This is a genomic window from Salipiger sp. PrR007, from assembly GCF_010499845.1.
In the GTDB taxonomy this organism is placed as follows: domain Bacteria; phylum Pseudomonadota; class Alphaproteobacteria; order Rhodobacterales; family Rhodobacteraceae; genus Salipiger; species Salipiger pacificus_A.
On sequence record NZ_JAAGOZ010000072.1, the window covers coordinates 167,281 to 223,267 of the forward strand.

Annotated in this window: 51 protein-coding genes (2 of these 51 running past the window's edge); 24 read left to right on the top strand and 27 right to left on the bottom strand. The window is 67.5% G+C overall.

The genetic code is table 11. The features are described from left to right. A protein-coding gene (locus G0Q01_RS23075; protein WP_164197857.1) for a cation:proton antiporter crosses the window boundary here: on the top strand, positions 1-1,682 show its 3' portion. It extends 844 nt beyond the left edge of the window; the window shows 1,682 of its 2,526 coding nt (coding positions 845-2,526); the start codon falls outside the window, past its left edge; it ends in the stop codon at positions 1,680-1,682. A gap of 96 nt (positions 1,683-1,778) precedes the next feature. On the opposite strand, the gene G0Q01_RS23080 is transcribed toward G0Q01_RS23075, so the two are convergent. Continuing rightward, a complete protein-coding gene (locus G0Q01_RS23080) occupies positions 1,779-2,855 on the bottom strand; it encodes a ParB/RepB/Spo0J family partition protein (protein ID WP_164213900.1) in 1,077 nt (358 codons plus the stop codon). Further along, positions 2,855-4,258 carry an AAA family ATPase gene (locus tag G0Q01_RS23085; protein WP_108970291.1) on the bottom strand — a complete coding sequence of 468 codons (1,404 nt, stop codon included), beginning with the start codon at positions 4,256-4,258 and terminating at the stop codon, positions 2,855-2,857. Before G0Q01_RS23085 ends, G0Q01_RS23080 begins: the two co-directional genes overlap by 1 nt. A gap of 613 nt (positions 4,259-4,871) precedes the next feature. Here G0Q01_RS23085 and G0Q01_RS23090 point away from each other — a divergent pair. Beyond that, positions 4,872-6,089 (top strand): replication initiation protein, encoded by a 1,218-nt coding sequence (locus tag G0Q01_RS23090; protein WP_108970292.1) that lies wholly within the window; start codon positions 4,872-4,874, stop codon positions 6,087-6,089. A 3-nt stretch (positions 6,090-6,092) separates the two neighbouring features. On the opposite strand, the gene G0Q01_RS23095 is transcribed toward G0Q01_RS23090, so the two are convergent. The 3 genes from G0Q01_RS23095 to fliI form a co-directional block, all read right to left on the bottom strand. Then, positions 6,093-7,331: an MFS transporter gene (locus tag G0Q01_RS23095; protein ID WP_164197855.1), complete on the bottom strand. Its 1,239-nt coding sequence runs from the start codon at positions 7,329-7,331 to the stop codon at positions 6,093-6,095. Between the two features lie 136 nt (positions 7,332-7,467). Further along, a complete protein-coding gene (locus G0Q01_RS23100) occupies positions 7,468-8,076 on the bottom strand; it encodes a sugar transferase (RefSeq protein WP_164198057.1) in 609 nt (202 codons plus the stop codon). A gap of 505 nt (positions 8,077-8,581) precedes the next feature. Next, on the bottom strand, positions 8,582-9,928 hold the full coding sequence (fliI, locus tag G0Q01_RS23105; protein WP_164213901.1) for a flagellar protein export ATPase FliI: 1,347 nt from the start codon (positions 9,926-9,928) through the stop codon (positions 8,582-8,584). 67 nt (positions 9,929-9,995) lie between these two features. On the opposite strand from fliI, the gene flgB reads away from it, so the two are divergent. From flgB to G0Q01_RS23160, 11 genes are all read left to right on the top strand, one after another. Next, positions 9,996-10,397 carry a flagellar basal body rod protein FlgB gene (gene flgB / locus G0Q01_RS23110; RefSeq protein ID WP_108970295.1) on the top strand — a complete coding sequence of 134 codons (402 nt, stop codon included), beginning with the start codon at positions 9,996-9,998 and terminating at the stop codon, positions 10,395-10,397. An 11-nt stretch (positions 10,398-10,408) separates the two neighbouring features. Further along, positions 10,409-10,819: a flagellar basal body rod protein FlgC gene (gene flgC / locus G0Q01_RS23115; protein WP_108970296.1), complete on the top strand. Its 411-nt coding sequence runs from the start codon at positions 10,409-10,411 to the stop codon at positions 10,817-10,819. Positions 10,820-10,830: 11 nt separating this feature from the next. Further along, positions 10,831-11,160 (top strand): flagellar hook-basal body complex protein FliE, encoded by a 330-nt coding sequence (locus G0Q01_RS23120; RefSeq protein ID WP_108970297.1) that lies wholly within the window; start codon positions 10,831-10,833, stop codon positions 11,158-11,160. Positions 11,161-11,179: 19 nt separating this feature from the next. Beyond that, complete coding sequence (locus tag G0Q01_RS23125) at positions 11,180-11,449, top strand: flagellar biosynthetic protein FliQ (protein WP_108970298.1); 270 nt, start codon at positions 11,180-11,182, stop codon at positions 11,447-11,449. Next, positions 11,449-12,255: a lytic transglycosylase domain-containing protein gene (locus tag G0Q01_RS23130; protein WP_164197853.1), complete on the top strand. Its 807-nt coding sequence runs from the start codon at positions 11,449-11,451 to the stop codon at positions 12,253-12,255. Before G0Q01_RS23125 ends, G0Q01_RS23130 begins: the two co-directional genes overlap by 1 nt. Further along, positions 12,255-14,354 carry a flagellar biosynthesis protein FlhA gene (gene flhA / locus G0Q01_RS23135; RefSeq protein WP_164197852.1) on the top strand — a complete coding sequence of 700 codons (2,100 nt, stop codon included), beginning with the start codon at positions 12,255-12,257 and terminating at the stop codon, positions 14,352-14,354. Before G0Q01_RS23130 ends, flhA begins: the two co-directional genes overlap by 1 nt. Then, the gene (locus G0Q01_RS23140) at positions 14,355-15,110 is read left to right on the top strand and encodes a flagellar biosynthetic protein FliR (RefSeq protein ID WP_108970301.1); all 756 of its coding nucleotides are present in this window, start codon (positions 14,355-14,357) and stop codon (positions 15,108-15,110) included. It begins immediately after the preceding gene. Positions 15,111-15,128: 18 nt separating this feature from the next. Beyond that, a complete protein-coding gene (gene flhB, locus G0Q01_RS23145; protein WP_164197850.1) occupies positions 15,129-16,253 on the top strand; it encodes a flagellar biosynthesis protein FlhB in 1,125 nt (374 codons plus the stop codon). A 202-nt stretch (positions 16,254-16,455) separates the two neighbouring features. Beyond that, on the top strand, positions 16,456-18,660 hold the full coding sequence (locus G0Q01_RS23150) for an NADP-dependent isocitrate dehydrogenase (protein WP_164197849.1): 2,205 nt from the start codon (positions 16,456-16,458) through the stop codon (positions 18,658-18,660). A 726-nt stretch (positions 18,661-19,386) separates the two neighbouring features. Beyond that, positions 19,387-19,611 (top strand): AbrB/MazE/SpoVT family DNA-binding domain-containing protein, encoded by a 225-nt coding sequence (locus tag G0Q01_RS23155; RefSeq protein WP_108970304.1) that lies wholly within the window; start codon positions 19,387-19,389, stop codon positions 19,609-19,611. Between the two features lie 15 nt (positions 19,612-19,626). Next, on the top strand, positions 19,627-20,025 hold the full coding sequence (locus G0Q01_RS23160; protein ID WP_164197848.1) for a PIN domain-containing protein: 399 nt from the start codon (positions 19,627-19,629) through the stop codon (positions 20,023-20,025). On the opposite strand, the gene G0Q01_RS23165 is transcribed toward G0Q01_RS23160, so the two are convergent. From G0Q01_RS23165 to G0Q01_RS23205, 9 genes are all read right to left on the bottom strand, one after another. Then, on the bottom strand, positions 20,015-21,046 hold the full coding sequence (locus G0Q01_RS23165) for a LacI family DNA-binding transcriptional regulator (RefSeq protein WP_164197847.1): 1,032 nt from the start codon (positions 21,044-21,046) through the stop codon (positions 20,015-20,017). The genes G0Q01_RS23160 and G0Q01_RS23165 overlap by 11 nt on opposite strands. Beyond that, positions 21,043-21,624, bottom strand: a complete 582-nt coding sequence (locus G0Q01_RS23170; protein ID WP_164197846.1) for a dual specificity protein phosphatase — start codon at positions 21,622-21,624, stop codon at positions 21,043-21,045. The genes G0Q01_RS23165 and G0Q01_RS23170 overlap by 4 nt, the downstream gene beginning before the upstream one ends. A 3-nt stretch (positions 21,625-21,627) precedes the next feature. Beyond that, positions 21,628-22,653, bottom strand: coding sequence for an MBL fold metallo-hydrolase (locus tag G0Q01_RS23175; protein WP_164197845.1), 1,026 nt, complete (start codon positions 22,651-22,653; stop codon positions 21,628-21,630). Beyond that, the gene (locus G0Q01_RS23180) at positions 22,641-24,377 is read right to left on the bottom strand and encodes an ABC transporter permease (RefSeq protein ID WP_370457338.1); all 1,737 of its coding nucleotides are present in this window, start codon (positions 24,375-24,377) and stop codon (positions 22,641-22,643) included. The genes G0Q01_RS23175 and G0Q01_RS23180 overlap by 13 nt, the downstream gene beginning before the upstream one ends. Before the next feature lie 4 nt (positions 24,378-24,381). Beyond that, positions 24,382-25,350: an ABC transporter substrate-binding protein gene (locus G0Q01_RS23185; protein ID WP_164213902.1), complete on the bottom strand. Its 969-nt coding sequence runs from the start codon at positions 25,348-25,350 to the stop codon at positions 24,382-24,384. Positions 25,351-25,375: 25 nt separating this feature from the next. Beyond that, the gene (locus G0Q01_RS23190) at positions 25,376-26,461 is read right to left on the bottom strand and encodes an ABC transporter ATP-binding protein (protein ID WP_164197842.1); all 1,086 of its coding nucleotides are present in this window, start codon (positions 26,459-26,461) and stop codon (positions 25,376-25,378) included. A gap of 167 nt (positions 26,462-26,628) precedes the next feature. Beyond that, positions 26,629-26,982, bottom strand: a complete 354-nt coding sequence (gene uraH / locus G0Q01_RS23195; RefSeq protein WP_164197841.1) for a hydroxyisourate hydrolase — start codon at positions 26,980-26,982, stop codon at positions 26,629-26,631. Positions 26,983-27,102: 120 nt separating this feature from the next. Beyond that, positions 27,103-28,086, bottom strand: coding sequence for a type I glyceraldehyde-3-phosphate dehydrogenase (locus G0Q01_RS23200; RefSeq protein ID WP_164213903.1), 984 nt, complete (start codon positions 28,084-28,086; stop codon positions 27,103-27,105). Between the two features lie 75 nt (positions 28,087-28,161). Beyond that, the gene (locus G0Q01_RS23205; RefSeq protein ID WP_164197839.1) at positions 28,162-29,007 is read right to left on the bottom strand and encodes a helix-turn-helix domain-containing protein; all 846 of its coding nucleotides are present in this window, start codon (positions 29,005-29,007) and stop codon (positions 28,162-28,164) included. An 89-nt stretch (positions 29,008-29,096) separates the two neighbouring features. Here G0Q01_RS23205 and pobA point away from each other — a divergent pair, with 89 nt between their 5' ends. From pobA to G0Q01_RS23230, 5 genes are all read left to right on the top strand, one after another. Beyond that, on the top strand, positions 29,097-30,266 hold the full coding sequence (gene pobA / locus G0Q01_RS23210; protein WP_164197838.1) for a 4-hydroxybenzoate 3-monooxygenase: 1,170 nt from the start codon (positions 29,097-29,099) through the stop codon (positions 30,264-30,266). 160 nt (positions 30,267-30,426) lie between these two features. Continuing rightward, positions 30,427-31,134: an ABC transporter permease gene (locus tag G0Q01_RS23215; protein ID WP_164197837.1), complete on the top strand. Its 708-nt coding sequence runs from the start codon at positions 30,427-30,429 to the stop codon at positions 31,132-31,134. Positions 31,135-31,158: 24 nt separating this feature from the next. Continuing rightward, positions 31,159-31,926: an ATP-binding cassette domain-containing protein gene (locus G0Q01_RS23220; RefSeq protein ID WP_203595142.1), complete on the top strand. Its 768-nt coding sequence runs from the start codon at positions 31,159-31,161 to the stop codon at positions 31,924-31,926. A gap of 57 nt (positions 31,927-31,983) precedes the next feature. After that, positions 31,984-32,805: a substrate-binding domain-containing protein gene (locus tag G0Q01_RS23225; RefSeq protein ID WP_164197836.1), complete on the top strand. Its 822-nt coding sequence runs from the start codon at positions 31,984-31,986 to the stop codon at positions 32,803-32,805. A gap of 34 nt (positions 32,806-32,839) precedes the next feature. Next, positions 32,840-33,751: a helix-turn-helix transcriptional regulator gene (locus G0Q01_RS23230; RefSeq protein WP_235940347.1), complete on the top strand. Its 912-nt coding sequence runs from the start codon at positions 32,840-32,842 to the stop codon at positions 33,749-33,751. Here the strand turns inward: G0Q01_RS23230 and G0Q01_RS23235 are convergent. From G0Q01_RS23235 to G0Q01_RS23280, 11 genes are all read right to left on the bottom strand, one after another. Then, entirely contained in the window at positions 33,748-35,013 is a 1,266-nt protein-coding gene (locus G0Q01_RS23235) for a lytic transglycosylase domain-containing protein (protein WP_164197835.1), read from the bottom strand. The two genes, G0Q01_RS23230 and G0Q01_RS23235, sit on opposite strands and share 4 nt — an antisense overlap. A 40-nt stretch (positions 35,014-35,053) precedes the next feature. Beyond that, positions 35,054-36,430 carry a sigma-54 dependent transcriptional regulator gene (locus G0Q01_RS23240; protein ID WP_164197834.1) on the bottom strand — a complete coding sequence of 459 codons (1,377 nt, stop codon included), beginning with the start codon at positions 36,428-36,430 and terminating at the stop codon, positions 35,054-35,056. A 7-nt stretch (positions 36,431-36,437) separates the two neighbouring features. After that, positions 36,438-36,569 (bottom strand): hypothetical protein, encoded by a 132-nt coding sequence (locus G0Q01_RS27155; RefSeq protein WP_255455681.1) that lies wholly within the window; start codon positions 36,567-36,569, stop codon positions 36,438-36,440. A 6-nt stretch (positions 36,570-36,575) separates the two neighbouring features. After that, positions 36,576-37,874 carry a c-type cytochrome gene (locus G0Q01_RS23245; protein WP_164197833.1) on the bottom strand — a complete coding sequence of 433 codons (1,299 nt, stop codon included), beginning with the start codon at positions 37,872-37,874 and terminating at the stop codon, positions 36,576-36,578. A gap of 5 nt (positions 37,875-37,879) precedes the next feature. Beyond that, complete coding sequence (locus G0Q01_RS23250; RefSeq protein ID WP_108970425.1) at positions 37,880-39,100, bottom strand: formate dehydrogenase subunit gamma; 1,221 nt, start codon at positions 39,098-39,100, stop codon at positions 37,880-37,882. Positions 39,101-39,213: 113 nt separating this feature from the next. After that, positions 39,214-39,807 (bottom strand): formate dehydrogenase FDH3 subunit beta, encoded by a 594-nt coding sequence (fdh3B, locus tag G0Q01_RS23255; protein ID WP_095882707.1) that lies wholly within the window; start codon positions 39,805-39,807, stop codon positions 39,214-39,216. A 12-nt stretch (positions 39,808-39,819) separates the two neighbouring features. Continuing rightward, on the bottom strand, positions 39,820-42,798 hold the full coding sequence (locus G0Q01_RS23260) for a formate dehydrogenase subunit alpha (RefSeq protein ID WP_164197832.1): 2,979 nt from the start codon (positions 42,796-42,798) through the stop codon (positions 39,820-39,822). Between the two features lie 124 nt (positions 42,799-42,922). Further along, a complete protein-coding gene (locus G0Q01_RS23265; protein ID WP_092424675.1) occupies positions 42,923-43,117 on the bottom strand; it encodes a twin-arginine translocation signal domain-containing protein in 195 nt (64 codons plus the stop codon). A 50-nt stretch (positions 43,118-43,167) separates the two neighbouring features. Then, positions 43,168-43,782: a molecular chaperone gene (locus G0Q01_RS23270; RefSeq protein WP_108970322.1), complete on the bottom strand. Its 615-nt coding sequence runs from the start codon at positions 43,780-43,782 to the stop codon at positions 43,168-43,170. A gap of 17 nt (positions 43,783-43,799) precedes the next feature. Next, a complete protein-coding gene (locus G0Q01_RS23275) occupies positions 43,800-44,435 on the bottom strand; it encodes a DUF3306 domain-containing protein (protein WP_164197831.1) in 636 nt (211 codons plus the stop codon). Then, positions 44,432-44,965 carry a DUF3305 domain-containing protein gene (locus tag G0Q01_RS23280; RefSeq protein WP_164198049.1) on the bottom strand — a complete coding sequence of 178 codons (534 nt, stop codon included), beginning with the start codon at positions 44,963-44,965 and terminating at the stop codon, positions 44,432-44,434. The genes G0Q01_RS23275 and G0Q01_RS23280 overlap by 4 nt, the downstream gene beginning before the upstream one ends. Positions 44,966-45,339: 374 nt before the next feature. Here G0Q01_RS23280 and G0Q01_RS23285 point away from each other — a divergent pair, with 374 nt between their 5' ends. The 6 genes from G0Q01_RS23285 (at position 45,340) to G0Q01_RS23310 (ending at position 51,832) form a co-directional block, all read left to right on the top strand. Beyond that, complete coding sequence (locus G0Q01_RS23285; RefSeq protein ID WP_164197830.1) at positions 45,340-47,286, top strand: 4Fe-4S binding protein; 1,947 nt, start codon at positions 45,340-45,342, stop codon at positions 47,284-47,286. Between the two features lie 23 nt (positions 47,287-47,309). Beyond that, positions 47,310-47,501, top strand: coding sequence for a DUF6494 family protein (locus G0Q01_RS23290; protein ID WP_108970325.1), 192 nt, complete (start codon positions 47,310-47,312; stop codon positions 47,499-47,501). A 4-nt stretch (positions 47,502-47,505) separates the two neighbouring features. After that, on the top strand, positions 47,506-48,570 hold the full coding sequence (locus G0Q01_RS23295) for an Mrp/NBP35 family ATP-binding protein (protein ID WP_108970326.1): 1,065 nt from the start codon (positions 47,506-47,508) through the stop codon (positions 48,568-48,570). Next, positions 48,567-49,277 (top strand): biotin/lipoate--protein ligase family protein, encoded by a 711-nt coding sequence (locus G0Q01_RS23300; protein ID WP_164197829.1) that lies wholly within the window; start codon positions 48,567-48,569, stop codon positions 49,275-49,277. Before G0Q01_RS23295 ends, G0Q01_RS23300 begins: the two co-directional genes overlap by 4 nt. Before the next feature lie 10 nt (positions 49,278-49,287). Further along, positions 49,288-49,785 (top strand): DUF6505 family protein, encoded by a 498-nt coding sequence (locus G0Q01_RS23305; RefSeq protein WP_164197828.1) that lies wholly within the window; start codon positions 49,288-49,290, stop codon positions 49,783-49,785. Positions 49,786-49,888: 103 nt separating this feature from the next. Continuing rightward, positions 49,889-51,832: a HAMP domain-containing sensor histidine kinase gene (locus G0Q01_RS23310; RefSeq protein ID WP_164213905.1), complete on the top strand. Its 1,944-nt coding sequence runs from the start codon at positions 49,889-49,891 to the stop codon at positions 51,830-51,832. Between the two features lie 20 nt (positions 51,833-51,852). On the opposite strand, the gene fdhF is transcribed toward G0Q01_RS23310, so the two are convergent. Both fdhF and G0Q01_RS23320 read right to left on the bottom strand, forming a co-directional pair. Next, on the bottom strand, positions 51,853-54,621 hold the full coding sequence (gene fdhF, locus G0Q01_RS23315; protein ID WP_164197827.1) for a formate dehydrogenase subunit alpha: 2,769 nt from the start codon (positions 54,619-54,621) through the stop codon (positions 51,853-51,855). 147 nt (positions 54,622-54,768) lie between these two features. Continuing rightward, positions 54,769-55,987: the 3' portion of an NAD(P)H-dependent oxidoreductase subunit E gene (locus G0Q01_RS23320; protein ID WP_164197826.1), read on the bottom strand. The gene runs 476 nt beyond the window's last position; the window shows 1,219 of its 1,695 coding nt (coding positions 477-1,695); its start codon lies off the right edge, out of view; its stop codon occupies positions 54,769-54,771.

Genomic DNA, 55,987 nt, shown 5'->3' on the forward strand with positions numbered 1-55,987 from the left:
GGGCCAACCTCAAGGACGTCTGGGATATCCTCGCCCATTGGGCCGGCGCGCTGATCTTCATCCTCGCCGCGCTGCTGATCCCGCGGCTGCTCGAGGACACGAACTTCCGCGATTTCCTGCTGATCCTCGTGGTCGTCGTCGCCGCCATCGCCGCCCGCGCCGCGATCCTCTCTGGCCTGCTGCCGATCCTGCGGCTGCTGCGCTTGTCGCCGAAGATCGAACGCCCCTACCGGGTCGCGATCCTCTGGGGCGGGCTGCGCGGTGCGCTGACCCTCGCGCTGGCCCTCGCGGTGACCGAGAGCTTCCGCGTGCCCTTCGAAGTCAAGCGCGTGGTCGGCATCCTCGCCACCGGCTTTACCCTCTGGACGCTGCTCGTGCAGGGCACCACCCTCACCTGGGTGATCAAAAAGCTCGGCCTCGACAAGCTCGCCCCGCTCGACCAGGCGCTCTCCAACCAGGTGGTTGCCGTGGCGCTGCAATCCGTGCGCGAGCAGGTCTCGACCACCACCGACACCTACGGGCTCGACCGGGAGATCGTGCGCTCCGAGGCCAAGCGCTTCGGCGCCCGTCTCGACAAGGCGGTGAAATCCGCCGAGGAAGGCGACGAGATCCTGGACCGGGACCGCATCACCCTGGGGCTCATCGCCCTTGCCGGGGCCGAGCGCGACGCGACCACCGCGCGGATCCGCGAGCGCACCATGTCGCTGCGGCTCGCGCAAAAGGCCCTCTCCGATTGCGACCAGCTGATCGAAGGCGCGCGCAGCGACGGCCGGACCGGCTACCAGCGCGCCGCCCGCGCCAGCGCGCGCTACGGGGCGCCCTTCCGCACCGCGCTCTTTGCCCACAACCGTCTCGGCATCTCTGGGCCGCTGGCGCGCATGACCGCTGACCGCTTCGATCTGCTGCTGGCGCAGCGGCAGATCCTGCGCGACCTCGAGGGCTTCATCGACGGCCGCATCCGACGCATCCATGGCCGCCGCATCGCCGACCTGCTGCGCGAGCTGCTCTCGCGCCGGCTCGACGCCGTCGAAACCGCCCTCGAAGGCCTGCGCCTGCAATACCCGGGCTACGCCGACGAGCTCGAACGCCGCTTCATCCGCCGCACCGCCCTGCGGCTCGAAGAGGGCGAATACGACACGATGTATGACGACGGGCTGATCGGCGCCGAGCTCTTTACCGCGCTCAAGCAGGACCTTGCCCGCCGCCGCGCCAAGGCCGAGCAGCGCCCGCCGCTCGACCTGTCGGTGCAGCGCACCGAGCTGGTCCGCCAGTTCCCGCTCTTCGCCGATCTCGAGGAAAAGGACATCCGCCCCCTCGCCCGCGCGCTGCGCACCCGCTATGCAGCGCCGGGCGACATCATCATTCGCCGCGACAGCACCGCGCGCGCGGTCTGGTTCATTGCATCGGGCGCGCTCGAGCAGCAGGTCGGCGGACAGAGCTTCCGCCTCGGCCGCGGCGAGATGTGCGGCCAACTCGCGCTGCTCATTCCCAGGCGGCGCCGCCGTTCCGAGGTCCGCGCCATCGCCCCCTCGACGCTGCTGCGCCTCGACGAGAGCCGCTTCAAGCGCCTGCTCAAACGCTCAGAGAAGCTGCGCGAGGCGGTCCGGCAAAGCGCCAAGCGCCGGGGGCTGGATGTCTCGGAGATCCTAGGCGAAGAGCCGGAGGCCCCGAAAGAGGCCTGACCGGCCCCGGGGCCGCATCCCCACGCAAATGGCGCGCCCTGGCTCGAAGGCGCGCCAATTTCACGTCAAAATATTGATAATATTATATTATTTCGTCTACGGCGCGTCCAGGAGCCTCTCCAGCTCCAGCATCGCCGCTTCCATCAGTTCGCGCCCCACGCGCTTGCCGCGCACCCGGATCACCCAGCCCTGCGCATCCTCGCCGAGCTGCACCGTCAGTCCCGAGGACAGCGCCTTGGCAGGCGACGCGGCCTTTTTCGGCCGCCCGCCCTTCTTCGGGTCCGAGGTGAGTTCGACCCCGTCCAGCGCCGCTGCGATCAGCTCCGCCTCCTCGGCGGCCGTCTCCGGCACCCACTCGGCCAGCGCCTCACGCAGCCGCACCTCGGCGCCGTCGCGCAGCGCCGCGGCGATGCGCAGCCCGTCCTTCTCCTTGAGCAGGTCGGGGAAGGTCAGCATGTCGCCCAGCTCCTCGAAGATCAGCGCAAAGGAGCGTATCTTCGAGCGCTTCGCCTTGGAGGCCTGAGGAAACAGCGCGTTGACCGCCTCCTCGGCATTGACGAAGGCGCCCTGCTGCGCCGCGATCACCGCGATCCTCCCGCGCTCGTAATGGCTGAGCGAGGCGCGGATCTCGTTCTCCTCGATCATCGCGGCAAAGGTGCCGCCCATGGCCTCGGGGTCGCGGATCACAGCCTTAATCTTCTGGTAACGACTGTCCTTGGTCAGCGCATAAAGATCGCGGAAGGCCTTCAGCCGCCGGTAGCCCGAGAGCAGCCCGTAGCCGAACCCCTGCCCGTCTGCCGGCGTCGGAAACACCTCGATCGGCAGCCGCAGCCCGCCCTTGGCGATCGAGGCCTTCAGCTCCTCCATCTCCTCGGCGTCGAGCACCACCCGGTCACGCACCAGCGCATCGGCGTTGATGTCGTCCACGGCCAGCTCGAGCATCACCAGCCCCCGCCCCTCGGCATCCCGCAGCCGCTCGGCGTCAACCTTGTCCTTCGCCGCCTCGGCCCGCTGCCCCGCCGGCCGCGGGTCATGCAGCGTCGCCGCCTCGGCGGCCACCTGCGCGATCGGCGCCGACATCAGCCCGCGCGACGAGCTTTCGCGGTGGAACTCCTCCTCGTAGCGGGTCAGGTCCTCTGCCGAGGGCGCCTCGAGCTTGCGTCTCTTTGCCATCAGACGGCCTCCCTCTCAGCCTGCTCCATCTGCGCGTCGCGCCACCACGTCCCGAGGATCACCTCCTTCACCTCTGCCCATGTCCGGTCGAAGGTCTCGCGCCCGCGCACATAGGTGTCCCGGTTGAAGTCCCGGTAATCGGTCTCGTAAATCCCCGAGACCTGCTCCCCCGCCTGCCCGACCATCGCGGTCAGCTCCTGCCGGTAGGTGGTCATGAAGTCGCCGAAATAAGCCTGGATGACATTCGCCAGGTCGGTCTGCTGCGCCGCGTCAAACCGCGTCACCAGTGCCCGGACCGCATCCCATTCGAACCGCATCTCGGGCAATCCGTCCGCGCGCCGAACCCGGTTCTCCCCCTCCTCGATCGAGGCAAAGGTCGAATAGATCATGTCAAAGAACCGCCCGGTCGAGTCGAACTCGAGGAAAGACGCCCCCAGCGGCACCAGCAGGATGTCCGCGGCCGAAAGCGCGTTGATCGTCAGGTAGCCAAGCGCCGGCGGGGTGTCGAGCAGGATGATGTCATAGTCATCCAGCATCCCCCCCTCCTCCAGCGCATTTGTCAGCGCGTCCCAGAGCGGCCAGCTCAGCATCTGCATCCGCCAGACAGGCACCTGGAATTCGGCCCAGTAGAGATTGAGCTGCGCGCCAATGAGGTCGATGTTCGGCCAGTGGGTCTTCTGCACGAGGTTTCGCGGCGAAACCTCCAGCGCAGCGCTCAGTGTCTCGTCGAATTGGAAAGGTGTCTGCCCGGCGGCCTCGCGGACCTTGTTCTCCTGCTGGAGGTGAAGCGCGTAGTCGCGGGCCAGCATCGGGAAGACGGTCTGCCATTCGTCCTCGACCTTGCCGCCCATGATCGAGGTCATCGAGCCCTGGCTGTCGAGGTCGATGACCAGCACCTTGTAGCCGTCGAGCGCGGCGGACATCGCAAGATGCGCGCAGGTCGAGGTCTTGCCGACGCCGCCCTTGAAGTTGGCCACGGCGACCACCTTGGCCGGAAGCCCCTCGGGGCGCCAGGCCCGGTACTCGCGATCCTTGGCGCCTTCCTCGGCGAAATGGTCGCGCAGCCGCAGAACCTCCTCGAGCGTGAACCACTTGGACCCGCCTTCGCCCTCGCCCTGCGGCAGGTCGGGGTTCTGGCGCAGCACGCGGCGCAGGTGGGCCGGGTTGACCGGGATCAGGTAGCGGCAGATTTCCCAGGTCGAGAAGCGCCGCAGCCGCTTCGCGCCGTCGGGCGCATAGCCGCGGCGGGCAAGATCGTCGCGACCGCGCATGGCAAAGGACGCGGCCTTTGCGAAACGCGCGGTGTCTATGGGATCGGCGAGCTTTGCCGCGGCCTCGGCCGGGTCGATGTTGAAGTAGGGGGGAAGGTCTGCCTTCGGCGGAGTGCCGGGTTTATGTGCCATGTCGCCTCACCATGTTCGCTGTTTGCCGCGATATCCTGAGAACTATGGCACATGCTGGGGGCAAAGTGGAAGCATTCGAGCGCTCATCTCACTCTAATTATGGAAGATATCACACAGACGGTCGGTATGTTTGAGTTTCTTTGAGTCCTTTTAAGAGCTTTAGGTTAATAAAAGTTCAATAAATACCTAGGGATACCCCTGATGCGGTGCCCGCTTGCGGGAGCAATGGTGCCCGGAAACGGGGGTAAAGGCACCCGTTTCCGGGATCAAGGGGTCCGATTCTCGGGGCGGCCTTGGAAAGACTGCGCGTTAGAGCCTGTTTTCGACGGATTAGGGTCTTTGGGCCAGGAATCGGACTCCTCCCGCGCAGGCCGGGCGAGTCGACATCCCGGAAATGGATACCTATCTCTGGGACCCAAGATCCTTGGGTGCCCGTTTACGGGGGGCGTCTTGGCGCGGGTTGAGGTGCCAGCGGGGATCTTGCTTGCGGATACCTTTTGGCGGATCATGGGGACAACCCGGCCGCGGCGACTCGCTTGGACGAGTCGTACGACAAGGCAGGGAACCACGAGGACCGGCAAGTGGGGCGAGGCCCCGGGAAAGCGAGAGCAGAATGGACGATATTCCGCGCGACCGGCTGAGCGGCCCGCTGCGCCGCGGAGCGGTGAAGAAGCACGTTGCGGCGATCCACGTTTCGGGCAAGCTCACGTTGCTGCAGCGCAAGCTGTCGAACGTGCTGCTGCTCAACGCCTACGACACGCTCACCTCGCAGTCTCGGCACCAGATCGACGCGCGCACGCTCAGTCTGATGATCGGCTACAACTCGAACGACATGGAGACACTAAAACAGTCTCTGCGCGGCCTCGCGGAGACTGTTGCGGAATGGGACATGCTCGACGAGAAGGGCCAGCAGGAATGGGGCGTCAGCTCGCTGCTCAGCTACGCCAAGCTGAAGGGCGGTGTCTGCGAATATGCCTACTCTCCGGCGCTCGCCGAGAAGCTGCACGACCCGAAGGTCTTTGCCCTGATCAACCTCAATATACAGCGGCGCTTCACCTCGGGCCACGCGCTGGCGCTCTACGAGAATTGCTACCGTTTCGTGCGCACCGGCTCGACCGGCTGGTGGTCGCTCGACCTCTTCCGGCGCCTGATGGGCGTGGCGGACAGCCCCTACTATGAGGTCTACAAGCAGCTCAACGCCAAGATCATCAAGCCCGCGGTGGCCGAGGTGAACAAGACCTCGAACATCCTTCTTACGCCGGAGACCCGCAAGATGGGGCGCACGGTGACGGAGATCCGCTTCCTGATTTCCGAGAATCCGCAATTGGCGATCCTCGATCTCGACGATGGGGAGGGGCTGCGCAACTCCGAGCTTTACGGTCGGTTGCGCGAGCTGGGCGTCTCGGACCGGCTGGCGCGTCAGTGGCTGGCCGAGCATGGCGAAGAGTATGTCGCCGAGAAGCTGGAGTATGTCGAGGGACAGGAGGGGGTGAAGAACACCGTCGGCTACCTCACCAAGGCGCTGCGCGAGGATTACGCGAAGGGCGCGCCGGCGAAGGCGCCGGAGGTTTCGCGGCGAAACCCTGCCAAACCGTCAACGCTGCGTGCGCGGCGTTTGGAACGCATTCGGGACCTCGCCGCAAGCCGCAAGCCGACGCAGAGAGACGCCGACAAGCTTCTGTTCATCGGCCGGCTCTCGGGTGCGGCGCGGGATGATTTTGAGCGCCATGGTTGGATGTCGGCGCTGAACGCCGAGGCCATCGCGGCCTTCTGGGAGGAGTTGTCGCCCGGCGCCTTCGACGGGCTCGCCGAGGACGCCGAGAGCGCGTAGCGTTTAGCGCGCGCCGTGGGCGAGACGCGCCGACGCCGGGTCGCGGCGCAGGGCGAGCATGGAAAGGGCGCCGATCACCGGGCCGGGCAGCAGCATCAGGAAGGCCCAGTGCCAGCCGCCGATCGCGCTGGCAAAGATCGGCAGAAGCCAGATCGCCACGACGGTCAGGGCAAAGCCTATGCCGAGTTGCAGGGCGAGGGCGGTGCCGACGAAATGCGGCTCGGAAAGCTCGGTGACCGCGGCGGAGAATTGCGCGCTGTCGCCGACGACGCTGACCCCCCAGATAAGGGCAAGGGCGGCGAGCAGTAGGGTCGGACCCTCGAAGGCGAAGCCGATGAGGGCGGCGCAGGCGCCGGAGACGATCATCATCCCGGCGCAGGTCAGGCACCGGCCGATGCGATCCGAAAGCCAGCCGCCGAGCAGGCTGCCGATGACGCCGCTGGCAACCACCACGAAGCTCAGCATCGAGGCGGTGCCGAAGGGGAAGGGCGCGAGGCCGCTTTCCTGCGCCGCGGCGGCGAAGGCGAGAAACCAGGCCCACATGGCGTAGAGCTCCCACATGTGGCCGAAGTAGCCGAGGTTGGCGAGCATCAGCGGGCGGTTTCTGAAGACCGCGAGCGACTGGCGAGGGTCGAAGGCGGCGCGGCCGAAGCCATAGGGGCCTTCACGCAAGGTACCCGCGAACAGGATGGCCGAGGCGAGGGCCGCGCCGGAGGTGCCCCAGACCACGGCCTGCCAGTTGATGCCAGTGGTGAGCGCGCGGATCAGGTGCGGCATGGACGAGCCGAGGGTCAGCGCGCCGATCAGGAAGCCGAGGGCGAGGCCGCGGCCTCGCGAGAACCAGGTGGACATCAGCTTGAGCGCCGGAGGGTAGACGCCGGCCAGCGCGATGCCGGTGACGAAGCGGGCGAGGATCGCCGTGGTCGGGTCGGAGACCAGCAGCGCGGCATTGGCCAGTGCGGCGATGATCGCTGCGCCGGTCATCAGCCGCTTCATCGGCAGGATGTCGGGCAGGTTGACGAGGCTCGAGCCGAGGGCGCCGACCACGAAGCCGAGCTGCACGGCGTTGGTCAGCCAGGCGGCCTGGGTCGGGCTGAGCTGCCAGTCGCTGACAAGCTCGGGTATGATCGCGGTGGCCGAGAACCAGGTGCAGAGCACTCCGACGACGCCGAGGCAGATCAGCGCCAGCATCGACCAGCGGCCCGGGGCAGGAGGGGGGAGGGGGGCGCTCTGGTGGCTCATGCGGAAGGCTTTCGTCTTGAGGGGGTTGCGCCGCAACTCTGCCGGAGTGCCGGGCGCTGCGCAATCGCCCGGCGCGGATGCAAAGAGACCCCGGACCTTGGGCCCGGGGTCTCTTTTTCGAAACAGGGGAGAAAGCTCAGCGGCCGGTGCGGTCCAGCACGGTCTTCGCGGTGAGCAGCAGCAGTCGGCTGTCGGTGGTGAAGGACTGCTCGCAGAGGTAGCGCACGTCCATCTCGACACGCTCGTCGTAGGTGACGTCGTTGCGGCCGGAGACCTGCCACAGCCCGGTGATCCCCGGCTTCATCAGCAGGTAGGCGGTGCGGTGCATGCCGTATTTGGTCATTTCGGCGCGGACGACCGGACGGGGGCCGACGAAGCTCATCTCGCCGGTCAGCACGTTCCAGATCTGCGGCAGCTCGTCGAGGCTGGTCTCGCGCAGGAAGCGGCCGAGGCGGGTGATGCGCGGGTCATTCGTCAGCTTGTGATCGCGTTCCCATTCGGCGCGGGCAGCGGGGTTGCTGGCGAGATATTGCTGCAGCTTCTGCTCGGCGTTGGGCACCATGGTGCGGATCTTCCAGTAGCGGAAGACCCGGCCGTTCTTACCGATCCGGCGGTGGCCGAAGAAACCCGGCCCGCCTTCGAGGCGCACCAACAGCCACAGGACGGCAATCACCGGCGCCAGAAGCGGCAGAAGCGCGAGGGCGAGAAGCGTGTCGAAAATCGGCTTGGCGAATTGGCGGTAGATGCCTTGCGCCTTTTTGCGGTAGAGCCGGCGCTGCTCGCCGAGAAACCCTGCGTCCGCGGAATAAAATGCTGCATCAAACACTGTCAAACCCCAAGAACTCTTAACTCTTACGCGATACAGTCCGGCCTCTTTGGCCACCTGAACGACGACAAAATGCGCTCTGGGCCACCCTTGGTGGCCGCGACCGCGTCTCACGACACGAATTGGTCATAATCGGCTTGTTGATCCAGCTTTAATCACGAGTCAACCCAGAGAGTAAAGGTATATCCAAATGAACATCAATTCCGAGAAATTGCGTCAGCGGATGTCCGCTTTTTAAACGACTTCGTTAAGGAAAGATTAACGGATCTCTACTGCAAAGGATCTGTGAAATGGCTCCGGAAATCCCGAGGCAGGCGCGCCGAAATGGTTTTGCCACCGAGCCGGAGCGGAACGGGGCAGGGGGCAACCAGCAACGGGCTGCCGGGTCGGAGTGTCGCGGCTTAGGGCGCGCCGACGCCTGCCTTCAGGGCGCTTCCACGACGATGTCCGCGTCCGAGAGGGCGCCGTGCAGCCGGGCGAAGGTTTCCGACGCGTCCATGGCCTCGCGTTTGCCTTGGCTGAGCAGGCGGTCGAGCGGCTCGGCGAGATCGATGGCGGAATCCACCTCGGGGTCGCTGCCGCGCCGATAGGCGCCGATGCGGATCAGCTCCTCCATGTCGGCATAGCGCGCGGCGGCGCGGCGGGCGGCCTTGTAGATGGCATACTCGTCCGGGTGGTGGCAGTCGGGCAGCATCCGCGAGATCGAGCGCAAGAGGTTCACCGCCGGGAAGCGTCCCTGTTCGGCGATCTTGCGGTCGAGCACGATGTGCCCGTCCATGATGCCGCGCACCGCGTCGGCGATCGGGTCTTCCATGTCGCCGCCGTCGACCAGCACCGTGTAGAGCGCGGTGATGTCGCCGCCGCTGCCAGAGCCGGGACCGGCGCGTTCCATCATGCGCGGCAGCTCGGCAAAGGTGGTAGGCGGGTAGCCCTTGGCGGTGGGCGGCTCGCCCCCGGCGAGGCCGATTTCGCGCTGCGCCATGGCAAAGCGGGTGACGCTGTCGAGCAGCAGCAGCACCTGCTTGCCCTGATCGCGGAAATGCTCGGCCACGGCGGTGGCGGTCCAGGCGGCCTGGCGGCGCATCAGCGGGGGCTCGTCGCCGGTGGAGACGACGACCACCGAGCGCGCCAAGCCTTGCTCGCCGAGATCTTCCTGCAGGAAGTCCTGCACCTCGCGGCCGCGCTCGCCGACGAGGCCGACGACGATCACATCGGCCTGGGCGCCGCGCGCCAGCATCGCCATCATGGTCGACTTGCCGACGCCGGAGCCGGCAAAGACCCCCATGCGCTGGCCCCGGCAGAGCGGGGTGAAGACGTCCATCACCTTGACCTTGGTGTTGAGCCGCTGGCCCACCCGGCGGCGCTCGAAAGCGGGCGGGGGCGCGGCGCGAATTCTGCGGGGGGTATCGCCCTCGGGCAGGCGCCCCTTGCCGTCGAGCGGCTGGCCGAGGGCGTTCACCACCCTTCCGATCCAGGCGTCATCGGGGCGGATCTCGTTGGCGCTGTGGCTGACCTGTACCGGATCGCCGGTGCGCACCCCGTCCCAGCTGCCGAAAGGCAAGAGCCGGGTGCCCCGCTCGTCGATGCCCACAACTTCCGCCAGCACCGGTCCCTCGCGGCCCTGGACGAGACAATGCGCGCCGATCCCAACCGCGCGCTCGAGGCCCGACACCGTCAGGACCAGGCCGAGCGCGGATTTCACCTCGCCGGTAATGCTTGACCTTTCAAGGGTCCGGGTAAGGCTTGAAAGCTCCGAAAACGCGGTGTGCATGGTCACTATCCATTGATGTGTCCGTTTTATTCATGCTATCCTTGTTTGAGCCGAAAGGAAACTCTTCATGAAACTTGATGGTATGTCCTTTTTCCAGTTGGCCTCCGAGCGCATGACGTGGCTCGGAGCGCGGCAGAGTGTGATTTCCGAGAACATCGCCAACGCGGATACGCCGAATTACAAGGCCCGCGAGGTGAACGATTTTGCGCAGGCGCTCGAGGGGCAACGCGCGATGAGCGGCCTTGAGGTGACCAACGCGCAGCACATCCAGAGCGGCCACAGCACGCCCGACGGCGTGCGAATCGAGCGCGACGAGACCGCTTGGGAAGCCAGCCTCGACGGCAACACCGTGTCGGTCGAGCAGCAGACCATCAAGGCCGCGGAGGTGGCGGGCAGCTACCGGCTGGCGGCCGAGCTGTATCGCAAGGGCCACAACCTGCTGACCGTCGCGGTCACCGGCATTCGTTGAGAGGGGACACCATGGATCCGCTGAAATCCGTATTGAACGTCGCCGCCAGCGGCATGCGTGCCCAGGGCGAGCGCCTGAAGGTCGTCTCCGAGAACGTCGCCAACGCCAGTTCCACCGGCAACACCGAGGGCGGCGATCCCTATCGCCGCAAGGTGATCTCCTTTGAGGAGCTGGTGGACCGGGAAACCGGGGCCTCCATGGTGGGGGTGTCGGACGTGACCCGCGACTCCGCCGATTTCGAACTGCGCTTCGACCCCGCGCATCCGGCCGCCGACCAGGACGGCTTCGTGAAGGTGTCGAACGTGAAGACGATCCTCGAGCTGGCCAACATGCGCGAGGCCTCGCGCAGCTACCAGGCCAACCTGAACATGTTCGAGACCGGGCGCACCATGCGCACGCAGCTTCTCGACCTGCTGAAATAGGACTTTGACGTATGGCGGGACCCTCCTCGCTCCTTTCGCTGAACTCGGCCAGCGGCGCCTACCGCGCGTCGCGCGATATGGTCGCCGAGAAGATGCCGGCGATCGCGCCGGACCAGGCCGAGCGGCCCAGCTTTGCCGAGATGATCTCGAAGGCCGGCGCCGACACCGTGCAGACCATCCGCGAGGCCGAGGCGGTCGCGCAGAACGGCATGCGCGGCGACATCGACACCCAGCAGGTCGTGCTGGCCACGCTGGAGCTCGAAACCACGGTGAACACCGCCGTTGCGGTGCGCGACAAGCTGGTCGAGGCCTACCAGGAAATCATGCGCATGCCGGTCTGATCCGGCGAATGGGGGCGCGGTGACCGAAGCCGATACGCATACGATCCTGTCGGATGCCTTTCTGACCGTGCTCTACGCGTCCGGTCCGATCATGGGCATCGCGCTGGTGGTCGGGCTCATCGTCGCCTTCTTCCAGGCGCTGACGCAGATCCAGGAAATGACGCTGACCTTCGTGCCGAAGATCGTGGCGATCTTCCTCGGGCTGCTGGCGTTCCTTCCGTTCATGTACGCCATGGTCAAGAAGCTGTCGGACACCGCGTTTGACCTGATCATCAGCGGGGGCTTCTGATGCGGGCGCTGGCGGGGATGCTGGTCGCGCTGCTGCTGCTGGTGACGGGGCAGGGCGCGCGGGCCGACTGGAGCGATTTCTATCGGCCGACCGCGCGGACGGGGCAGCCTGCTCCGGCGCTGCCCGCGCAGGCAGCGCCCTCGGGCCTCTGTATCCGCGAGATCTTGCGCGCGCAGCTGCGGCACCAGATCCCCGGCAACCTCTTGCTGGGCATCGGCCTGCAGGAATCGGGCATGATGCACGAGGGCGAGCTGACCATCTGGCCATGGACCGCCAATGCCGAGGGTGACGGGCGCTATTTCACCAGCCCCGAGACCGCCGCCAGCTGGGTGCGGGCGCGGCAGGCCGATGGGGTGGCCTCGGTCGACGTCGGCTGCATGCAGGTGAACCTGCGCTGGCATCCCGACGCCTTTGTCTCGCTCGAGCATGGGTTCGATCCGGCGCGCAACGTCGATTACGCCGCGCGGCTGCTGGTGTCTCTCTATGAGCAGACCGGCGATTGGGTCGAGGCGGCGGGGCGCTACCATTCGGCCACGCCGGAGCACCGGCAGGCCTATCTCGGGCGGCTGAAGCAGAACGTCGGCATTGCCAATGACCGCCTCGACATCTTCCGCGCGCTGGCGGCAGGGGAGGGGGGCGGCGCCCCGCCGCCGGTCGCCATGGCCGCCGCCGAGCCGCTGCCCGAGGGGCACTTCTGGACCTCCTGGCTGACCACGCGCAGCGGCGCCGCCGACGAGGGCGCACGCAGTCTTTACGGGCGCGAGGTGATGCAACCCGTGCTGCCTGCCTTCCGAAAGATGTTCTGATGGCCCTGACCGATCCCTTCACCGCCTCGCGCAAGCGCCCCAGCCTGAAGGCCCGGGGGCTGGCGAACCGCGACGTCGCCTTCGCCATCGGCGTGACGCTCATGCTCGGCGTGCTCTTCGTGCCGCTGCCGCCGGTGATCCTCGACCTCGGGCTGGCCGTGTCGCTCTCGGTTTCGGTGCTGATCCTGATGGTGGCGCTCTGGATCCCGAAGCCGCTGGAGTTCAACTCCTTCCCGTCGCTCTTGCTGATGGTCACCATGTTGCGGCTGTCGCTCAACGTTGCCTCGACGCGGCTGATCCTGTCCGAGGGGCACACCGGTCCCAGCGCCGCGGGTGGGGTGATCGAGGGCTTCTCGCGCTTCATCGTCGGCGGCAATTTCATCATCGGCATCGTGATCTTTGCCATCCTCGTGGTGATCAACTTCGTGGTGATCACCAAGGGCTCGACCCGAATCGCCGAGGTTTCGGCCCGCTTCTCGCTGGATTCCATGCCCGGCAAGCAGATGGCCATCGACGCCGATCTCGGCGCCGGGCTGATCGACGAGGAGCAGGCGCGCTCGCGCCGCAAGGAACTGGAGGACGAGAGCGGCTTCTTCGGGGCGATGGACGGCGCAAGCAAATTCGTGCGCGGCGACGCTGTGGCCGGGATCATCATCACACTGATCAATGTCATCGGCGGCATCCTCATCGGCGTCGCGCAGCATGGGCTGTCGCTGTCCGAGGCGGCAAACTTCTACACCGTGCTGACCATCGGCGACGGACTGGTGTCGCAGATCCCGGCGCTGGTGGTGTCGCTGGCGGCGGGTCTCATCGTCACCAAGGGCGGCACCGAGGGCGCGGCCAACGAGGCGGTTCTGGGCCAGCTGTCGAAATTCCCCAAGGCGCTGTTCATGGCGGCGGCGCTGCTCTTTGCCATCGGGCTGCTGCCGGGGTTTCCGGCGCTGGTCTTTGCGGGGCTCGCGGGGCTGATGATCTTTCTCGGCATCACCGTGCAGCGCGGCGCCGAGGAAGCCACCCGCAGTGCCGCGCGCGAAGAGGCGCAGCGGCAGAAGGCCGAAGCCGCTCCCGCCGAGGACAGCATCAAGGAGACGCTGAAGCTCGACACGCTCCGGCTCGACCTGGGTCAGGCGCTGGTGCCGCTGATCTCGAGCCCCGACGCGGCGCTGGCGGGCAAGATCAAAAGCCTGCGCGGGCTCTTTGCGCGCGAGTTCGGCTTCGTGCTCCCGACGGTCCGGATCAAGGACGAGCCGATGCTGCCCTCGCAGAGCTATGCGCTCATGGTGCAGGGGGTCGAGGTGGCGCGCGGCGACGTGCGTCCGACCGGCATGATGGTGGTTAACCCCGGCGACTGCGGGCTGAAGGGCGAGCGCGGCAAGGATCCGACCTTTGGGCTCGATGCGCTCTGGGTGGATCCCGAGACCGCCAAGATCGCCGAGGGCATGGGGCTGACCGTGGTCGACCCGGAGAGCGTGATCATCACCCATCTGACCGAGGTGGTGAAGGAACACTTGCCCGAGCTGATGACCTATGGCGCGACGCAGGAACTGATCGAGGGGCTCGACCGCGAGTACCAGAAGCTCGCCAAGGACATTCCCGGCAATGCGCCAATGGTGCTGATCCAGCAGGTGCTGCAGGGGCTGCTGGCCGAGCGGGTCTCGGTGCGAAACCTGCCGCTGATCGTCGAGGCCATCGCCGAGGCCAAGCGCAGCACGTCGAACGTCACGCAGATCACCGAGCAGGTGCGCCGGCGCCTGGCCAACCAGATCTGCAAGTCGATGATGGACGGCTCGGGCTTCATTCCGGTGATCACCATGGGGCCGGCCTGGGAGAAGGAGTTCCTCGAGGCGCTGCGGGTCAGCGGCGACGAGCGCAACTTCGTCATGTCGCCGCAGCGGGTGCAGGATTTCGTGCTGCAGACCCGGCGCGAAATCCAGCAGTTTGCCGAACGCGACGAATGGCCGGCGCTGCTGGTCAGCCCCGAGGTGCGCAGCTTCGTGCGCTCGATGCTGGAACGGGTGAGCCCGATGACCACCGTGCTGTCGCACAACGAGATCCACCGCAAGGCGGCGCTGCGCACCGTCGCCACCATCGGCAAGTAGATGAACGTCTCGGCGCTGATCACCACCGAGTTCCTTGGGGTGGCGCTGGTCTTTGCCCGGATCGGCGGCATCCTGATGTTCATGCCCGGTCTCGGCGAGGCGCTGTTTCCGGTGCGCCACCGACTGGCCATGGCGCTGGTCCTGTCGCTGGCGCTTTACCCGCTGGCCCCGCTGGGCCCGGTGGATTTCGATGACATCGCCGCCTTCATCGGCATTCTTGCCATCGAGCTGACGCTGGGGGTCTGGATCGGTGTCAGCGCGCGGATCCTCCTGTCGGGTCTGCAGTTCGCCGGCTACCAGATCGGCACGATCTCGGGGCTTGCCAATGCCTTCTCGCCCAGTCTCGGCTCCTTCGAGGGGGCCGATCTAATTTCCACCGCGCTGATGATGGCGGCGGTGGCGGTGATCTTTGCCACCGACCTGCACCACCTGATCATCGGCGCCATGGTGATGAGCTACGACGTCTTTCCGCCGGGGCGGATCCTGACCGGGGATCTGGCGCAGCAGATCGTCCGGGCGGTGAGCGCGAGCTTCTACATGGGGCTGTCGATCGCCGCGCCCTTCTTCGTCATGGGCCTGCTGCTCAACCTCGCAATGGGCCTGACCGCGCGGATGATGCCGACGCTGCCGGTGTTTTTCGTCGCCGGGCCGGTGCTGATCTTCTCGGGGCTTCTGGTCCTGGTCATGGCCGCGCCGATGATGCTGCGCGAGTTCGCCGAGCGCTTTGCCGAGTGGCTCGGCCTGCTGGTGTTCTGAGGCAGGGGACGTCCGGGCATGGCCGAGGGTGAGGACAAGGACAACAAGACCGAGGAGCCGACAGAGCGAAAGCTCCGAAAGGCCCGCGAGAAGGGAGATGTGCCGAGCTCCAAGGAGGTCGGCAATGTCACCGCGGTGCTGTCGCTCTTTGCCATCACCGACTTTGTCATGCCCGGCGTCTCGGCGACGTTTGCCGGGGTGCTGCGCGGGGTTTTCGAGACCGCCGGGCAGGTGAGTATCGGCGAGGACGTGCAGGGCATGCGCGATATCGGCGGGGTGAGCTGGGGCATGCTGCGCGGGGTCGGGCTCTTGCTGGCACCGCTGCTGGCGCTGATGGTGCTGGGGGCGGTCGCCGGCGCGCTGCTGCAGGGCGACATCGTGGTGGCTGGCGAGCGGATCCGGCCGAAACTGTCGAAGATCTCGCCCATGTCGGGGTTCAAGAAGATCTACTCGCTCGGCGCCATGGTGGAGTTCGGCAAGAGCATGTTGAAGGTGCTGGTGGTCGGCGGGATCGGGCTCTGGATCACCTATCAGGGGGTGCGCGAGCTTTGGCAGGTGCAGGGGATCCTCCCCGAGATGGTGACGGAGTTCGCCCGGCACGCGGCCTCGCGCATGCTGATGGTGGTGCTGTCGATCCTCTTGGTGATCGCCGTGGCGGACGTGCTGTGGAAGCGCTTTGAGTACCGGCGCAAGCAGCGCATGTCGATGCAGGAGATCAAGGACGAGCACAAGGACACCGAGGGCGATCCGCACATCCGCGCAAAGCGCATGCAGCTGCGCCGCGAGCGGGCGCGCCAGCGCATCGCGCAGGCGGTGCCGCGGGCGACGGTGGTGCTGACCAACCCGACGCATTTTGCCGTGGCACTGAAATACGAGAGCGGCGTCGACATGGCGCCGGTCTGCGTCGCCAAGGGGGCCGACCTGCTCGCGGCGCGGATCCGCGAGCTCGCGCGCGAGTCCGAGGTGCCGATCATCGAGAACAAGCCGCTGGCGCGGGCGCTGCACGGTGCGGCCGAGATCGACAAGCAGATCCCCATCGAACACTGGGAGGCCGTGGCCGCGATCATCGGCTACGTCATGGACATGCAGCGCAACATCAAGCGTCCGATGCCGGAAGGGTCGAGCTTGCGGGAGGAGGACTGAACGGCCCGGTCCCGCACGAGGGGCCACGGGGACGGTGCACCGGCGCGCGCCCGCGCATGGGGCCTGCGCGGCGTGGAAATGGACGGAAATCCACGCTAGGGCAGGGGGGCGCGGTGCGGCGATCCGATGCGGCACCGCGACTGTAGACCTTTGTATGCAGAACGGCTAAAGGGGGCGAAACCCCCAGGAAAGGCATCGCATCATGGCTGAGAACAACACTCCTGACATCGTTTACACCAAGGTCGACGAAGCGCCCGAGCTGGCCTCGGCCTCGCTGCTTCCGATCATCCGCAGCTTTGCCGCTGCCGCCGGTGTGTCGGTCGGCACCAAGGACATCTCGCTCGCGGGCCGCATCCTCGCGACCTTTCCCGAGGCGCTGACCGAGGCGCAGCGCCAGTCGGACGACCTGGCCTGGCTTGGCGAGTGGGTCAAGACGCCCGAAGCCAACGTCATCAAGCTGCCCAACATCTCGGCCTCGGTGCCGCAGCTGGTGGCCGCGGTCAAGGAACTGCAGGGCCAGGGCTACGCGCTGCCCGACTACCCCTATGAGGCCTCGAGCGACGAGGAAAAGGCGATTCAGGCCAAGTACGACGGGATCAAGGGCTCGGCCGTGAACCCGGTGCTGCGCGAGGGCAACTCTGACCGCCGCGCCGCCGCCGCCGTGAAGAAATTCGCGCAGTCGAACCCGCATCGCATGGGCGAGTGGACCAAGGACAGCAAGACCCGCGTCGCCGCGATGGACGGCGGCGACTTCTTCTCGAACGAGGTCTCGGCGACGCTCGACAAGGCCGCGACCGCGAAGATCGTGCTGGAGACTGCCTCGGGCGAGACCGTGCTGAAAGAGGGCGTCTCCTATCCGGCGGGCACCGTGGTCGATGCCACCTACATGAGCGCGGCGAAGCTCGACGCCTTCCTGGAAGACGAGATCGCCAAGACCAAGGACGAGGGCACGCTCTTCTCGCTGCACATGAAGGCCACGATGATGAAGGTCTCGGACCCGATCATCTTCGGCCACGCGGTGAAGGCCTGGCTGAAGCCGGTGTTCGACAAGTACGGCGACGAGCTGAAGGCGCTCGGCGTCAACCCGAACTCGGGCCTTGGCGACCTGCTGGAGCGGGTGAAGGACAACGCCGAGATCGTGGCCGCGATCGAGGAAGTGACCGCGTCGCGTCCGCCGATGTACATGGTGAACTCGGACAAGGGCATCACCAACCTGCACGTGCCGTCGGATGTGATCATCGACGCCTCGATGCCCGCGCTGATCCGCGCCGGCGGCAAGGGCTGGGGCCCGGACGGCAAGGAAGCCGACACCAACTGCGTGATCCCCGACAACTCCTATGCGCCGGTCTATGACGCAGCAATCGAGTTCTTCAAGGCGAACGGCAAGCTGAACCCGGCCACCGCCGGCACCGTGCAGAACCTCGGCCTGATGGCGCAGAAGGCGGAAGAATACGGCTCGCACCCGACCACCTTCGAGATGCCCGAGGCAGGCACCGTCAAGATGATCCTCGACGACGGCACCGTTCTGCACTCGCACGAGGTGCAGGCGGGCGACATCTGGCGCTCGGCCTCGGCCCGCAAGGCGCCGATCGAAGATTGGGTGAACCTCGCCATCGAGCGTCAGAAGGCCACCGGCTACCGCGCGATCTTCTGGCTCGATGCGAACCGCGCGCATGATGCCGAGCTGATCGCCTACGTGAAGCCGATCCTCGAGGCGAAGGGCGTGTCGGACAAGTTCGAGATCATGGCCCCGCGCGAAGCGACCATCGCCTCGCTCGAGACCATCACCAAGGGCGAGAACACCATCGCGATCACCGGCAACGTGCTGCGCGATTACCTGACCGACCTCTTCCCGATCCTCGAGCTGGCCACCTCGGCCAAGATGCTCTCGATCGTGAAGCTGATGAACGGCGGCGGCCTCTTCGAGACCGGTGCCGGCGGGTCGGCTCCGAAGCACGTGCAGCAGCTGGTGGAAGAGAACCACCTGCGCTGGGATTCGCTGGGCGAGTTCTGCGCCCTTGGCGAGAGCTTCAAGTTCCTTGCCGACCAGAAGGACAACGCCAAGGCGCGGGTGCTGGGCGATGCGGTGGAGATCGCGACGCAGGGCATTCTCGACCACGACCGTTCGCCCTCGCGCAAGGTGGGTGAGCCCGACAACCGCGACAGCCACTACTGGTTCGCGCGCTACTGGGCCGAAGCGCTGGCGGCGCAATCGGACGACGCCGAGCTGGCGGCGCATTTCGCGCCCATCGCCAAGGCGCTGGCCGATGGTGAGGCTGCGATTGTGGCAGAGCTGGCGGCGGTGCAGGGCAAGCCCGCGGATCTCGGGGGCTACTACCACGGTGACGCGGAGAAGACCGCTGCCGTGATGCGCCCCTCGGCAACGCTGAACGGCATCCTCGGCTGAAATCGACACCGCTGACGAGATGGGCACCCCCGGCTGAAAGGCCGGGGGTGTTTGCGTTCGGGGCAATGCTTCGCGGGTTCCGTGGGACTTATCCGCCGTTTGTCCACAAGCCGACAGTGTTGCGCCGGGGCGTTCTGCGACAACATACCGCAGAGTGTAGGTGCTCAAAGATTACCTACTGCATGTGGTGGCTCCCCGCGAGAGGTTCAATAAATTCAGAACATTAACAGTATGTTAGATATTTGGAGCGCTAAAAAATCCGCGCGTCTGCAAGTGATTCTGCCTTGCCTTCCCGGGCGCGTGGTGCCCCCGACCGAGTCGTTCGCGCAGAGGTTGAAACTGAACTGTGAACAGATTGTGGAAAAAATTCGTCCTTGCAGGGGCTTGCATGAAACATGCGCCGCGGGCCCAAAAATCTGCTCGCGACCGGCGAAATCGCGCTACTGTAATTCTGCCTGGTGGTGCTGCTATGACTGAGCAAATCGGAGTTTTCTCTCCTGATGGCAGCTTCATGCCCATATTGGCAGGGCGGCGAGTTTCGTTCAGGTGAAGGGGGGAGGCCATTTGGCCTAAGTATCCTTAGTCTTTTGATAATTATGAGCGGCACCCGGGGTCATCTCCGGGTGCCTATTTTTTTTCCGGCGCCGCGGGTCGCCGAAGCGGTTGATCACCGCGGTGCATGGATATACATTTTCGGAACGTATATCTTAATGTCAGGAGGCTGTGATGCAGATCTCGAAATGGGGGAACTCCCTGGCGGTCCGCCTGCCTGCCGAACTCGTGCGCGAACTGGGGCTGAAAGAGGGCGACCGGATCGAGCTGCATCCCGACGACCGGGGGCTCGCGGTGAGCCGCGCCGCGCGGCCCGAGGAGATCCTCGCCGGTCTGCGCCGTTTCCGGGGGCGGCTGCCCGACGGACCGCTGCCCCGCGACGAGGCCAACGCGCGCTGATCCCGGGGCCGATCCATGGCGGGGGCCTTTCTCGACACCAACGTGATCCTCTACCTTCTGGGCGAGGCGCCGAAGGCGGATCGCGCCGAGGCGCTGCTGCAGCAGGGCGGGGTGATCAGCGTGCAGGTGCTGAACGAGGCGCTGGTAAACTGCCTGCGCAAGGCGAAGCTGAGCGCCGAGGAGGCGGGGGCGTTTCTTGCCGGCGTCCGGGCGCTCTGCGAGGTGGTGCCGCTGACCGAGCTGACCCATGACATCGGCCGGGCGCTCGGGATGCGCTACGGGTTTTCGGTCTACGACTCGATGATCGTCGGCGCGGCGCTCGAAGCAGGCTGCGACACGCTCTGGTCCGAGGACATGCATCACGGGCTGCTGGTCGAGGGGCGCCTGCGCATCCTCAACCCGTTCAAGGGCTGAGCGGCGCGCGCACCGAGCCGCGCTCGACCAGCCGCACCGGCACCTCGTAGAGCATGGGCGCGGCCTCGGCGGGCAGGGCAATGGCCTCCATCGTGGCGCGGGTGAGATCCTCGAGCGACTGGCTGACCGTGGTCAGCGCATGCGAGGACCAGCCCGAGATTGGCGCGTCGTCGAAGCCGATCACCGACAGATCCTCGGGCACCCGCAGGCCGAGCTCGAAGCGGGCGGTGTTGAGCACCCCGAGCGCGATCTCGTCGGTGACGCCGAAGATGCCGTCGATGCCGGTCCCTTGCAGCAGCACGCGGGCCGCCTCGGCCCCGGTTTCGTAGCTGTTCGGCCCGTCGACCCAGCGGGTCACCGGGATGCCGCGCAGGGCCATTTCCGAGCAGAAGGCCTCGGCCCGGTCGATCTTGGCCGAGGTGCGCGAGCCCGAGATCACCACCGCCACGTTGCGGCAACCGGCCCGGGTCAGCCGCTCGGCCGCCAGCCGGCCGCCGCGGGCGCTGTCCGCGAGGATGAGATCGGCCCGCGCGCCTTTTGGCGGGCGCGGCCGGTTGATCAGCACCATGCGCGCGCCGTTCTGCGCACATAGCCGGATCAGCGCGTCGGGCGCGGCCCCCGAGAGCAGCACGACGGTGCGCACCCGGTAGTCGAGCAGGCGTTTGAGGTCCTCGGCCACGCCGCCGGTGCCGTTCATCAGCAGGCATTGCAGGCGGTGGGCGTGCAGCGCCTTCGACAGGGCGTCGAGCTGGGCAGAGATATAGGGGTTGGAGAAGTTGCCGCCGACCACGCCGACGAGGTCCGAGCGCTCCTGGTGCAAGGTGCGGGCGAGGCGGTTGACCCGGTAGCCGAGCTCTTCGGCGGCCTCGAGGATGCGGGCGCGGGCCTGCTCTGACACATGCGCGCCGGGCGTGAAGGCGCGCGACACTGCCGAGCGCGAGACCCCGGCCAGCCGTGCCACGTCGGCGGCCGAGACGAAGCGGCTCCGGGGAGGTCCGAGCGGCGGGCGGGGCGGTGTCATCGGGCGCAGAGGCCCCGGTTCAGCACCTCTTGCGCAAGCGCGAGCATCGGCGGCAGCGGGTAGCTTTGCTCGAGCCCGCGCAGCGCGTGAAGGTGCGCGAGGGCGGCGTCGAAGCTCGGATAGGTGCCGGGCCGCCGCAGGTGCAGCCAGAGCGCCAGCACGGTGACCGAACGCGAGCGCCCGCCGCGGCAATGCACCAGCAGCCCGCCCCTTTTGTGGGCGGGGTAGTGCGGTTTGCCCGCGGTATAGACCGCGGCGAGCCCGTCGATCAGCGTGACCGCCGCGGCCAGCGTCTCGGCGGCATTGCCCGGCCCGTCGAGCAGGCCGATCTGGTAGCGCCGCAGATGGGTGCCGTCGGGGCGAAGGAGAGGGCCGGGGAAGATGTTCATCGCGAGGTTGAGGCTGGCGCCGATGCCTGCCTGCTGCAGGGCGTCGCCATCCTCTGCGGCCGGTAGGTTGCCAAGCCACAGCCCGTCGAGGCCGGGGCCGATTTCGCCTGCGGCCCGCCAGATCAGCGGCTTCTGGTCCTCGGCGGCCTCGGCTGCGGGAACGGTGTCGGGCAGGTGGTGACGGATCATGGGTCAGACCTCGAGACTGGGGCACTGCCGCAGGCGCGGGCCAAGCGCAGCGGTCAGGCGGGGGGCGGCGCGCAGATCGACGAAGGCCGGCAGCACCCGTTCGGCCCGGGTGGTCTCGGCCATGGCGAGGATGTCCGAGAGTCGCGGGTGCACGTTCCAGCCCATCCAGCGGGCGTGACCCTCGGCGAGCATCGCATGCGCGGGGCTGCTGCGCGGCACATGGCCTGAAAAGATGAAGCGGAAGCCGGGGCGCTCCCGGAGCGCGGCGCAGAGTCCATGCTCGGCGTTCGGCCCGTCGGCGACAATGATCTGCGCTGGGGTTGCGGTCTCGGGCGTGGCGACGGGCGGAGGGGTGCCGGTGAGTCTTTCGGTCTCATCGGCGATCTGAGGGCAAGCGTGGACAGTCAGCCCGGCGGCCCCGAGCGCCGCCACCATGTCCGGGCCGCGCCCGCCGAGCGGGCAGGGCAGCACCGCGCCGCCGCGCGCTGCTTTGGTCAGGGCGGCGATCTGATCGGCGAGCGAGTCCTCGCGGTCGCCGTAGGAGGCGTCGGCCAGCACCGTGGCGCTGCGCGGGAAGGGATCGCAGCGCAGCAGCGGGGCCTCGGTGCTGAAATCGCCTGTGTAGAGAAAGCCGCCGCGCAGGGTCGGAAAGCGCATCCAGATGCCGCCGGGCGCATGGCCGGAGCGGCCGGTGTCGAGGCGGACGCCCAGAACCTCGGCACAGCCACGGTCGGGCAGCTTTGCGAGGCGTGGCGGGCGCAGGTTGCAGGGGAGCTGGCGTTGGGTCTCTTGGGTGGCGTAGACCGGCGGGTTGCCGATCTCGGCCAGCCGGTCGAGCGCGCCGACGTGATCGACGTGGGCGTGGCTCAGCAGCACCGCGTCGACACGCCCGGCCTGCGAGAGATCGGGCCGCTCGCCGGCCTCGAGCCCGCCGCCCATGTCGAGCAGCAGCCTGCGGCCCTCGATCTCGAGCAGGAAGAGCGCGGCGCTTTTGCGGCCGAGGCCGCTGAGGGCGGTCAGTCGCGCCATGGCAGCACCCCCTCGGGCAGGCGGCGGCCGACGAGCAGCGACAGCCCCATGAGCGCCAGCACCATGAGCACCATCAGGCATCCGACCGCGGCGGCGAGGGTCGAGGAGCCCGCCTCTTCGAGGAAGATGATCATCGGGCCGATGGTGGTGGCCCGCGAGCTGACCAGCAGCACCGAAACCTGGATCTCGTTCACCGCCGTCATGAAGACGAGGATCGCCGCCGCCATGGCCGAGGGGGCGAGGGCGGGGAGCACGATGTCACGCAGCCGCGCGAAGACCCCGGCGCCGGCGAGCTGCGCGGCCTCGTCCAGCGCCCGGTCGATCTGGGCGTAGCCGCCGAGGATGGGGCGCAGCGCAAGGGCGAGGAAGTTCGACAGGTAGGCGGCGAGGATCACCCAGACCGTGCCGTAGAGCCCGGTGCCGACAAAGGGCAGGGGGCGCAGGAAGAAGAGGATCATCGCCACGCCGATGATGATGCCGGGCAGCGCATAGGCCAGCTCTGACGCGAGGCGCAGCAGCCGCGCCACCCAGCCGCGGCGCCAGCTCAGCACGTAGCCGAGGGCGACCGCCGCCGGGATCAATACCGCCACGGTCAGCAGCGTCAGCCAGAGCGAGGTGAGAAAGGCGCTTCGGATGCCCTCGTGGTGGAAGAGGGCGTTGGCGAAGTTCTCGAAGGTGAGCGTGTCCGGCGTCAAGGGCTGGCCGTAGCCGCGCACCAGCGCGGTGCCGAGAAGGGCGGAGAGCGGCAGGACGAGGCAGAGCGCGAGGTAGAGCCAGGCCACGCCGCTGACCGGCAGGCGCCAGGCTCCGAGCTTCATGCGGGGCGGGCGCTGCGCGGCATCGACGCGCTGGTCACCGCGGCGTCCGAGCCAGGCGGTGAGGGTCATGCCGAGCACGGTCAGCAGGGCCGGCAGCAGCGCCAGAAGTGCCATGTCGTTCAGCGCCGAGGGGCCATAGGCGTTGAGCCGCTGGTAAATGAGGGTAATCAGCGTCGGCACGCGGGCGGGGATGCCGAGCATCGCCTGGATGCCGAAGTTGCCGATCGACGAGACGAAGGCCAGCGCGGCCCCGGCGAAAACGCCGCTGCGGATCAGCGGCAGGATGATGTCGCGCGTGACCTGTCCCGCGCTGGCGCCGTTCGCGTGGGCGGCCTCGACCAGCGAGGCCGGGAGGCGCTGCAGCGAGGCGCGGACCGACAGGAACACGAGGGGCGCATTGTAGAGCCCGAGCAGGAAGATGATGCCGCCCATGGAATAGAGCGGGTGGCGGGTGCCGGGAGGCAGCGCGAGGCCGAGCGGGCCGAGGATCGGGCTTGCCGGAGAGAAGGCCTGAACCCAGGCCAGCGCGGTCACCTGCGGCGGGATCATCAGCGGCAGCACGAAGCCGAAGACCCAGAGCGTGCGGCGGCGCATATCGGTGAGCGAGGTCAGCAGCGCGGCCATCGTGCCGACCGCCGTGGCCAGCAGCGTTGCGGCGCAGGCGATCCAGAGGGTGTTGAGCGTTGCCTCCAGCACCCGGCGACCGCCGAGGATCGCGGCGATGCGCTCGGCGTCGAAGGTGCCTTGGGGGAAGAGTGCGGCATAGAGGAGCCGGGCGAGCGGCGCGATGGAGAGCAGCCCGACAAAAAGGATCAGCACCAGCGTCAGCGCGCGTTCGCCGCCGAGGCGCCCGAGCAGTCGGCGCGCCCGAGAGGGGCGCGCCGCTTGGTCTTGGACGAGGCTCACGCGATCAGAGCCCGAAGAGCTCGGCGAACTGCGCGCGCACGGCTTCGTTGGTCTCGAGCGCGGCATCGACGTTGTAGCCGAGCAGGGTCATGTCCTCGAGCTTGGGAAAGCCCTCGGGGCCCTCGACGCCGGGCAGGATCGGCAGCGAGCCCTGCTTGGCAACCAGCTCCTGGCCTTCCTTGCTGAGCAGGAAGTCGATGAAGAGCTTGGCCTCTTCCGGGTGCTCGGTGTCGGCCATGATCGCGGCGGGCTCGGTGATGAAGCTCACGCCATCCTCGGGCACGATGAAATCGACCGGCGAGCCGTCGGCCTTGGCGCGCAGGGCATTGGCATCGACGATGATCGCGTATTTCGCCATGCCCGAGGCGACGGCCTTGGTCGCCGGGCCGTTGCCGCCCTCGGGGACGATGTCGAGCTCGTTGAGCCCCTCGTAGAACGCCCAGCCGATGCCCTCGGCGTTCAGCAACGCATGCAGGTGGTTCAGCGCCGCGCCGGAGTAGAGCGGCGACGGCACGCCGATCATGCCGCGGTTGTCTTCGGTGACGAGGTCCATCCAATGGCTGACCGGCTCGGCGATCTCGGTGTTGTAGGCGATGCCGGTGGTCATCGCCTTGGTGCCGAAATAGGTCATGTCGGCGTCATAGGTGGCTGGGTCGTAGTCCGCCACGGGTGCGTCTTCGTAGGCCATCAGGTGACCGCCCGCCTTGAGCTCGCCGAGGTTGATCACATCGGCGACCAGCAGGATATCGGGCTGCACGTTGTCCGCCTCGATCTCGGCGCGCACCACGTTCATCAGCGCCGAGGTGCCGTTGCGGGTCCATTCGATCTTGATGTCGGGGTGGGCGGCCTCGAAAGCGTCCACGGTCTGCTGCGCCTGCTCGGGGGGCTGGCTGGTGTAGAGCGTCAGCGTGGTTTCGGCAAAGGCGGCGCTGGAGAGCAGCGACGCGGCGAGGGAGAGGGAGAGAAGACGCATGTTCGGTGTCCTTGCGGTCGCGTGTTCAGGAGGGGTGAGACGCGGCGGCGTCGGGAATGACCCAGCCGTCGCGCAGGGCGAGCGAGACCCTCTGGCCGCGGCTCAGCGCGGCGGGGGCGGCGATGTTCACGGAGAGCGGGATGTCCCCCGCGGGCCCGGCCATGACCTCGGCGCGCAGGAAGGCGCCGCGGTAGGTGGCGCGGGTGACGTTGCCCGCGATGGCCTCCGCCGCATCGGTGAGCTGGAGGTCGCCGGGGTGGAAGGAGATCTTGGCGCGGCGGCGGGCGGTCTGGCCGGGGGCGCAGCGCAGTTCGATGCGCTGGCCGAGCAGCGAGGCGGCGGCGCGGCCCTGCCCGAGCGGGCGGATGTCCTCGGCCTCGAGCACCCGTCCCTCGCCGATGAAGCCCGCGACGGTCTCGGTCTGCGGCTGGCTGAACAGCGCTTCGGGGCGGTCGAACTGCAGGATGCGGCCCTTGTCCATGACCGCCACGCGATCGGCGAGGGCCAGCGCCTCGGACTGGTCGTGGGTGATGTAGAACATGGTGGCGCCGGAGCGGGCGTGGAAGGCGGCGAATTCCTCTTCCAGCGCGCCGCGCAGGTGCACGTCGAGATTGGCCAGCGGCTCGTCGAGCAGCACGACGCGGCTCTCCATGGCGAGGCAGCGCGCGAGGGCGACGCGCTGGCGCTGGCCGCCCGAGAGATCTGCGGGGCGGCGGTGCGCGAGCGGGCCCAACTCGACCAGATCGAGCACCCGGGCGACGCGGGACTTCCTCTCGGTTCTAGGAACGCCGGCGATCTTCAGCCCGTAGGCCACATTCTGCGCCACCGACATATGCGGCCAAAGGGCGTAATTCTGGAACACCACGCCGATGCCGCGATGCTCGGGGGCGAGGTGACGGCCGGGGGCCGAGACGATGTCTCCGCCGATCTCGATACGGCCGGCGTTGAGCCGCTCGAAGCCGGCGAGGCAGCGCAGCAGGGTGGTCTTGCCGCAACCCGAGGGGCCGAGGACGGCGACGAACTCCCCGGCCTCGATGCTCAGAGAGACCTGCCGCAACACCTGCGTCTGGCCGTAGCTCTTGTCGATCCCCGAGATGCGAATGTCGCTCATGGTCTGCCCTGTTTGCCGGGCTGCACAGCTGTGCAGCGTCGCGGCGATCTGTGGCGGCGGGCTGCGACAGGCGGGCGACAGGGGCGTGACAGATTGGTGAAATCAGCCGCGAAAACGAAAACGGCGCCCGCGAGGGGCGCCGGTCGTGTCAGTTCGGGATCCGGGGATCAGCTGCCGCGATAGGTCGAATAGCCGAAGGGCGAGAGCAGCAGCGGTACGTGGTAATGCGCGGGTTCGGACATGCCGAAGCGGATCGGCACCACGTCGAGGAAACGCGGCTCCTCCGGCGGCGTGCCGCAGGCGTCGAGATAGGCCCCGGCGTGGAACACAAGCTCATAGGTGCCGGGCGCAAACTCGGCGGCGGGCAGGATCTCCTCATTGGTGCGCCCGTCCTCATTGGTGACCAGCGTCTTGAGAAGGCTGCGGGTTCCGTCCTCGATCCGGAAGAGCTCGATCTTCAGACCCTCGGCGGGGCAGCCGCGGGCGGTGTCGAGCACGTGGGTCGTCAGGTATCCGGTCATCGGCGGGTCTCCATAAGGTATCTCGGTGGTGTCGCGGGTCATAGTGGCAGAAGCGGGGGCCGGGTAAAGGTCCCAGCAAAGGCCCCTGCGCCCGAGGCAGTTTCAAACGCGGTTTGAAGATCAGCGCGTCGCCATGCGCCGCGTCATGTCGAGCATCCGCGCCGAGAAGCCCCATTCATTGTCGTACCAGCCGAAGAGCCTGAGCTGGCCTCCCTCGACCACGCGGGTCTCGCGGGTCGACAGCACCAGCGACTCGGGCCGGGCGCGCAGGTCGGTCGAGACACAGGGATCCCCGGTGAGGCCGACGAGCGGAGAACCCGCGAAGAGGTCGACAAGCGCGGCATTGGCATCCTCGGGCATGGTGTCGAGCTGCAGCACCGCGTCCACCGCCGAGACCGAGATGCAGGGCACGCGCACCGCCGTCACGCTGAGACGCTGGTCGAGCCCGGGCAGCACCTTGATCACCTGCTTCGCGGCGCTGGTGCTGGTCGGCACCATCGAAACGGCGGCGGCGCGGCTGCGCTCGTAGCTGGCGCCGGGGGCATCCACCGTCGGCTGGCTGCCGGTGTAGCAGTGGATCGTGGTGACATGGGCGCGGGCAATGCCGAAGCGGGTGTCGAGCGCCTTGAGCATCGGCGCGATGGCGTTGGTGGTGCAGGAGGCGTTCGACACGATGCGGGCGTCGCCGATCTCGGCCTCGTTGGCGCCCAGGACGCAGGTCACGTCGGCGGCCTCGGAGGGGCCAGAGAGCAGCACCGACCTCGCCCCGGCCAGCAGCCCGGCCTCGGCATGCGGGCGGTTCGAGGCGGCGCCGGTGCATTCGAGCACCACGTCGACATGGCTCAGGTCGAGCTCGCGCAGGTCGCGCGTGGTGTGGAAGGGGATGCGGCGTCCGTCTACGACCAGCGTGCCGGGCTCTTCGGTCACCGTGCCGGGGTAGGGGCCGAAGACGCTGTCGTAGCGGAAAAGATAGGCGCACATTTCGGGCGAGGCGATGTCGTTGATCGCCACCAGCTCGAGATCGGCATGGGCCGGATCGGTGAGGAGCTGGCGCAGCAGGGTGCGGCCGATGCGGCCGAAGCCGTTGATCATGATGCGGGTCATGGGGTGCCTCCGCGGAACTTGTACCGGGCAAGCGATACGCCTCTGCGCGCCGGGGTCAAGCGGGTGGGCCGCGGCTCAGCCGACAAAGCGGCCGCGGTAGTCGCTCGGGCTCTGGCCGCGCAACGCGCGGAAGCGGCGGGAGAAATAGGCCGGGTCGGCAAAGCCCAGCCGGTAGCCGACCTCGGCCACGGGCACCTGGGTGAAGGCGAGCATCCGGCTGGCCTCGGTCATCACCTTGCCCTCGATGTAGCGCGAGGCGCTGAGGCCGGTGGCGGCGCGGCAGATCCGGGTGAGATGGCCGGGGGTGATCGACAGGGCCGCGGCGTAGTCGCCGGCGCGCCAGCCCTCGGCAAGATGTTCGGCGATCAGCCGGTCGAGCGCCATCATCTTCGCCCCGCCGGGGGCGGCGGCCTCCTCGGTCGGGGCCAGCGCGCAGATCTCGGCAAGCAGCGCCTGCGCCAGCGAGACCAGCAGGTTTGCGCGGTAGGGGCCGGGGCGGGCAAAGGCAGCGACGAGTTGCTCGGAAAGGGTGACCAGCGTGTCCGAGGCCGTGCCGACCACTGGGCGCGAGAGCCGGGCGGCAAGCCCCGGCGAGGTGGGCCGCATCCCCGCGAGCACAGGTGCGGGGAAGGAGAGCACCAGACCTTCGCTCAGCTTCTGGAACTCGAAGCCATGCACGATCTGTACCGGGATCAGGAGGAACTGCCCGTCATCGAGCGTCGCGTCTTGACCGTCGATCCGGACCTCGGCGTGTCCCTGCCGCATGAAGAAAACCTGGGTGATCTCTGCGTGTCTGTGCGGGGAAATCACCCAATCGTGAAGTCTTGCCCGGTCCCAGATGCGCTCGCAATGCACCGTGTCGGGGAAGCCTCCGGTCTCACCGAAGAGATCGAAAAAGGGGATGTCTGGACGCTGGGTCATGCATGAATAGTACCAGCCTATGCGGCTCCCGTCTATTCGCGCGCGGCCCTGCAGGGCGTAGGCTGCCAACAATTATCGGAGGAGACTGCATGAAAACCGAAGTCGTGATCATCGGCGGCGGCCCTTCGGGCCTGCTGCTTTCGCAGCTGCTGAACAAGGCCGGGGTCGCAACCGTGGTGCTCGAACGGTCGAGCCGCGAGCATGTGCTGTCGCGCATCCGGGCGGGCATCCTCGAATGGGGCACGGTCGAGCTGCTGCGCGAGGCCGGGGTCGGCGCGCGCATGGATGCCGAAGGGTATCCGCACGACGGCACCTACCTGACCGATGCCGAGCTGATGGTGCATATCGACTTCAAGGCGCTCACCGGCAAGCAGGTCATGGTCTACGGTCAGACCGAGGTGACCCATGACCTCTACGAAGCGCAAGACGCGATGGGGACCACGGTGATCCACGGGGTCGAGGATGTGACCATTCATGACCTCGACGCGTCCGAGGCCGCGGTTGAGTACACGCTGAACGGCGAACGGCACCGCATCACCTGCGCGTATGTGGCCGGATGTGATGGCTTCCACGGCGTCAGCCGCAAGACCATCCCCGAAGAGAAGCGCCGCGAGTTCGAGCGGGTCTACCCCTTCGGCTGGCTGGGGATCCTCTCGCGCACGCCGCCGGTGCATGACGAGCTGATCTATTCCAACTCACCGCATGGTTTCGCGCTGGCCTCGATGCGCAACGAGAACCTGGTGCGCTACTATGTGCAGGTGCCGCTGACCGACAAGGTCGAGGACTGGTCTGACGAGCGTTTCTGGACCGAGTTCAAGCGCCGCATCCCCTCGGAGGCGGCCGCCAAGCTGATCACCGGCCCGTCGATCGAGAAATCCATCGCGCCGCTGCGCAGCTTCGTCTCGGAGCCGCTGCGCTGGGGCCGGCTGTTCCTTGTCGGCGATGCCGCGCATATCGTGCCGCCGACCGGGGCGAAGGGGCTGAACCTCGCGGTTTCGGATGTCTATTACCTGCACGAGGCGCTGATCTCGGCGCTGAAGGCGGGCCAGACGGCGGGCATCGACGGCTATTCCGAGCGCGCGCTGGCGCGGATCTGGAAGGCGATGCGCTTCAGCTGGCAGATGACCACCATGCTGCACAGTTTCGAGGGCGAGGACAGCTTCGCCGCGGAGATGCGCCGCGCCACTCTGCAGCATCTGGCGGACTCGGAAACCGCGCGCAAGGACCTCGCCGAGAACTACGTCGGCCTGCCTTTCTGAGGCGTCTCGGCCAGATCCTGGGAAATTTTGCAGTATGCCATAGACCGCGGCCCGCTCCATTGAGCGGGCCGTATCTTGTTCAGGCCATTGACGACCCTTGCGTCATGGGCCAGAGGGTGCATAGTCGAATGAGGCAAAATTTCCGCAGGGAGGGTAAATTTTGCAAAACATCGGAGAGGCCTTCCACTTGGCGCTGTCGCTGGTCCTGTCCGGCGAGGCCGATCTCTACGAGATCGTCGGCCTCTCGCTGCGGGTCAGCCTTAGCGCCACGGTGCTTGCCTGCGTGATCGGCCTGCCGGTCGGCGCGCTGGTCGCGGTGAGCCGGTTCCGCGGTCGGGGTGTCGTCTTGGTCGTGATGAACGCGCTGATGGGGCTGCCGCCGGTGGTCGTCGGCCTGTTGGTTTATCTCTACCTCTCCCGCTCGGGACCGCTCGGCTTTCTGGGGCTGCTCTACACGCCGGGCGCGATGATCTTCGCGCAGACCATCCTCATCGTGCCCATCGTCGCCGCGCTGTCGCGGCAGGTGCTGGAAGACCTGCACGCCGAATACGCCGAGCAGTTCCGCTCGCTGTGCCTCACGCGTTGGCAGAGCATTGCCGCGCTGCTCTGGGACGGGCGCTACGCGCTCTTGACCGTGGGGCTGGCGGGCTTTGGTCGGGCCGTGGCCGAGGTCGGCGCGGTGATCATCGTCGGCGGCAATATCGACCACCTGACCCGCGTGATGACCACCGCGATCGCGCTCGAGACCTCCAAGGGCGACCTGCCGCTGGCGCTGGCGCTGGGGATCATACTGCTGGTTCTGGCGCTCGGGGTGAACGCCGGGGTGCAGACCCTGCGCATGACCGCGGCACGGCAGGCGCATGTCTGAGGTGTCCGATGTCTGAGCAAACCCATGTCTGACCTGCCGATCACCGCCGTGCCGCCCGTGGCGCGCCCCCGCGACGAGGCTGCGATGAAACGCCCGCTTCTGCCCCTGCGTGTCTCTGGCCTGCGGCTGGCCTCGGGCGGCGCGGCGCTGCTCGACGGGGTGGATCTGACGCTCGCGACCGGCGGTTGCACGGTGATCATGGGGCCGAACGGCGCGGGCAAGAGCCTGCTGCTGAAGATGCTGCACGGGCTGCTGGTGCCCGGAGGCGGCGAGGTGAGCTGGAACGGCACCCCCGCCGCGCGGGCCACAGCGCGGCAGGCGCTGGTGTTCCAGAAACCGGTGCTGCTGCGCCGCTCGGTGGCTGCCAATCTTGATTTCGTGCTGAAGACCCGGCGCCGCGACCGCGCGCGCCGCGATGCGCTGCTGCGCGAGGTCGGGCTTCTGCACAAGGCGCGCCAACCCGCGCGGATGCTTTCGGGCGGCGAGGCGCAGCGGCTGGCATTGGCCCGGGCGCTGGCCATCGATCCCGAGGTGCTGTTCCTCGACGAGCCCACCGCCAGCCTCGATCCCGCCTCGGTGCTGGTGATCGAGCGCATCGTGGCCGCCGCCCGCGACCGGGGGACGCGGATCATCTTTGTCACCCATGACATCGGGCAGGCCCGTCGCATGGCCGACGAGGTGGTTTTCCTGCACCGCGGCCGCGTCGCCGAGCACAGCAGCGCCGATGTCTTTTTCCCCGAGCCACGCAGCGCGGCGGCGCGGGACTATCTCGCGGGTCGGATCGTGCTCTGACCCGTCGGCCACACTCTCACCAAGTTATTGATTACCAAGGACAGAAGGACGTTCCTCATGACCATCGCAAGACTGATCGCCTCGACCGCGCTGACCCTCGGACTCGCCGGCGGCGCCCTCGCGCAGGAGCAGTCGATCATCGTGCAGTCGACCACCTCGACCGCCAACTCGGGGCTCTACGACTACCTGCTGCCGATCTACACCGGCGAGAGCGGCATCACCGTCAACGTCGTCGCCGTGGGCACCGGGCAGGCGATCAAGAACGCCGAGAACTGCGACGGCGACCTGCTGCTGGTGCACGCCAAGCCGTCGGAGGAGAAATTCGTCGAGGCAGGCTTCGGCACCACGCGCACGGATCTGATGTACAATGACTTCGTCATCGTCGGCCCGGAGAGCGACCCGGCGGGCGTGAAGGGCATGACCGACGTCGAGGCGGCGTTGACCAAGATCTCCGAGGCGGGCGCGCTCTTTGCCTCGCGCGGGGATGACAGCGGCACCCACAAGAAAGAGGTTGCGCTCTGGAAGGCCGCGGGCATCGACACCACGGCGGCCTCGGGCGATTGGTATCGCGAAACCGGGTCGGGCATGGGCGCGACGCTGAACGCCGGTATCGGCATGGGCGCTTACGTGATGACCGACCGTGCCACCTGGATCAGCTTCCAGAACAAGCAGGATTACGCGGTCGAGGTCGAGGGCGACGAGGATCTTTTCAACCAGTACGGCGTGATCCCGGTGAACCCTGAGAAATGCCCCTCGGTGAAGATCGACGCGGCGCAGGACTTCGCCGACTGGCTGGTCTCGGACGAGGGCCAGCAGGCCATCGCGGAGTACAAGATCGAGGGCCAGCAGCTGTTCTTCCCCAACGCACCGAAGAACTGATAGGGTTCGGGGGCGGCACGGTGCCGCCCCCAACATGCCCGAGACGATGACTGACCTGCAGAGCCCGCCCCCAGACCATCCCCACGAATACCTTACCGTCCGAGAGCTGGCCGATCTGCTCCGCCTGAAGGAGCGCAAGGTCTACGATCTTGCCGCTTCGGGCGAGGTTCCCTGTTCGCGCGCCACCGGAAAGCTGCTCTTCCCCGCCGCCGAGATCCGCGCCTGGATCGAGGGCGCGCAAAGGGGCGGGTTCGTCGCGGCGCCCGTGGTGCGCCCCGGGGTCTTCCTCGGCTCCCACGATCCTCTGCTCGATTGGGCGATCCGCCAGTCGCGCTGCGGGCTTGCCACCTATTTCGACGGCTCGCTCGATGGGCTGGCCCGCTTTGCTGCGGGCGAGGGCGTCGCCTCGGGTCTTCACGTGCGCGATACCGAGGGCGGCTGGAACATTGGCGCGGCGCGCGAGGCGGCCTCAGGGCAGAACGCGGTGCTGGTGGGCTTCGCGGCCCGGAGGCGCGGGCTGGTGCTGCGCCAAGACGGGCCTGCTCCGCAGGTGCTCGCGGATCTTGCGGGACTGCGTCTGGCGCCGCGGCAGGACAGTTCCGGCACTGCCGGGTTGCTGCGCGATCTCGCCGCAGAGGCCGGGCTCGAGCTGGGCACCGTCACGCTGACCTCGCTGGAGCGCACGGAGGACGAGGCGGTGCAAAGCGTGCGCCGCGGCGAAGCGGATGTGACCTTCGGCCTCGAGTCGGTGGCGCGGACCTACGGGCTGCCCTTCGTGCCGGTGATCGAAGAGCGCTTCGACCTGCTCATCGACCGAAAGGCTTATTTCGAGCCGCCTCTGCAGACGCTCATGGCCTTCTGCCGCTCCGAGACCTTCCGCAGCCGTGCCGAAAGCCTTGGGGGCTATGACCTGTCGCGGCTCGGCGAGGTGGTCTGGAACGCCTAGCGCAGCGCGCTCTTCATCGCGGTCTCGGGGAAACAGGTGGCCGGGCGCCCCTGTGCCTCCTGCCAGAGGCCGATCGAGCGGCGGGTCTTGAACCCCGGCAGCCCGTCGGCGCCGCCGACGTCATGGCCCATGCTTTCCAGCGCCCGCTGCATGGCGGCAACGTCTGAGCGGTAAAGGCCGCCCACCTTGCCCCAGCCCGCGCTGAAATCGCCGGACCCGTACTGGATTCGATCCCCCACGTGGCCGACGAAGAGCGCGTAGAGATCGCTCATGTTGTAATCCTTCAGCACGTAGAAGTTGGGGGTGACAATGAACGCCGGCCCATGCCGCCCGGCGGGCATCAGCAGAAAGCCCTCGCCGCGCCGCTCGTGCTCGGGGAAGGGGCGGCCCGAGACGCGGCTGATCCCCATCTTCTCCCAGTCCGAGATCCGCTTGCCCTGATCCGGGCCCTCAAGCGTGCAGGAGACCGAGGCCGGAACGCGCACCTCGAAGCCCCAGTCGCGCCCGCTCTGCCAGCCGTGTTTGGCGAGGTAGGTGCCGATCGAGGCGATGGTGTCCGCCTCGGACCGCCAGATGTCCGCATGGCCGTCACCATTGCCGTCGGCAGCGTATTTCAGGAAGTTCGATGGCATGAACTGCGGCTGCCCGAGCGCCCCGGCCCAGGAGCTTTTCATCACCCCGGCGGGCGCATGCCCGGCTTGTGCGATTTGCAGCGCGGCGATCAGCTCGCCAGTGAAATACGCGGCGCGGGTGGACATGAAGCCCTTGGTGCCCAGGACCTCGAAGGCGCTGTGCGGGATCGCCACGCGTCCATAGCCACTTTCGCGCCCCCAGATGCCGAGGATGATCCGGCCGGGCACACCGGTGGCCTTTTCCGTCGCCGCGAGGGCCGAGGCGTGCTGCCGCGCCATCTGCCGCCCGATGGAGGTGGCGCTGTCGAGGGAGCCGCGGTTGAAATATTTCGCCGGCTGGCCGAACTCGGCCTGGCGCTGCCGCTTGGGGGTCTGCGGCTTGGTGCCGGGGGGCACGAGGTCCGGCAGGTCCCAGTTGAGATGCACGCCCGCAAAGGCTGCCTCGAAAGTTGCGCGCGAGACGCCGCTGCGCGCCGCCTGCGGCCAGACCGTCTGTTCCAGCCAGCCGCGGAACTGGCGCTCGACGGCACCGCGGTCGAGCGCGGCGGCAGGGGAGGCAAAGCAGGCGCAGGCCAGGAGCGCGGCCGCGACGGCCTTGCGCCATCCGTGGAAGGTGAGGGGGCTGTTCATGGGGACTCCGGGGGGCTGCTCGGGCGGATTTTGCCCCAGCCTAACGCAGCGCCTGGGGCGGGGCCACGCTCTCTTCGCCCCATTGTACCATCTTGCGGTCGATGGTCTTGCGCGAGACCCCGAGCCTTCGCGCCGCCTCTGCCCGGTTGCCGTCGCAGAGGTCAAGCATGTGCAGGATGTGGCGCTGCACCACGAGGTCGAGATCCTCGATTGCCCGCGCCCCGATCACCTCGCCCGCGCCCGAGAACTCTTCGGGGAAGCCGCCAAGGATGACCGAGCGTTCGATCAGGTTGCGCAGCTCGCGCACGTTGCCGGGCCAGGCGTAGCGGCGCAGTTTCAACAGGGTCTGCTCGTCAAGCTCGAGCCCTTGCATGCCGAGCGCCTGGCTGAATTGCCGAGTGAACAGCGCGGCCAGCTCGAGGATGTCGTCGGAGCGGTCGGAGAGGGGTGGCATCTCGACGTTGAGCACGTTGATGCGGTGATAGAGATCGGCGCGGAACTTGTTCTGGGCCACAAGCGCTTCGAGATCGGCATTGGTGGCGAAGAGAAAGCGCAGGTTCAGCGGAATCTCGCGCTCGGCGCCGGTGGGGCGGATGCGCTGGTCCTCGAGCACCCGCAGCAGCGCCGCCTGCAGCGGCTCGGGCATCTGCGCAACTTCATCAAGGAATAGCGTTCCGCCGTCCGCCAGCAGCAACAGGCCGGGCTTCAGCCGCTCGCCGTTCTCGAGGCTGCCGAAAAGCTCCTGCACCATGCGGTCGGGGGCGATGGCGGCGCAGTTGACCGGCACGAAGGGTTTGTCCGAGCGGTCGGACAGCTGGTGGAGGTGCCGCGCGGCCATCTCCTTGCCGGTGCCGCTGGCGCCGGTGAAGAGCACCGGGGTCGGCAGCGGCGCCAGCTTGGCCAAGAGCGCGCGGACCGCGACCATGACTTCGGACTTGCCGAGCAGCTTGCCCTGGAATTGCCCGGTGCGCAGTTCGCGGCGCAGCAGCGTGTTGTCGCGGCGCAGATATTTGCGGTCGAGGGTGCGTGCCACGGCGCCGAGAATCTGGTTGGCGCGAAAGGGTTTCAGCACGAAATCGCTGACCCCGGCGCGCAGCGCGGTGATCGCGGTTTCCAGATCCGCATAGGCGGTGATCAGGATGGTGTCGCCAAAGAACCCCTTGCGCTGCTGTTCGGCCAGCCAGTCGAGCCCGGTCATCCTCGGCATCACGTTGTCGAGGATGACGAGGTCGAAATGCGCCGCGTCGAGTTTCTGCGTCGCCTCGAGCGCCGAGCCCGCCTCCTCGACCCGCTGCACCTTGGGGCCCAGCATCTTGACGAGGAAGTTGCGCATGCCCGGCTCGTCATCGACCACGAGGATCGAGGCGCCGGCAAGCGTCGGGCCGTAGTCGTCGGTGGCGGCGTCCTTCGGCGTCATGCGTGCCTCAGTGGTCGTCGAGCCGGACGTTGGAGCTCGAATAGACCTCGGCGGACGAGAAATTCATCTCATGCAGGCCGAAATAGGCGACGATCCCGATGACGATGATGGCGGCGAAGCCTGTGAACATGGCTTTCATGTGCGGTCACTCTCCTTTGGTGGCCTGTTTGAGGTAGTCTATCAGATCGGCCCGGTCGCTGCCGCCCGCGATCACCTGCATGGGCATCTTCGAGCCGGGAATGTAGTGGTCCGGGCCCTGATCGAAAAGCGCGTCGATCGTGGTCTCGGTCCAGGTTATGTCGGAGCCGTCGAGGATTGGCGAATAGCTGTAGCCCGGCACCGTGCCCGCGCGGCGGCCGAAAACGCCGTGCAGCGTCGGACCCGCCTTGCGCGAGGGGCCGGGGGTCAGCGCGTGGCAGATCGAGCATTTGCGCATGAATTGCCGCTCGCCGTTGGGCATGGTCTCGGCAGCGCGCAGGAAGCTGCGTTCGCCCGTGATGCCGGGCTCGAAGGCGTCCAGTGCTTCGACCGGCCAGGCATAGGCGACATCGTCGAGGCCCCCGGCGTGGATCACCGTGCCGTCGGGCGAGAAGGCCAACGCCCAGACCGGCCCCTGCCGGGTGGCGCGGAAGTCGCGGGTGATCTGCCAGCTTTCGGTGTCGACGATCATGATGAACCCCTCGCCGTCGCCCACGGCGAGCTGATGCGAGGGAGCATTGTAGGCCAGGGCGAGGATCGGCCGGCGGTCGAGCGTCAGGTCGGCGAGCTGCGCGCCGCTCGCAAGATCGAGCACCCGGGTGCCGCCGTCGACGGCGCCATAGGCGATCCAGCCCGGACCCACGGCCAGCCGGTTGATGCCGAAGCCATGCTGGGCGATGGCCAGAGGTGCCTCTGCGGTGGTGAGATCATAGCGCAGCAGCGCCCCGGCCATCGTCGCGGCATAGAGCGTGTCGGGCCCCTCGAACGCCAGGGCGTTGACGCCGGCGCCCGGGGGGGGCAGGGCGGTGCCCGCGCCAGTGGCCCCGCTTGTGTCCTCGCCGCCGTCGAGCGGCCAGAGGATGATCGAGCCGTCCCAGCTTCCGCTGGCGACGGTCGTGGCATCCGGCGAAACCGCCAGCGCCGCGACCTTTCCCTGGTGCTGGCCCATCACGCGCGGGGGATCGCCCCAGGCGCGCACGGCGAAATCGTCGCCGCCCGAGACCAGCGTGCCTTCGGGCCCCCAGGCCAGGGCGGTCACCGCCGCCGCATGTCCCTCGAGCCAAGTCGGCGTGAGCGCGTCCCAAAGACCCACGGAATTGTCGAAACTGCCGGTCGCCACCTGCCCCGAGGGAGAAACGGCGATGCCCATGATCGGTCCGCCGTGGCCCTTCAGAGTGGCGAACTCCTGCGCCGCCGCGGGGGCGGCGCAGAGCATCAGGCTCAGGATCAAGGCCAGGCGGCCCATCTCGGTCACTCCGCGGGCGTGGCCGACTTGCGGGCCGACCCATGACCTTCGGCGGCCTCGCGCTCCTTGACCTTCTCGTACCAGATCGAGTGGTGCTGATGCGCCCAGTTCTCGTCGACCTGGCCGGAGCCCATGGCGTCATAGGCGCCCTCCATGCCGATCGTGCCGATGTAGATGTGGCCGATGATGACCGCCATCAGCAGGAAGGCGACGATGGCATGCCAGAGCTGCGCGAACTGCATTTCCTCCTGCGGGGCGAGCTCGACGGGGAAGGTGTCCATGCCGAACCAGCCGGGCACGCCCCAGTCGTTGAGCACCGAGAAGGTGTGGGCAAAGAGGGGCATGTCGAAGGGGAAGAGCAGCGACAGCCCCGAGACCGAGACCGAGGCCCCGAGCAGGATCACGCTCCAAAAGATGATCTTCTGGCCGGCGTTGAACTTCTTCGCGGGCGGGTGCTTCTTGCCGATGATGCCGCCGGCCTGGGCGAACCAGGTGATGTCGGTGCGGTCGGGGATGTTGTGCCAGACCCACATGACGAAGACCATGATCAGCGCCAGCATGAAGGCCCAGCTGACGTTGTTGTGGATCAGCTTCGAGTAGTGCAGCAGCGCGGCGTTGAAGTCATGGCCCAGCAGCGGCACGAGGTACTTGCGCCCGAAGAGGGTGAAGAGCCCGGTGAAGCCGAGCAGCAGGAAGGAGCCGGCCAGCGTCCAGTGGGCGAAACGCTCGATCCACTTGAAGCGCAGCACGGTGCTGCCAGTCTTGCCGCCGTCGATCTTGATGCGGCCGCGCAGCAGGAAGAACACTGCCAGCACGCCGATGGTGCCGAGCAGCAGCCAGCCGCCGTAGGTGGCCAGCGGGCCCTGGCGGAAGGTCAGCCACCACATGCCGCCGTCCTGGATCAGCACCTTGCCGTTGGGGTTGATCGTCGAGGCGCGCACGTCGGCCTCGTTGTAGCGCAGGGCGCGCCAGAGGTCCGGGTCCGAGGCGCCGCCGAGCGGCCCCATGCCCGGAGCGTTGACGGCATCGCCGCCGATGTTCTCGCGCCGGAAGCTGTCATCGACCTTGATGCCTGCCTGCCTGCGCATGATGTCCTCGAGCGTCTGCGCGCCGCCGGTGGCGGAGCGGTCGGGCTCGGGCGGAAGAAGAGTGCCCTGCGCCGCGACGCCCAGCGGGGCGGCGGTCAGCAGGACCAGTGCGAAAAGTGCCAGCAGGTGGCGCAGCATGGTCGTCTCCATGAAGTAGGGTCACGCGAGAATCGCGCGGAACGGCGGCAGGCGCCGCCCCGCGCGGGACTTCGTTGCGTTGCCGGCGGGCCCGAAAGCCCGCCGTCCTTGGCTCAGTTGGCCTTTTCGTCGTAGGCGGTGCCCCAGCCCCAGGCGCCCGAGCCGAAGCCACGGGCCACCACGCGCTCGCGGTAGATCGCCGACACTTGGTCGCCGTCACCGGCCAGCAGGGCCTTGGTCGAGCACATCTCGGCGCAGATGGGCAGCTTGCCCTCGGCGATCCGGTTGCGCCCGTACTTCTGGAACTCGGCCGCGGAATTGTTCTCTTCCGGACCACCGTTGCAGAAGGTGCACTTGTCCATCTTGCCGCGGGAGCCGAAGTTGCCCGCCTGCGGGTACTGCGGCGCGCCGAAGGGGCACGCGTAGAAGCAGTAGCCGCAGCCGATGCACAGGTCCTTGGAGTGCAGCACCACACCTTCTTCGGTCTGGTAGAAGCAGTCCACCGGGCAGACGGCCATGCAGGGCGCGTCCGAGCAGTGCATGCAGGCGACCGAGATCGAGCGTTCGCCCGGCTGGCCGTCCTGGATGGTCACCACCCGCCGACGGTTGATGCCCCACGGCACCTCGTGCTCGTTCTTGCACGCGGTGACGCAGGCGTTGCACTCGATGCAGCGTTCGGCATCGCAGAGGAATTTAGCTCGTGCCATGTCTCGCTCTCCTTACGCCGGCATGATCTTGCAGAGTGTGGCCTTGGTCTCCTGCATCTGCGTGACGGAGTCGTAGCCATAGGTCTGCGCGGTGTTGGTGGATTCGCCCAGCACGATCGGGTCCGCCCCGTCGGGGTATTTCGACCGCTGGTCGACCCCTTCGAAATGGCCACCGAAGTGGAAGGGCATGAAGGCAACGCCCTCTCCGACCCGCGGGGTGACCATGGCCATGACCTTGACCTTGCCGCCCTCGGGGCCCTCGACCCACACGTCCGCCCCGTCACGCACACCAAGGTTGTTGGCGTCGCGCGGGTTGATCTCGACGAACATGTTCTGCTGGAGCTCGGCGAGCCACGGGTTGGACCGTGTCTCGTCGCCGCCACCCTCGTATTCGACCAGTCGGCCGGAGGTGAGGATGATCGGATAGTCCTTCGAGAAGTCGTTCTTCTGGATCGAGGCGTACATGGTCGGCACCCGCCAGAAGGTCTTGTCCTCGTAGGTCGGGTAGTCTTCCACCAGGTCGCGCCGGTTGGTGTAGAGCGGCTCGCGGTGCAGCGGGATCGGATCCGGGAAGGTCCAGACCACGCAGCGGGCCTTGGCGTTGCCGTAGGGGGCGCAGCCATGCTTGATCGCCACGCGCTGGATGCCGCCCGAAAGGTCGGTCTTCCAGTTCACGCCGCCGATCTGCTCGGCGAAGTCCGAGGGGTAGGGGCCGGTCTGCGACTGCTCGCCAACTTCGGTGTCGGTCTCTGGACGCGAGTCCGTGTACCCGGCGACCCACTCGATCATCCGACGCTCGTAGGGGGTGAGATCCTTGTCCCAGCCGAGATCGATCAGCATCTGCATGGTGAACTCGGGATAGCCATCCTCGATCTCCGACCCGACGGTGTAGGAGCCTTCGGCGAGGAGGTTCTCACCGTTGCGCTCCACGCCGTAGCGGGCGCGGAAGGGCAGACCGCCCTCGGCCACCGGCAGAGAGATGTCATAGAGGTTGGCCGAGCCCGGGTGGTTCATCTCGGCAGTGCCCCAGCAGGGCCACGGCATCCCGTAGAAGTCGCCATCCGCGGGGCCACCGTTCGCGCGCAGCGTCGTGCGGTCGAAGGTGTGCTGGTTCGCCATGTGCGTCTTGAGGCGCTCCGGCGACTGGCCGGTGTAGCCCACCGTCCACATGCCCTTGTTGAACTCGCGGGTCAGATCCTCGATCAGCGGCTCCTCGCCGTTCACCTCGATGTTGCGGAACATGCGATCCGCAAAGCCGAACTTGGTGGCGAACTTGTGCATGATGATGTGGTCGGGCAGGGACTCGAAGAGCGGGTCCACCACCTTGTCACGCCATTGCAGCGAGCGGTTCGACGCGGTGACCGAGCCGTAGGTCTCGAACTGCGTCGCGGCCGGCAGCAGGTAGGTGTTGTCGGTCCGGTCGTGCAGGATCGCCGAGACGGTGGGATAGGGGTCCACCACGACCAAGAGGTCGAGCTTCTCCATCGCCGTCTTCATTTCCTTGAGGCGGGTCTGCGAGTTGGGGGCGTGGCCCCAGAAGACCATCGCGCGGGTGTTGTCGGGCTGTTCGAGGTTTTCCTTCGCCTCGAGCACGCCGTCGATCCAGCGCGAGACGGGGATGCCGGTCAGCCCCATCATCTCCTTGTCCTTGCCGTCCTTGCCTTTCAGCATGGCGAAGCGGGACTTGAGCCAGTCGAGGTCCTCTCCCCAGACACGCGCCCAATGCGCCCATGCGCCCGCGGTCAGGCCGTAGTAGCCCGGCAGCGTGTCGGCGAGCACGCCGAGGTCGGTCGCGCCCTGCACGTTGTCATGGCCGCGGAAGATGTTGGTGCCGCCGCCGGCGGTGCCCATGTTTCCGAGGGCCAGCTGCAGGATGCAGTAGGCGCGGGTGTTGTTGTTGCCGTTGGTGTGCTGGGTGCCGCCCATGCACCAGATCACGGTGCCCGGACGGTTGTTGGCCAGCGTCCGCGCCACGCGCTCGAGCTGGCTGCCCGGCACGCCGGTCACACGCTCGACCTCGTCCGGGGTCCACTTGGCGACCTCGGGACGGATCTGATCCATCCCCCAGACGCGGCTGCGGATGAAGTCCTTGTCTTCCCAGCCGTTCTCGAAGATGTGCCACAGCAGGCCCCAGACCAGCGCCACGTCCGAACCCGGACGGAACCGCACGTATTCGTCCGCGTGGGCGGCGGTGCGGGTGAAGCGCGGGTCGCAGACGATCAGCGGCGCGTTGTTCTGTTCCTTGGCCTTCAGCACGTGCTGCAGCGAGACGGGGTGCGCCTCGGCCGGGTTGCCGCCGATGATGAAGATGGCCTTGGAATTGTGGATGTCGTTGTAGGAGTTGGTCATGGCGCCGTAGCCCCATGTGTTCGCAACGCCCGCAACCGTGGTCGAGTGGCAGATCCGGGCCTGGTGATCCACGTTGTTCGTGCCCCAGTAGGCGGCGAACTTGCGGAACAGGTAGGCCTGCTCGTTGCTGTGCTTGGCCGAGCCCAGCCAGTAGACCGAGTCAGGGCCGGAGCTGTCGCGGATCGACAGCATCTGGTCGCCGATCTCGTTGATCGCCTGCTCCCAAGAGATGCGCTGCCATTCGCCGCCCACCTTCTTCATCGGGTACTTCAGGCGCCGCTCGCCATGCGCGTGCTCGCGCACCGAGGCGCCCTTGGCGCAATGCGAGCCGAGGTTGAACGGGCTGTCCCAGCCGGGCTCCTGCCCGATCCAGACGCCGCCCTGCACCTCTGCCATCACGGTACAGCCGACCGAGCAGTGGGTGCAGACGGATTTCACCGTTTTGATCTCGCCGCCGGTGGCGGTGGCCGCGGTGGCCTGGGTTACCGTACCTCCGGTGGCGGCCACGGCCGCAAGGCCGCCGATCGCCAGACCGGACCCGCGCAGGAAGGCGCGACGGTCAACCGAAGTGTTCGCCACTTCGGAAAGGATACTTGTCCGCTGGGGGCGTCGCGCAACCCCGTTGGTCTTTTTCCTCAACATGTTTCTCTCTCCCCTTGCGCGCTAGGCCCCCGCATGGTGCCTGGCTTGCTTGGTGTTGATCGGGTGCCTCGGACAGTCGGGCGTCACGCAACCAGTCGTCCTTGGCGGGAAGTGCCTCGTCCGGTCAGAACCGGGCGGCGGCGTAATAGGCGCGCGTGTGCGCGGTGTCCTGCATCTTGTTCGACGACAGGTCGGGCTCGGCGGCTTCCGCCTCGGTCCCGGTGGTGGTCGCCACGGCGACCGCCGCAAGCGGCGCTGCCGTCGAGGCCAGTTTCAGGAAATCGCGGCGGCTGGTCGCCTCCTCGTCTTTCCGCTTCATCGAGAGACCTCCTCTCTCAGGGTTGCGGCGGTTGCCCGCCCTTGTGCGGATCACTCCGCGCTCATCCGGAAGGCTTCGGTCTCGATCTCCATGAAGGCCCGGCCGAGACGTCCGACCGGGGCATAGAAGACCGAGTTCTTGGCGCCCTCGAGATCCGAATAGAAATGGCTCGCCCAGGGGGCGATGTGCTTGTTGAAGAAGCTCTTCTGCTGGCTCAGCGTGGCCGGGGTGCCGAAGCGCCCGACGATCATCGCGCCCATCATCTCCATCAGCGAGGCGATGTTGTCCTCGGGCTCGAAGACGTTCTCGGCGCGGGCGAGGCCACGCGCGGTCATGTCCTGGCGCAGAAGGGCGAGCGGCTTCTCGTTCAGAAAGCCCGTCAGGTAGTAGGAGGCATAGGGCAGCAGCTCGCCGCGCCCGAGACCGATGAAGAGGCGGTTGTACTCGCTCTCCACCGCCTTGGGTTTGGAGATCTTCGCCACCTTTGCCAGCGTGGTCACCGCCTCGCCGATCGGGCTGGCATCGCCGGTCAGCCCGGCGCATTGATCGATCAGACCCTGGTCGGCGGGCCGGGAGAGGAGCAGGCCGAGGAAGTTGTAGAGGTCGGCGCGCAGGCGGTCCTCGTCGGCGATCTTCGGGGCAGTGGCTTGTGCGGCTGCGGTCATGTCAGGCGTGTCCGTCATCAGCTGGCCTCGAAGGAAAAGCGCATGCGGCGCGCGCTGGCGGGCAGGGCGCTTTCCTCGGGCTCGGGGTCAATTTGGGCGGCCTCGGCCACCTGCGGCTCGGTGGTATGCAGCGGCGGGATCTCCGGCTGCGCCTCGATGGTCGGGCCGAGGGTTTCAGGTGCGCGGATCGACGTGCTGTCGGCGTCGGCAATCTCGGCCTGATCCTCCTCCGCCTGGGGCTCGGCACTCTCGGTCTCGGTCTGCTGTCGTCCGACGTATTCGAGATGCGCCAGCAGCCCCTTGCCGACCTGATAGGTCGTCTTGAAGTCGGCAGCAGGGGTCACGCCGGTGAAGTCGGTGTCATAGTCGTTCAGCCCATCGAGGCAGGCCAGCACCGGGTTCGACCGCCAGAGGGCACGCAGGGCGCGGTTCTTCAGCCGCTTGGGCAACTGCGACTCGAGGAACTTGCGGACCATTTCGCCGTCGGTGATCTCTTCCGGCGCGGGAAGCCCGGCCTCGGCCAGCAGTTCCTCGTCGCTGCGCTCGGCCAGTTGCGCCTCGGTCTCTGCGCGGCGGGCGGTGTCCTGCGCCTGCTCGTCGGAGCGGGTCTCGGCCGCGACGGCGGCTTTTCGGCGGGACCAGAAATCCTTCATTGCAGCCTCCCTCTTTTCAGGGCGGGCGAGGCGTAGATATCTGCGGGCTTGGAAATGCGCGGATCGCCGATGCCGTCCTGCTGGCCATCCACCTTGGCACGATCCCGGCGGCGTTTCACGAATTCTTCCTCTTCGTGGTAACGCTCGACGAAATCGCCGACCCAGGCCAGCAGCCCGGCGGGCATCGGCACCTTCTCGACGATGTCCTCGCCGCTGTCGCAATAGTCCTGCGCCTCGTAGGGAGAGGCGGTGATCAGCACGACCTCGAAGGGGTGTTCGCCGAGGGTCTTGCGCATCACGACGTAGACGCTGGGTTCGCGGGCAGTGATGCCATGCAGGTAGGCCTCGGTTTCGGCACGGTAGAGCTCGAGCGAGAGCGTCGCGGCGTGATACTCGACCGCATCGCCCTCGCGGCGCAGCTCGCGCCAGTCGGCAGGGCCGGCGCCGGGCAGTACGGCAACGGCCCGCCAGGCCCACTTGGCCCACCGGGTGACGCCGGGAGTGCGGCGCAGGACCACCCCCACGGGCATGTATTGATCGTTGCTCGGATGACCTGTCACAGTGATGTATCCTTCCTCCCACTGTGATTGAAGCAACTAGAGCGCCTCGGGGAAGGGCCAATTTGTGCACAGCGGTATTCTGTGACCGATGGTGGACATTTTGGGTAGTCGTCGAGGGGGCAAAAATGCGGCAAGGTCAAACTGTCCAATCCGACCTTTTTACTCCGAAAAGGTGCTGCGACGCGGCATGCGAATCACACCGGCGCGGAGCGGTGCAGAGGTCTGGTCGTGGGCGGCTTTCCGCTCGCGGAATTGAGTTGTGGGATAGGGCGAATCGGGGCTAGCTAGCCCCAATACCGAGCGCAAAACGGCCCGGATCCGCGCCGTTCGCCAGGAAGGAAGTCATGACCAAGACCTTGATTACATGTGATTGTATGGGCACGCAGTCCATCGATGCCGAGGCACTCGCCAAAGCCACGGGATTCGAGGTCGCGCCGCCCTGCAAGGCACTCTGCACCAGCCAGATCGAGCGCGCCGCCAAGGGATTGACGCAGGGGAATGTTGTCCTCTGCTGCACCCAGGAGAGCCGCACCTTCGAGGCGTTGGCCGAGGAGCTGGAGGTGGAGGCCGCGCCGCTGCTCGACCTGCGCGACCGCGCCGGCTGGAGCGCCGACGGCGCATCCAAACTACCCAAAATGTCCGCCCTCGCCGCCGAGGCCATGCTGCCCGCGGCACCGGAGAAGACCCTCGACGTCATCTCCGAGGGGCTGTGCCTGATCCTCGGCGCGCCGGAGGTAGCGCTCGAGGCGGCAGCGCAGCTGGCCCCGCATCTTGGCGTGACGGTGCTGCTCGAGCGGGCGGACGAGATCCCCGACACCCGCGCCTTCGACGTGGTCACCGGTCGTCTGCGCAAGGCCCAGGGCGCGCTTGGCCAGTTCAAGGTGACCATCGATGCGCTGCGCCAGGTGGAGCCCGGCGGGCGCGGCAGCTTCACCCTGACCGAGCCACGTGATGGTGGCGTGTCGCAGTGCGACGTGATCCTCGACCTGCGCCGCGAGCCGCCGCTCTTCCCGGCGCATGAAAAGCGCGAGGGCTACCTGCGCGCCGATCCCGGGCGCCCGCAGGCGGTGGCGGCAGCGGTCATGGCGGCGTCGCACCTTGTCGGCACATTCGAGAAACCGCTCTACGTGCGGCTCGAATCTCTGCTTTGCGCCCATTCCCGCGCGGGCCAGACCGGCTGCACCAATTGCCTCGACCTCTGCCCCACCGGGGCGATCTCGCCCGATGGCGAGCATGTAACGGTCGATCCGATGATTTGCGCCGGCTGCGGGGCCTGTTCTTCGGCCTGCCCGTCGGGGGCGATCAGCTACGATGCGCCGCCGGTGGATCTCACCATGCGCCGCGTGCAGACGCTGGCCAAGACCTTCCTCGACGCTGGGGGCCAAGCGCCGCGCCTTCTGGTGCACGACGCGCATGGGGCCGAGATGATCCGGCTTTCGGCGCGCCACGGCGACGGGCTGCCCGCCGACGTGATCCCGCTGGAAATCCGCGCCATCGGCGCCTTCGGCCATGCCGAGAGCGTGGCTGCGCTGGCCGCCGGCTTTGCCTCGGTCACAATCTTGCCAGGGCCGGGGGCCGACCTGCCGGCGCTGCAGGCGCAGGTGGCGCTGTCGGATGCGATCAGCGGTGGCGGCAAGGTGCGCCTGCTGGAAACACCGGATCCCGACGCCATGTCCGCCGCGCTCTACGCCGAAGAGGCCCCCGCGCCGGTCGCCACGCCGGTGCGCCCGATGGGCACCCGCCGCCAGATCACCCGGCAGGCGGCGAAGGCGCTGCATCCCGGTGCCGAGAGCCTTCCGCTGCCCGAGGGCGCGCCCTATGGCGCCGTGCTGGTCGATACCGACGCCTGCACGCTGTGCCTGTCCTGCGTCTCGCTGTGCCCCTCCGGCGCGCTCGGCGACAACCCGGACCTGCCGCAGCTGCGCTTCCAGGAGGACGCCTGCCTGCAGTGCGGGCTTTGCGCCAACGTCTGCCCCGAGGATGCGATCACCTACGAGCCGCGCCTTCTGCTCAGCGACGAGGCGCTCGAGCAGCGCGTGGTCAACGAGGAAGAGCCCTTTGCCTGCATCGAGTGCGGCACGCTTTTCGGGGTGAAATCGACCATTGACCGGATCACCGAAAAGCTTCAGTCCCACGCCATGTTCGGCGGCGACAAGCTGCGGATGATCCAGATGTGTGACGACTGCCGGGTGAATGCGCAGTATCATGCGCAGGACAACCCGTTTGCCGCCGGCGAGCGTCCGCGTCCCCGGACCACGGACGATTACCTCAGCAAACGGCGCGACCACTGAATGCCGAGCCACAGGAGGCCCGAATGAGCGACGATTTCAACATGTCCATGCGCAAGTTCCTCAAGCAGGTGGGCGTCACCTCGCAGCAGGCCATCGAGGAGGCCATGCGCGGCAGCGACACGGCCGGGAAGAGTTTTGCCGTGAAAGCCGTGATCACCATCGAAGAGCTCGGTCTGACCCATGAGGTCACGGGCGAGATCAAGGGACAGGAGTAAACCCTTGCCAGCCAGCAGAGAGGCGGTTCAGGCCGTCCTGAAGAGCGTCGCCGATCCGGTTGCGGGCGGCGACATCATGTCGAGCGGCGTCGTGCGCGCGCTGAATGTGGACGAGGCGGGCGCGGTGCGTTTCGTCATGGAGATCCCGCCCAGCCAGAGCGCCGCCTACACCAAGATCAAGGATCAGGCCGAGAACGCGCTCAAGGCCACCGAGGGTGTCTCGGCGGTCTCGATCGTGCTGACCGGCCACACCGAGAAGGCGCCGCCCGATCTGAAGATGCGCAAGGCCGAGCCGCAAGGCCCGCAGCGCATCCCGGGGGTAAACCACATCATCGCGATTGCCTCGGGCAAGGGCGGGGTCGGCAAGTCCACCGTCTCGTCCAACATCGCCTGCGCGCTCGCGCAGCAGGGGCGGCGCGTAGGTCTGCTGGATGCCGATGTCTACGGGCCGAGCCAGCCGCGCATGCTGGGTGTCTCGGGCCGTCCTGCCTCGCCCGACGGCAAGACCATCCTGCCGCTGCGCAACCACGGCGTCACCATGATGTCGATCGGCCTGATGACCAACGAGGATCAGGCGGTGGTCTGGCGCGGCCCGATGCTGATGGGCGCGCTGCAGCAGATGATGATGCAGGTGCAATGGGGCGCGCTCGACGTGCTGATCGTCGATCTGCCGCCGGGCACCGGCGACGTGCAGATGACGCTGAGCCAGAAGGCGCATGTGGACGGGGCCATCGTGGTCAGCACGCCGCAGGACGTGGCGCTGCTCGATGCGCGCAAGGGCATCGACATGTTCAAGCAACTGAACGTGCCGATCCTCGGCATGGTGGAGAACATGAGCACCCACGTCTGCTCGAACTGCGGCCATGAAGAGCATGTCTTCGGCCATGGCGGCGTCGCCGCCGAGGCGGCGAAGCTCGGCGTGCCGCTGCTCGCCGAGGTGCCGCTCGACCTGCAGATCCGCCTCGCCTCGGACGGCGGCGCGCCGATCGTGGTGAGCCAGCCCGACAGCGCGCAGGCACAGGCGTTCCATGCGATCGCATCCGCGCTGGTGGCGCAGGGGGTGGCATGAGCACCACCGACGCGCTTGCCTTCCCGCCCCTTCTGTGGGGCGAGGAGGTGACCACTGATGCCTTTGACCACGCCTGCCAGCGCGCCCTTCTGGGCTGCGATGCCGGGCTGGTCGCCTATCGCATAACCGCCGATGTGCTTCAGGGCGCGCTGGTCTTTGCCCCCGAGGTGCCGCTCAAGCAGGCCCTGTCGATGCTGCCGCTCTGCGGCGTCGGTTTCCAGAACGCGCTTGGCGTCATGGCGCCGCCCGAGGTCTCGGTGCACTTGGACTGGGACGGCGGCATCCGGATCAACGGCGCCGCCTGCGGGCGGTTCCGCTGCATGGCCTCGACGAGCGATCCCGCCCAAGTGCCGGACTGGCTGGTCATCGGCTTCACCCTGCCGCTGATCCCCGAGAGCGACCGTCCCGGCGACACCCCCGACCAGACCTCGCTCTTCGCCGAGGGCTGCGCCGAGGTGCAGCCGCCCGCGTTGCTGGAAGCCTGGGCGCGTCACACGCTGAACTGGGTCAACCGCTGGGAGGACGAGGGCAGCCGCGCGCTGCACACCGACTGGCGCGCACTGGCGCAGGACATGGGCGAGGAGGTCACGCAGAACGGGCTTTCCGGCACCTTCCTCGGCGTCGACGAGGACTTCGGCATGTTGCTGCGCGACGGCGAGACCACCCATCTCATTCCGCTCACCACCCTGCTTGAGCCCGCCCCTTGAAGGATTTTGCATGAAGCTCGCCCGCGCCATCCATTTCGACGAAAGCGACACCCGTGTCTTCGCCTCGCCCGCCCGCACCGGGGAATGGTGCATCTCGGGCGGCTTCGAGTTCTCCAATTGGACCGAGGGCGATCTTACCGGCAAGGCGCGACAGGCCTTTGCCAACGGCTGGCTGGGGCTCGAGACCTTCGGCCGGGTGACCTTCGTCGCGGTGACCAATGCCGAGCCCGCCGAGATGCAGGCGCTGACCGACCTCTTGGCCGAGCACTTCGTGACCTATTACGGCGCGCCTTCGGTCGAGGCCGCGCGCCCGGTCGCCGCCGAAGAGCTGGCGCAGATGGTCGAGCTCTGCGACGACCACCCGGCCAACACCCTGCTCACCGTCGCCCGCGAGCTGACCGAGGCCGGGGTGCGCGAAAGCTACCGGGTGATCGAGGCCAGCGACGCCGGGCTCGAGCAGTTCGCCATTCACGGCTCGCTCGACGACCCGCACGACCACCACCACTGAGCCGCGCCCAAATCCGGCCCCCAAATCGGGCCCGACGATCCAGACTGACCGGGGGCGAGGGCCGTGCTAGGCTCGCTCCGACATGAAAGCCAAGTCCCGCCCGATGATCTCCGTCCGCCTGCGCCTGCTGATCCTTGCGCTTGCGCCGCTGGTCCTGCTGATGCCGCTCCTGCTGCTGCTCGGCATGACCCGCTGGACCGAGGATTACGACAAGGTGCTGGCGGCCAACGTGCAGAGCGACCTGCGCATCGCCGAGCAATACCTCTCGCAGCTCATGGCGCGCACCGGCGAAGAGCTGTCGGGGGTGTCGGGCTCCGTCGCCTTTGCCGAAGCCTTTGCAGACGGCGTGCCGGACCGGCAGTTCCTGCTCAACAAACGCTCTGAACTGCTCCTGGATTTCCTCTACTACCTGCCAGCCTCCGAGGTGCCCGAGGCCGCCGCCGACTGGCCGGTGATCGCCGCCGCGGGGCAGGGCACGACCCGCACCGCCATCGACATCTTCCCGGACGAGGCGCTCGCGGCGCTGCCGCGCAACCTCGCGGCCCGGGCGCGTATCGATCTGATCAAGACACAGGCCGCCGTGCCCACCGAGCGCAGGGTCGAAGACCGCGGCATGGTGGTTCATGCAGCCAGCCCGGTCTCGCTGCCGGGTCGCGAGGGCGTGCTGGTCGGGGGCATCCTGCTCAACAGCAACCTCGGCTTCATCGATGCGATCAATGCGCTGGTCTATCTCAACCCGGTCACCGGCGGCGCGCGGCAGGGCACCGCGACGCTCTTCCTCGACGACGTGCGCATCTCGACCAACGTGCGGCTGTTCGAGGACGTGCGGGCGCTCGGCACGCGGGTCTCGGCATCGGTGCGGCAGGCGGTGCTGGGCGAGGGGCGGACCTGGCTCGACCGCGCCTTCGTGGTCAACGACTGGTACATCTCGGGGTATCTGCCGCTCACCGACAGTTTCGGCAAGCGGGTTGGCATGCTCTACGTCGGCTTCCTCGAGGCGCCTTTCGCCGAGGCCAAGCGCGCCGCCTACCTGTGGATGATGGCGGCCTTCGCGGCGGTGCTGGCGCTTTCCGCGCCGGTGTTCCTGTGGATGGCCAAGGGCATCTTCGCCCCGCTCGAGCGGATGACCCACACCATGCGGCGGGTGGGCCGGGGCAACCTCTCGGCGCGCATCGGCCCGGTGGGACTGGACGAGATCGGCCAGGTGGCGGCGCATCTCGACGGGCTTCTCGATCAGGTGCAGGACCGGGACCTGAAACTGCGGGCCTGGGCCGAGGAGCTGGAGGACCGGGTCGATCAGCGCACAGCCGAACTGCGCGAGGCCAATGCCAAGCTCGAAGACACCTACCGCCAGCTCGTGATGAGCGAGAAACTCGCCTCGATCGGCGAAATCACTGCAGGGGTTGCGCATGAGATCAACAACCCGATGGCGGTGATCCAGGGCAACGTCGAGGTGATCCGCATGGAACTGGGCGAGGCCGCCGCGCAAGTCGAGACCGAGCTGTCGCTCATCGACCGGCAGATCATGCGGATGGAGGCCATCGTCGGAAAACTGCTGAAATTCGCCCGCCCTGCCGAGTTCTCTGACTGCGGCGAGACCGTCGATCTGGCGCCTCTGGTCGAGGATTCCCTGCTGCTGGTCGAGCACGCGCTGAGCAAGGGCGCGATCACGGTCGAGACCGAACTGCCCGCCCTGCCGCAGGTGGCCATCGACGCGGGCGAGATGCAGCAGGTGGTGATCAACCTCATCCTCAACGCGGCGCAGGCGATGGGCGAGACAGGGCGTCTTTCGCTTTTGCTCTCCGAAGAGGCGCGGGACGGCCTGCCGGGCGTGGCGCTGGTGGTGCGCGATACCGGGCCTGGCATCCCGCCAGAGAACCTGCCGTCGCTCTTCGATCCCTTCTTCACCACCCGCCGCGGCGAAGGCACCGGGCTGGGCCTGTCGATCTCGCAAAGCATCGTGCAGCGGGCGGGCGGGTTGATCACCGCCGCCAATGCGCCGGACGGCGGGGCGGTCTTCACCGTCTGGCTGCCAGAGGCGGGCTGACGGCGGGGCGCGCCGCTCCGCTACGCCGCCGTGACCCGCACCGCCGAGAACTTGAACTCGGGGATCTTGCCGTAGGGGTCGATGGCCGGGTTGGTGAGGATGTTCGCCGCCGCCTCGACATAGGCGAAGGGCAGGAACACCATGTCGGGCGCCACCGCGCGGTCTGCACGGGCCATGACCTCGATCTCGCCGCGCCGTGTCTGTAGCCTGACCATGCCGCCGGGCTCGACGCCGAGCTTGCGCAGGGTCGAGGGGTGCAGCGAGCAGTTGGCGCCGGGCTCCACCGCGTCGAGCACCTTCGAGCGGCGGGTCATCGAGCCGGTGTGCCAATGCTCGAGCTGCCGCCCCGTGGTCAGGATCATTGGGTAATCGGCGTCGGGCGTCTCGTCCGGCGGGATCACCGAGGCGGGGGTGAACCGCGCCCGGCCGCCTTCGCGCGGGAAGCCGTCGCCAAAGACGATGGGCTGACCGGGATCCTCGGGCGAGAGCGACGGATAGGTCACCGCGTCCTCGCGCTCCAGCCGCTCCCAGGTGATGTTGTCGAGCGAGGGCATTCCGCGCGCCATCTCGGCGAAAACCTCGCGCGGGTGGCTGTAGGTCCAGCCCAGCCCCAGCCGCTGCGCCAGCTCGACGGTGATCGCCCAGTCCTCGCGCGCGTCGCCCGGGGGCGTGGCCCCGGCGCGGCCCATCTGCACCTGCCGGTTGGTGTTGGTCACGGTGCCGGTCTTTTCGTAGAAGGCGGCGGCGGGCAGGATCACGTCGGCGTAATTGGCGGTCTCTGTCAGGAAAATGTCCTGCACCACGAGGTGATCGAGTTTGGCCAGCGCGGCGCGGGCATGGGTCACATCCGGGTCCGACATGGCCGGGTTCTCGCCGAGGATGTACATGCCGCGGATCGCGCCATCGTGCACCGCGTCCATGATCTCGGTGACCGTGAGACCCTTCTGGCCGCTGAAGTCTTCCGAGCCCCAGATCTCGGTGAAGGCCGAGCGCACGCCGTCGTCAGTCACGTCCTGATAGTCGGGCAGGAACATCGGGATGAGTCCCGCATCGGACGCCCCCTGCACGTTGTTCTGGCCGCGCAGCGGGTGCAGCCCGGCGCCCGGCTTGCCGACGTTGCCGGTCATCAGCGCGAGGGAGATCAGGCAGCGTGAATTGTCGGTGCCGTGGATGTGCTGGCTGACCCCCATGCCCCAGAAGATCATCCCCGCCTTGCCCTTGGCAAAGGTGCGGGCGACATCGCGCACCGTGGCGGCGTCGATGCCGGTCAGATCCTCCAGCGTTTCGGGGGCGAAACCGGCGAGGTGCTGCTTCTCGTGCTCCCAGTTCTCGGTGAAGCGGTCGATATAGGCCTGATCGTAAAGTCCTTCCTCGACGATCACCGACATGATCGAGTTGAGCAGCGGCACGTCGGCGCCGGGGCGGAACTGCACCATGTGGCTGGCGAAGCGCTTCAGCGCCTGACCGCGCGGATCCATGACGATGAGCTTGCCGCCACGCTTGGCGAACTGCTTGAAGAAGGTCGCGGCGACCGGGTGGTTCTCGATCGGGTTGGCGCCGATGACAATGGCGACATCGGCGTTCTCGATCTCGTTGAAGGTGGCCGAGACCGCCCCCGAGCCGACGTTCTCCATCAGCGCCGAGACCGACGACGCATGGCAAAGTCGCGTGCAATGGTCGACGTTGTTGTGGCCAAAGCCCTGCCGGATCAGCTTCTGGAAGAGATAGGCCTCTTCGTTGGTGCATTTGGCCGAGCCGAAACCGGCCACCGTCTCGCCGCCCTGGTCGCGCAGCTTCGCCAGACCGCTGGCCGCGACCTCCATTGCCTCGTCCCACGACGCTTCGCGGAAGTGGGTGAAGGGGTTGGCAGGATCGACGTTCAGCCCCTTCTCGGCGCCTTCGAGACGGATCAGCGGCTTGGTCAGCCGGTGCGGGTGGTGGATGTAATCGAAGCCGAACCGCCCCTTGACGCAAAGCCGACCCTCGTTGGCAGGGCCGTTGATCCCTTCGACGTATTTGACCTTGCCGTCCTTCAGCTTCAGCGAGACCTGGCAGCCGACGCCGCAGAAGGGGCAGACCGATTGCACCGCCTCATCGAAGTCACGGCTGTCGCCGTGCTGGGCCGCGTCCACCACGGTGGCGGGCATCAGCGCGCCGGTGGGGCAGGCCTGCACGCATTCGCCGCAGGCGACGCAGGTGCTTTCGCCCATGGGGTCGTCCATGTCGAAGACGGGGAAAGCGTCATGCCCCCGGTCCGCCATGCCGATCACGTCGTTCACCTGCACCTCGCGGCAGGCGCGGACGCAGAGGTTGCACTGGATGCAGGCATCCAGATTGACCTTCATCGCCACGTGGCTGTCATCGAGCAGCGGGATGCGGGCCTCTTCGAGCCTGGGGAAACGGCTGTCGGAAACCCCGGTCAGGTCGGCCATGTCCCACAGGTGCGAGCCGCGGTCGTGCGCCTGCGCGCGTTCGGGCTGGTCTGCCAGAAGCAGCTCCATCACAAGCTCGCGCGATTTCTTCGCGCGGGCGCTGTCGGTGGTCACCTTCATGCCCTCGGCGGGCGCGCGGCAGCACGAGGCCGCCAACGTCCGCTCGCCGTCGATCTCGACCATGCAGGCGCGGCAGTTGCCGTCGGGCCGGTAGCCCGGCGCCTCCTTGTGGCACAGGTGCGGGATGGTGGTGCCGAGCCGCTTGGCGACCTGCCAGATGGTCTCTCCGGGGAGGGCGGTGACCTCCTGCCCGTCGAGGATGAAGGAGGTCTGGGGAAGGTTCGATCCGTCAGCCATTGTGTGCAGCTCCGGGGGTCAGGGTCTTGGGAGAGCCGCAAGGAAATGTGCGGCGATATTGGTCCCGGGCCGCGTCCGACTGAGCGGAGGACGGCTGCGGCCCGGGAAAATGCGCGCGGGCAGGGGGACGGGAGGGGACCGCGCGCATCATTTCACCTCCTCGGGGAAGTGCTTCATCACCAGTCGGATCGGGTTCGGGGCCGCCTGGCCCAGGCCGCAGATCGAGGCGTCGGTCATCACCTGGCAGAGGTCCTCGAGCAGCTCCCCGTCCCAGCTTTCGGCCTGCATCAGCTTCACCGCCTTCTCGCAGCCGACACGGCAGGGCGTGCATTGGCCGCAGCTCTCTTTTTCGAAGAACTTCAGCATGTTGAGAGCCGCTCCGCGGGCGCTGTCCTTGTCCGACAGCACCACCACGGCTGCGGAGCCGATGAAGGTGCCATGCGGCTGCAGCGTGTCGAAATCGAGCGGCACGTCGCCCAGCGAGGCCGGCAGCAGCCCCGAGGATGGCCCCCCCGGCTGATAGGCCTTGAACACATGGCCCTCGGCCATGCCGCCCGCGGCCTCGATAAGATCATTGATCGTGCTGCCGGCAGGCAGCACGTAGACGCCCGGATTGGCGACACGGCCGGAGAGCGAGTAGCTGCGCATCCCCTTGCGATCGTTGTGCGCGACCTTGGACTTGATCGCGTGCCCCTCGCGGGCGATGCGGCCGATCCAATGCAGGGTCTCGACATTGTGCACCAGCGTCGGGCGGTCGAAGATGCCCACCTGCGCCACGAAGGGCGGGCGCAGCCGCGGCATGCCGCGCTTGCCCTCGATGGATTCGATCATCGCGGACTCTTCGCCGCAGATGTAGGCGCCCGCGCCGCGGCGCAGCTCGATGAAGCCGGGCTGCACGATCCCCGCCGCCTCGAGCGCGGCGATCTCCTTGTGCAGGATGTGAAGGATCGCCGGATACTCGTCGCGCATGTAGATGAAGCAGGTCTCGGCCTCGACCGCCCAGGCGGCGATCAGCATGCCTTCGAGCATCATGTGAGGCGTGCGTTCGAGATAGAAGCGGTCCTTGAAGGTGCCGGGCTCGCCCTCGTCGCCGTTCACCGCAAGGTAGCGCGGACCGGGGTTGGCGCGCACAAAGCCCCACTTCTTGCCCGAGGGGAACCCTGCGCCGCCCATGCCGCGCAGGCCGGCGGCGAAGATCTCCTCCTGCACCTTCTCCCAGTCGCCGCTTTCGCGCAGGGTCAGCAGCCGGTCATAGCCACCGCCCGCCCGATAGGTCTTGAAGTCCTCGTAGGCGGGGATCACCGGCTCGAAATCGCCCTTGTCGATCGCCGAGCGAATTTTCTGTGGCGTGGCGTGATCGACGTGC

What these genes read in the sequence shown, in the direction of transcription:
- G0Q01_RS23080 (WP_164213900.1), bottom strand. Translation starts at nt 2,855, where the DNA reads ATGGCAAAGAGACGCAAGCTCGAGGCGCCCTCGGCAGAGGACCTGACC.
- G0Q01_RS23085 (WP_108970291.1), bottom strand. Translation starts at nt 4,258, where the DNA reads ATGGCACATAAACCCGGCACTCCGCCGAAGGCAGACCTTCCCCCCTAC.
- G0Q01_RS23090 (WP_108970292.1), top strand. Translation starts at nt 4,872, where the DNA reads ATGGACGATATTCCGCGCGACCGGCTGAGCGGCCCGCTGCGCCGCGGA.
- G0Q01_RS23095 (WP_164197855.1), bottom strand. Translation starts at nt 7,331, where the DNA reads ATGAGCCACCAGAGCGCCCCCCTCCCCCCTCCTGCCCCGGGCCGCTGG.
- fliI (WP_164213901.1), bottom strand. Translation starts at nt 9,928, where the DNA reads ATGCACACCGCGTTTTCGGAGCTTTCAAGCCTTACCCGGACCCTTGAA.
- flgB (WP_108970295.1), top strand. Translation starts at nt 9,996, where the DNA reads ATGAAACTTGATGGTATGTCCTTTTTCCAGTTGGCCTCCGAGCGCATG.
- flgC (WP_108970296.1), top strand. Translation starts at nt 10,409, where the DNA reads ATGGATCCGCTGAAATCCGTATTGAACGTCGCCGCCAGCGGCATGCGT.
- G0Q01_RS23120 (WP_108970297.1), top strand. Translation starts at nt 10,831, where the DNA reads ATGGCGGGACCCTCCTCGCTCCTTTCGCTGAACTCGGCCAGCGGCGCC.
- G0Q01_RS23130 (WP_164197853.1), top strand. Translation starts at nt 11,449, where the DNA reads ATGCGGGCGCTGGCGGGGATGCTGGTCGCGCTGCTGCTGCTGGTGACG.
- flhA (WP_164197852.1), top strand. Translation starts at nt 12,255, where the DNA reads ATGGCCCTGACCGATCCCTTCACCGCCTCGCGCAAGCGCCCCAGCCTG.
- G0Q01_RS23140 (WP_108970301.1), top strand. Translation starts at nt 14,355, where the DNA reads ATGAACGTCTCGGCGCTGATCACCACCGAGTTCCTTGGGGTGGCGCTG.
- flhB (WP_164197850.1), top strand. Translation starts at nt 15,129, where the DNA reads ATGGCCGAGGGTGAGGACAAGGACAACAAGACCGAGGAGCCGACAGAG.
- G0Q01_RS23150 (WP_164197849.1), top strand. Translation starts at nt 16,456, where the DNA reads ATGGCTGAGAACAACACTCCTGACATCGTTTACACCAAGGTCGACGAA.
- G0Q01_RS23155 (WP_108970304.1), top strand. Translation starts at nt 19,387, where the DNA reads ATGCAGATCTCGAAATGGGGGAACTCCCTGGCGGTCCGCCTGCCTGCC.
- G0Q01_RS23160 (WP_164197848.1), top strand. Translation starts at nt 19,627, where the DNA reads ATGGCGGGGGCCTTTCTCGACACCAACGTGATCCTCTACCTTCTGGGC.
- G0Q01_RS23165 (WP_164197847.1), bottom strand. Translation starts at nt 21,046, where the DNA reads ATGACACCGCCCCGCCCGCCGCTCGGACCTCCCCGGAGCCGCTTCGTC.
- G0Q01_RS23170 (WP_164197846.1), bottom strand. Translation starts at nt 21,624, where the DNA reads ATGATCCGTCACCACCTGCCCGACACCGTTCCCGCAGCCGAGGCCGCC.
- G0Q01_RS23175 (WP_164197845.1), bottom strand. Translation starts at nt 22,653, where the DNA reads ATGGCGCGACTGACCGCCCTCAGCGGCCTCGGCCGCAAAAGCGCCGCG.
- G0Q01_RS23185 (WP_164213902.1), bottom strand. Translation starts at nt 25,350, where the DNA reads ATGCGTCTTCTCTCCCTCTCCCTCGCCGCGTCGCTGCTCTCCAGCGCC.
- G0Q01_RS23190 (WP_164197842.1), bottom strand. Translation starts at nt 26,461, where the DNA reads ATGAGCGACATTCGCATCTCGGGGATCGACAAGAGCTACGGCCAGACG.
- uraH (WP_164197841.1), bottom strand. Translation starts at nt 26,982, where the DNA reads ATGACCGGATACCTGACGACCCACGTGCTCGACACCGCCCGCGGCTGC.
- G0Q01_RS23200 (WP_164213903.1), bottom strand. Translation starts at nt 28,086, where the DNA reads ATGACCCGCATCATGATCAACGGCTTCGGCCGCATCGGCCGCACCCTG.
- G0Q01_RS23205 (WP_164197839.1), bottom strand. Translation starts at nt 29,007, where the DNA reads ATGACCCAGCGTCCAGACATCCCCTTTTTCGATCTCTTCGGTGAGACC.
- pobA (WP_164197838.1), top strand. Translation starts at nt 29,097, where the DNA reads ATGAAAACCGAAGTCGTGATCATCGGCGGCGGCCCTTCGGGCCTGCTG.
- G0Q01_RS23220 (WP_203595142.1), top strand. Translation starts at nt 31,159, where the DNA reads ATGTCTGACCTGCCGATCACCGCCGTGCCGCCCGTGGCGCGCCCCCGC.
- G0Q01_RS23225 (WP_164197836.1), top strand. Translation starts at nt 31,984, where the DNA reads ATGACCATCGCAAGACTGATCGCCTCGACCGCGCTGACCCTCGGACTC.
- G0Q01_RS23230 (WP_235940347.1), top strand. Translation starts at nt 32,840, where the DNA reads ATGCCCGAGACGATGACTGACCTGCAGAGCCCGCCCCCAGACCATCCC.
- G0Q01_RS23235 (WP_164197835.1), bottom strand. Translation starts at nt 35,013, where the DNA reads ATGAACAGCCCCCTCACCTTCCACGGATGGCGCAAGGCCGTCGCGGCC.
- G0Q01_RS23240 (WP_164197834.1), bottom strand. Translation starts at nt 36,430, where the DNA reads ATGACGCCGAAGGACGCCGCCACCGACGACTACGGCCCGACGCTTGCC.
- G0Q01_RS27155 (WP_255455681.1), bottom strand. Translation starts at nt 36,569, where the DNA reads ATGAAAGCCATGTTCACAGGCTTCGCCGCCATCATCGTCATCGGGATC.
- G0Q01_RS23245 (WP_164197833.1), bottom strand. Translation starts at nt 37,874, where the DNA reads ATGGGCCGCCTGGCCTTGATCCTGAGCCTGATGCTCTGCGCCGCCCCC.
- G0Q01_RS23250 (WP_108970425.1), bottom strand. Translation starts at nt 39,100, where the DNA reads ATGCTGCGCCACCTGCTGGCACTTTTCGCACTGGTCCTGCTGACCGCC.
- fdh3B (WP_095882707.1), bottom strand. Translation starts at nt 39,807, where the DNA reads ATGGCACGAGCTAAATTCCTCTGCGATGCCGAACGCTGCATCGAGTGC.
- G0Q01_RS23260 (WP_164197832.1), bottom strand. Translation starts at nt 42,798, where the DNA reads ATGTTGAGGAAAAAGACCAACGGGGTTGCGCGACGCCCCCAGCGGACA.
- G0Q01_RS23265 (WP_092424675.1), bottom strand. Translation starts at nt 43,117, where the DNA reads ATGAAGCGGAAAGACGAGGAGGCGACCAGCCGCCGCGATTTCCTGAAA.
- G0Q01_RS23270 (WP_108970322.1), bottom strand. Translation starts at nt 43,782, where the DNA reads ATGACCGCAGCCGCACAAGCCACTGCCCCGAAGATCGCCGACGAGGAC.
- G0Q01_RS23275 (WP_164197831.1), bottom strand. Translation starts at nt 44,435, where the DNA reads ATGAAGGATTTCTGGTCCCGCCGAAAAGCCGCCGTCGCGGCCGAGACC.
- G0Q01_RS23280 (WP_164198049.1), bottom strand. Translation starts at nt 44,965, where the DNA reads ATGCCCGTGGGGGTGGTCCTGCGCCGCACTCCCGGCGTCACCCGGTGG.
- G0Q01_RS23285 (WP_164197830.1), top strand. Translation starts at nt 45,340, where the DNA reads ATGACCAAGACCTTGATTACATGTGATTGTATGGGCACGCAGTCCATC.
- G0Q01_RS23290 (WP_108970325.1), top strand. Translation starts at nt 47,310, where the DNA reads ATGAGCGACGATTTCAACATGTCCATGCGCAAGTTCCTCAAGCAGGTG.
- G0Q01_RS23300 (WP_164197829.1), top strand. Translation starts at nt 48,567, where the DNA reads ATGAGCACCACCGACGCGCTTGCCTTCCCGCCCCTTCTGTGGGGCGAG.
- G0Q01_RS23305 (WP_164197828.1), top strand. Translation starts at nt 49,288, where the DNA reads ATGAAGCTCGCCCGCGCCATCCATTTCGACGAAAGCGACACCCGTGTC.
- G0Q01_RS23310 (WP_164213905.1), top strand. Translation starts at nt 49,889, where the DNA reads ATGATCTCCGTCCGCCTGCGCCTGCTGATCCTTGCGCTTGCGCCGCTG.
- fdhF (WP_164197827.1), bottom strand. Translation starts at nt 54,621, where the DNA reads ATGGCTGACGGATCGAACCTTCCCCAGACCTCCTTCATCCTCGACGGG.